This window comes from Neobacillus drentensis (assembly GCF_036962765.1).
Classification (GTDB): Bacteria; Bacillota; Bacilli; order Bacillales; family Cytobacillaceae; genus Neobacillus; species Neobacillus drentensis_C.
Genome location: NZ_JBALOS010000032.1, coordinates 1 through 57671 on the forward strand (window position 1 = coordinate 1; position 57671 = coordinate 57671).

Below are 57671 nucleotides of genomic sequence, written 5' to 3' on the forward strand. Positions count from 1 at the left end.
TCATGAGTTTTGTCTATCGGAGCGCTTAAGATAGACATTGGACCGTAAACAAGCATGTAAAACCCATAATTATTTAACATTAACCAATTTCCACTTCATAACACAAAAACAACCTTTTTTAGGTTGTCTTTGATGTGCCTGGCAACGTTCTACTCTCACAAGGACGCGTGTCCCAACTACCTTAACGGAATTGAAATCGCCCAGGTCTAATAGAGTGTTGTTTCATTAATTCGCCCATTGAAACATAAGATTCGCCCATAAAAGCCCAAAATTCGCTCATTATGACCCCAGATTCGCCCATTGAATAAGATAAACCGTTAAATAAATCTTAGTTCCCCGGATTTAGATTTTGGAGCTTTGAATTGAAATGCTGCTGTCATATCAGAATAATCTGTTTGAAATAATTACATCTTCTTTTTGTTCTATAATTATGTTTGATTGCAAGTATAGAATTTTAGATGTCCTTTACTAAGGAATATTCGATAGAAAGGGAATGTTTAAATGGATTTATGCAAAAATTGTGGTGAAAAATTATATGAATCTAGTAGATTCTGTACAAACTGCGGTTCGAGGGTTGCAGAAGATAATAAAAACATGTCCTCAACCCAAAAAACGCGCATGGAAATAAAGAAAAATCGTTCGAAAACGAGAATATTAACAGGGATCGGATCGATTACAGGTTTGCTGCTCGTCATAAGCGTTACCTTAATGGTTAAAGATTTTGATAAACCGAAACCGAAACCTAAATCGAATGTAGCAGCTACAAAAACAATGGATCAATCAAAAGATAAAGATGTAGAAAATAACGATCAAGCTAGTCAAGAAAAAAGTCATGAAAGTTCAAATCTTTCCTCTTCAGAACATATTTTGCCTGCTAGTGATAAGAGGGTGATGAGTGTAGAAGACATTGCTAATCTTACAAAAGGGCAGCTGCGTTTAGCCAGAAATGAGATCTACGCGCGTCATGGCTATATCTTTAAATCGCAGGATTTGCAAACCTATTTTTCAAGTAAATCATGGTATCATCCAGACCATTCCTTTGATGGCTCTTTAAATGAAGTAGAAAAAGAAAATGTAGACTTCATAAAGGAGAGAGAGGACAGTCTTTAGTGAAGATTATCGTTAAATGTGGTGAAAATGTTTTAATGTGCTTCAGAGTGCTTCGTTAGAAAAAGCAACTGAAATCATTAATCTTCTGAAGTAAATACGGGTACTACTGTACCTTGTTCCAATTGAATAGATGTCAAAAGAAAGATACACTTACTGTATCGTTATTTGGAGCAGGTGCAGGAATGAATAATAGACAAAAGGAATTACTTAGAATATTGCTGACGAATGAAGAAGGGGCCTTGCATATAAGGGATTTGTCGGAGGGGCTTGATTGTGCGGAGAAAACAGTAAGGAATGATTTAGACCGGATAGAGGAGTTTCTTCTTGATTATTCCAGCGCTAGACTGACCCGTAAGCCTGGTTTTGGAATAATGATTGAAATTGGCGAAGGAGAACGGTCTGCCATTTTGCGAAGTCTATTTTCTAGTGAACCCAAATCAAAGGAAGAGCGGTTGATTGAAATCACCTATCAGCTCTTAACTAGTAATAAGGCTATAACCTTACAGTATTTTTCCGATTCTTACTACATGCCCAAAGCGGCTATTAAAAAAGACATGGAAGACATTGCGAACTGGCTTCAGGTATTTAATCTTGAACTGATCACTAAACCACGGCTTGGAAATGTGATTGAGGGAACAGAGCTGCAAAAACGGAGCGCGTTGGCTCACTTATCAGAGCTCATTCCCTCTCTTTCAAACGGGAAAAATTTTGTGTTGGATCTATTTTTGCCTTATGAAATGACAACCGTGAGGAAAGCGCTGGAGGATTTGCGGGATAAGTTTTCGATAACTTTTACAGATGATGCGTTAGAGAGCCTGCTGGTTCATGCTCTGATCATGATCAAACGGACCCGGCAAAGGTCCTCTGTATTTGTCCAAGAGTCTGAAAAGGAAGCGGCACTTGGTCGAAAGGAATACCAGTCTGCCATTTGGTTTTTTAATCAGCTGGAATCCATATTTCGGCTCACGTTTCCTGAGGCAGAGCGGATCTATTTTACCTGGCACCTCATAAGCAGCAAGCGAGTAGATGAGGGATCGGAACAGGTTATGGAATATGATGAAGAGGTTGCAGAGGTCCTACGTGTGTTCATTGCGAAAATGGGAAAACTGACCTTATTTGATTTTGAAGCCGATTCGGTTTTACTAAACGGCCTTGCTGTCCATATGCTCTCCGTCATCGATCGAATTAAGTACGGTTTTCCGATCTTTAATCCGCTGCTATCTAATATTAAGAAAATGTATCCCTATATGTTTAATATGGTTATTGAGACACTCGAAGAAATTAAAAGTACTTTCCATTTAGAAATCCCTGAAGATGAGGCAGCCTATATCGTTCTTCATTTTCAAGCCTCGATTGAACGGATGGAGGGGAAAAGATACCTAAAGAAGAAGGCACTTATCGTTTGTCATATGGGAATTGGCATGTCTCATTTGCTAGAGGCAAAAATTGAACAGCAATATCAGGACATTGATATAGTAGCCTGTATCGGCAAAGCAGAAGTAGCAGATTATACAAGGCAACATCCCGTTGATTTTATTATTTCTACTGTTCCTCTTGAAATCAATTTGGAGTACATCGTCATATCACCGCTATTTGGGCAGGAGGATAAGAAAAAGTTAAGTCAATTTGTTAAGAAGGTAAAACAGAATAAGCCTGACCTTCTAGAACAAAATGCTTTTTCTCAATTATTGACGGAAGACCTTGTGTTTTTTCATTTGGATAAGGGACACCGTTATGAAGTTGTCGAAATGCTTGCCACTACTCTCTTAAACAAAGGCTATGTTAGGAAAGAGTTTATCCATAGCGCTGTGAATCGGGAAAGGAAATCTTCTACAGCGATCGGCGGAGGAGTGGCCATTCCGCATGGAAATCCGTCTGCGGTTCAAAGATCTGCGATAGCAGCAGCAATCATGAAAGAGCCAATTGAGTGGGGCGATGAACGGGTTTCATTAGTATTCCTGCTAGCGATTTCAAAAGAAAATCAAGGAGACATTCGCGCGGTGATCGGAAAAATAGCTTCCCTTAGTGAGTCACCATTGGTTGTTCATGAGTTAACAGAGGCAGAGAATTATCAGGATTTTCTACGGATCATAAATAAGTAGTGCAGAAAAGAGTAGATCGAGTGATCCACTCTTTTTTTCGTTGCTTATTATTGTAATAAAATGATTTTTACCGCAACTTCCGGTAAAAATAAAAAAAATTTACTGGACAAAGAGGATTTATTATATAAGTAAGCGATTACTAATATTTTTTCATTAGGAGGAAACCATTATGGGAAAAATTCTAGCTGTAACAGCTTGTCCAGTTGGTATTGCTCATACGTATATGGCTGCTGAAAACTTACAAAAAGCAGGCAAAGCGTTAGGCATAGAGGTTAAAGTTGAAACACAAGGGTCCATTGGGGTAGAAAATGCGTTAACGGAACAGGAAATTGCGGAAGCAGATGGAATTATTATTGCTGCCGACAAAGAGGTCCCAAAGGACCGCTTTGCTGGTAAAAAAGTCATTGTTACCGGTGTTAAAGATGGAATTCAGAACCCGGAAAAACTAATTAAGCAGATTCAGAGCGGAGATGTTCCTGTTTATAAACCAGAATTAGCATCTGCTAGTGGATCAACGAATAGTAAAAGTAAAAAGAATCCCATTTATAAGCATTTGATGAATGGTGTATCTTACATGGTTCCATTTATTGTCGTTGGGGGATTATTAATTGCGATTGCCTTGACTCTTGGCGGACAGCAAACACCTGGAGGAATTGTGATTCCAGACGATTCTATTTGGAAACAAGTTGAAAAGCTAGGCGGTACAGCATTCATGTTCATGGTGCCAATCTTGGCTGGTTTTATTGCGGTAAGTATTGCTGACCGCCCAGGACTAGTGCCGGGGATGATCGGCGGTTATATTGCAGCTAATGGTAGTTTTTATGGAAGTGAAGCTGGTGCCGGATTTATCGGTGGGATTATTGCTGGTTTCTTGGCAGGTTATATAGCCCTTGGAATTAAGAAATTGAAGGTGCCAAAAGCAGTTCAACCTGTTATGCCGATTATTTTTATCCCAATTCTTTCATCTGTTATTGTAGGTTTATTATTCATTTTCGTTATCGGTGCTCCGGTTGCACAAATATTTGAATCTTTAACAGACTGGCTTGCTAGTATGCAAGGCGGAAGTTCGATTGTATTAGCGATGATTCTTGGAGCGATGATTGCAGTTGACATGGGTGGACCATTCAACAAGGTAGCGTTCTTATTCGGTTCAGCGATGATTGCAGAAGGAAACTATGAAATTATGGGACCGATTGCAGTAGCGATCTGTATTCCTCCAATTGGACTTGGACTAGCTACATTCTTGAACAAACGCAAATTTGGTCCAACTGAAAGAGATGCAGGGAAAGCGTCCTTCACAATGGGTTTATTCGGTATTACGGAAGGTGCGATTCCATTCGCAGCACAAGATCCGCTGCGTGTTATTCCAAGTATCGTTGTAGGTTCTATGGTTGGTTCGGTCATTGCCATGCTTTCAGGTGTTGGTAACAAAGTGGCCCACGGCGGTCCGATTGTTGCCGTGTTAGGTGCTGTAGACAATGTCGTTATGTTCTTTGTTGCAGTTATTGTTGGGGTAGTTGTAACAGCGTTAATGGTTACGGCATTGAAGAAGGATGTTGAGGCAGCGCCTGCTGCTGATGTTGGTGATGGTGGAGCTCGAGCTGCTGCTCCTGTAGTAGGAAATGGTGTAATGGCAGAAGCTACAAAGGCTGAAATCGAGAAATTGACCGATATTACGAATTTGGACTTAATTGAAGTTGATTTAGACGGAACAACTCGTGACGGTGTTATCGATGAATTGATTACAAAGTTTGATGCTACTGGTGTTTTAAGCTCGAGGGAAGAATTTAAACAAGCGATCCTGAACCGTGAAGGTGAATCTTCTACTGGTCTGGGTATGAATATTGCCATTCCACATGGAAAATCAAGTGCGGTTAAACGGCCAGCTGTTGCCTTTGGAATTAAACGTAACGGTGTAGACTGGAAAAGCTTAGACGGTACAGATGCAAAACTAATCTTTATGATTGCCGTACCGGAAAAAGCAGCAGGAGATGCCCACCTGAAGATCTTACAAATGCTATCACGTAAACTAATGGATGACAGCTTTAGAGAGCGATTGTTAAAGATCACTTCTAAAGAAGAAGCATTCAAATTGCTTGAGACAATCCATTAACATAGAAAGAAACCAAAAAGAACAATTGTGAGTAGTGCATTTTATTAATAAAAATACCATTTGGAAGGAGAGCAGCCATTGCTCTCTTTTCCTTATAAAAGTCCATTCATATACCATGGGCATAGATGACACTATGTCCAAAAAAGGCAAAGCAGTAAGCACGTCCTTGAATCGAGATTGTAGAAAATAAAAATGATGGAGGTATTAGACATGCAACCGATGTTTTTAAAACCAGTTTTTAAAGAAAGAATTTGGGGCGGTACAGCTTTACAAGAAGAATTCGGCTATGAAATACCAAATGATAAAACAGGAGAATGCTGGGCTATTTCTGCTCATCCAAATGGACCCTCTATTATTGAAAATGGACCCTATGCAGGTATGTCATTGGATGCAATATGGCGAGAACAACCTGAACTTTTTGGTAACCCAAAGGAAGAAGTTTTTCCTCTTTTAACAAAAATATTAGATGCAAATATGGATTTATCTGTTCAGGTCCATCCTGAGGATACATATGCGAAGGTTCATGAGAATGGCGAACTTGGCAAAACAGAATGCTGGTATATTCTCGATTGTATAGAAGGCGCCGAAATGATTTTCGGTCACAATGCCAAAACAAAAGAAGAATTAGTCGAGAAAATGAAAGAAGGAAAATGGACCGAACTGCTTCGCAGAGTCGAAATCAAACCAGGTGACTTTTACTACGTGCCAAGCGGAACTATTCATGCTTTATGTGAAGGGACTCTTGTATTAGAAACACAGCAAAGTTCCGATACAACCTATCGTGTCTATGATTATGATCGTAGGGACGCTGAAGGGAATTTAAGGGAACTTCACTTAGAAAAAGCGATAGATGTAACGACTGTGCCGCATCAAAATGCGGGGGTTGCTCCTAAAGTTGAGGAGCGGGAAAATGTAACCATTACAACGTTTGTGGAGTCTGAGTTTTTCACCGTTTACAAGTGGGAAGTAGAGGGTAAGACTGCTTTTGAATATAATAATCACTATTTACTTCTAAGTGTGATCAAGGGTGATGGAACGCTAGTTCACAATAGTGAGAAATATCCGTTGACAAAAGGAACACATTTCATTATTCCAGTCGGCTTGGGGGAATTTGAATTAAATGGTGAACTTGAACTAATCGTATCACATGCTTAGAACAGGGTAGACATATTTTAAATCAGAATTACAGGAGTGGTGTGGGCTGAGGTAACATTTAATCAAACGTTTGATTAGTATAGCCTATTTGGTTTTTAGCCGAAATGATGTCGGATAGTAACGGACAGTTGCCTTTAGCCTTTTTTTCTAAAAGTAACAATGGCTGTTTTCAATGCTGTATAATTCCCTAACGCAGTAATGAGGATAGCAGCGATACTATCCTCTTAAACAACTAGATTTTTTAGTGCCCGAACACACCGATTTTCTCTGTATCGATATGTTGATAAATGGAATTATTGTCACTTTTGGCTTTTTTAAGTATCGTAGCAATGACAAAATTCATATCGTTTGTCCGCAGTTTCATCCATTTTTGAATGAGTCCTAGGGGATTATGAAATTTACACATAATCCCGATATTGTTTCATTGTTACACCCATTTTTCCTCAATCCCCCAAGCCGATTGACCATACTAGCTAGATTTGTTATCAAACACCCGATATATTGGATTTCGACTATGCAAAATGGTAGGGATCATCAAAGGGAATGAGGTAAGATTAACACCTTGTTCTCTTTTTTTTCTATCTGAGCCTAGCAAAAACTTATTAATCTATCTGTTTTCATGGTTTCGCAAATAAATTTAGTAGTTTCGCAAATAAATGTGGCAGTTTTACAAACAAACTCTCTCGTATTTAAAATATAGTTTGAATTTTACGCTTATTTGTTGCACTAGACCCCCTGGCCCGATTAGCTTCTATCAGTTAGTCGGGCCTTTTAACGCGCAAAACTTCCGATTTTCTCCTTAAAAAAGCCAGAAGGAACGGTCCCCATGGACATCCCGTGGACTGGAAAAACCTTAGAGATTATGGAAAAACTAAATCACATTTTGTGCATTCGTTGACGGAGCAATCTGCTCGGAATAAGATGTGAAAAAAAGAGTCAAATGGGAATGACTGACGGAAAAACATCATCGAAGGCAATTTTGACAGCGCTATCATTCTATATTCCCATTCAGGGAAAGGGGAAGCATGCTTACTTAAGCTTCAATATAAAAAATAGATAGAGAGCGAGGAGAAACAGTGAAAAACGTGAAAAAGGGCTTTTTGTGGCTGGTTTTCTTTTTGGGCATCTTTGTGGTGGGGTTATCACCTAACACAAGCTATGCCAAACAGCCAGAATCATCTTATTGGTATCCCGAACAATTATTGAATTGGACGCCGGAGAACGATCCGGATGCTGTGTTTAACCGCAGCCAAGTTCCATTGGGCAAACGGGAAGTGTTATACAAAGTCAATGACAATGCCCAGTCAGATGCAAAGGTAGTGGCTTTGTCTGCACTCAACCCCACAACGAGTGGTGTACCTTCTCAAGGCGGGAAGGAATTTTTGGCGAATACCTTTAGTTATTGGCAATACGTCGACATCATGGTGTATTGGGCAGGTTCTTCCGGTGAAGGGATTATCGTGCCGCCAAGTGCAGACGTTATTGACGCTGCCCATAAAAATGGCGTACCGATTTTAGGAAACGTTTTCTTTCCACCGACCGTCTATGGCGGAAAGGTTGAGTGGCTGAACCAAATGTTGACCCAACGGGAGGACGGCTCCTTCCCTGCGGCGGACAAGCTGCTTGAAGCGGCACGCTATTACGGATTTGACGGCTGGTTTATTAACCAAGAAACCGAAGGCGGAGATGTCAAGACAGCTCAAAAAATGAAGGATTTCCTTGTCTATCTACAGCAGCATAAGAGTGATGGGATGCAAATCATGTGGTACGATTCGATGACGAAGGACGGCAAGGTTAGCTGGCAAAATGCGTTGACCGATCGAAACAGCAGCTTCTTGCAGGACGGAGGGTCACGTGTTTCTGACAGTATGTTTTTAAACTTCTGGTGGCGCAACCAGCAGTCTTCTGTTAATAAAGCTCAGGAAATTGGCAGAAGCCCGTATGATTTGTTTACCGGGATTGATGTGGAAGCAAATGGGACAAGCACCAACGTTCCTTGGGAGGGGATATTCCCTGAGGGCAAAGCACCATTAACTTCTTTAGGCATTTATCGTCCGGACTGGGCCTTTAAAACGGCTAGCACTATGGAGGAGTTTTATCAGAAGGAAAATGAATTCTGGGTTGGAAAGTCCAAAAATCCTGCTGCAACCAGCAATAACGGGGCATGGAAAGGGATGGCCCACTACTTTACCGCTAAAACTGCGATCGAGGAACTTCCCTTTGTCACTCATTTTAATACAGGAAGCGGCAAGTTTTTCGCTACAGATGGAACGACGGTAAGCAATCAGTCCTGGAATAACCGCAGTCTCCAGGATATTCTTCCGACCTGGCGCTGGCTGAAAGAGGGCGGGCAGGCTGTTGATGTCGATTTCGATTGGGATACAGCCTATTACGGCGGCAGCTCGTTAAAGCTTTCAGGAACAATCGAGGCAGACAACCCAACACATATCAAGCTTTATAAAACCAATCTGCCAATCCAAAAGGATACGGAAATCTCGCTGACATACAAAACAGATTTGAAAAAGCCAAACATGAAACTTGGAGTCAGCTTTACTGACAAACCCGACCAATTTGTGTTCTTTGATGTGAAAAAACTAACGGATCAACCGTGGACTACTGATTCATTCAAACTAAAAAAATACAGCGGTAAAAACATCGCGGCCATCTCGCTTTTGGTTGAAAGCGACCAGGAAGTGAAAGAGTTTACGAGCAATATCGGAGAAATCAAGGTTTATAACAAACAGGAAAAGCACAATTCCATCCATGCTCCGAACGATGGAAAGGTAAATAAAATTGAGTTTAATAAAGGAATCTATGGAGACGTTGCACTTGCTTGGAAGCCGTCTGATTCCGATGTGAGCCACTATGAAATATACCGCAAACTGCCAAACAATCAAAAAGAGTTTGTTGGTGCTACCCCTAATAAGGTGTATTACTTATCCAATCTGAAGAGAAGCGGCAAAGAAAGCAGCACCACGTTGGAAATTGTTGCGGTGAACAAAGAATTTAAACGAAGCGAGCCAACAACGGTTACCTTCAATTGGCCGCCATATCCAAAGCCGGAAGCCGATTTCGGTGCCGATCAAACGGTAGCGGCTCCGGGGCAGGAAATTCATTTTCTTAATCGTTCATCAGAAGTAACAGAAGAGGTGGAATGGCACTTTGAAGGTGGAACTCCAGCAGTGAGTAATGAGGAAAATCCGGTCGTCACCTATGAAAAAGAAGGCGTCTACACGGTTACCTTGATTGCGAAAAACAGCGAGGGTGAAAGTGTCCTGACAAAAGAAGCGATGATTACCATTTCTGAAGCAGCCAAGGACATTAAAAATGTGGCATTGAATAAGACCGCGATCGCCAGTGAACAATGTGCTCCGACTGAAGCAGCGAAGTATGCCTTCGATGGCAAAGACAACAGTAAATGGTGCGCATTGGGAAATGCTCCTCATTGGCTGCAGGTGGATCTGGGCGACCAGTTTGCCCTTTCCAAGTTTGTCATTCGCCATGCACAAGCGGGCGGGGAACCGCAAGCTTTTAACACCCAGGCATTTAGGATTGAAGTAAGCACGGATGGAGTCAATTGGACAGAAGCTGTCAAGGTGACCGATAATACAGCAGCGGTTTCAGAACACAGCATCGCGTTAACAAACGCACGCTATGTTCGTTTGTGGATTGACAAACCAACCCAAGGCGGCGATACGGCTGCGAGGATATTTGAATTTGAAGTCCATGGATTTCTGAATCCATAACCATGACCATGTGGCCATGGAGACGGTTCCGCTGGCTTTTTCCAGGTGAACCTTGGGAGAAAGCCATGAGAACCGTCCCCGCGGCTTAATTAAGAGGAGGAGCAAGATGAGGAGAAATAGAAGCAAATTGTTCGGCCGAATTTTATCTGTATCGGCTGCTTTCATGTTACTTGGTTCACTGGGTGTCCCCGGGGCAAAGGCCGCCGTTAATGGGGACGGGACGGACGTCGTCAATGAGAATTATGCTGACAGGCTCAGTCTAAAGCCGCTGGCTCCGGCCTTCAGGGTGGAAACCCTTCTGAACTGGTCGCCTGAAAACGACCCGGATGCCGAAATAAACCGAGCCAGTGTGCCGTTAAACAAAAATCGCTTTAAAGGGTCCCAGGTGAATCCACTGGCCAATCCTAAGGCTGGCATCACCTCTGCGGCGATTACGAACTGGAATCATGATGAGGCCAGCTCTGTCGGAAGCAATGATTTTAATGTATATGCTTTCGACAACTGGCAATTACTAGATTCCTATATTTACTGGTCAGGAACCAATGAAGGGATTTTTGCCATCCCTACACCGGATATCGTCGATGCCGCCCACCGGAATGGGGTGCCTGTTTATGCCACGCTTGGTTTCCCATGGGGCAAATCCGCTGAGGGAGTCGCCGAAATCGAAAAGTTCACACAGCAGAAACAGGATGGCAGTTTCCCCGTTGCCGACAAGATGATGGAAGTAGCGGAGTACTATGGTTTTGATGGCTATTTTTTCAATCAGGAAACGTCTGGTGTCAGTAAGGCTACAGCTGAACGCATGAATGAAATGATGCGCTATATTAAACGGAATTCCAACCTGAATGTCAGCTGGTATGACGCGCAGGACAATACGGGAGCCATCAACTATCAGGATTCCATCAACAGCAAAAATGACATGTATGTGAAACCGGCAGAAGATGGGGAATATGCCGTTGATGAGTTCTTTTTAAACTATAACTGGACAACCAGTAAGATTAACACCACGGTAGAAACGATGCGAAGCCATAACCGCAGTCCGTTGGATGCCTATGCCGGTTTTGAAATTCAACAGAATTCCTATAATACCAAAATTAATACTGATGCACTGCTCGATGAAAAGAAACAGCCGAAAGTTTCCATTGCCCTTTATGCGCCAAACTCGACCATGGGGTTAGCGGCTGATCCGGCTGACTTCCATGAAAAAGAAAAGAATTTATGGACAGGACCACAGGGCGATCCTACCCTTGCCGATGATTCGGCTGCTTGGAAAGGGATGGCGCGTTTTGTCACGGATGCATCTGTAATCCAAACAAAGCCATTTACAACAAACTTTAACAGCGGCCACGGAAAACAATACTTTGTGAACGGAAAAATCGCCAGCGGCATTGAGTGGAATAACCGCTCCATCCAGGATATCATGCCGACGTGGCGCTGGTGGATCCGAGGTGAAGGCAGCAAAATCAAGGTTTCCTATGATTTTGATAAAGCCTATAACGGAGGCAATTCGCTGAAATTTAGCGGTGCACTTGAAGCAGGTTCTGTCAATGACATGATGCTGTACAGCTCAAAGCTTCCGGTTACGGACACAACCAAGGTCCGTGTCGTTTATCAAAACCAATCGGGAGCGGATGTGTCGCTCGGTGTGGCCTATAGTGAAGACTATGCACAAAGCAACATGAAATATTATCCGCTGCCTAAGTCGGGTGATGGCTGGCAGACAGCGGTTGTTGATCTTGGAAAGGATGCTGGGAAAACAGCCTATGCGCTAAGTCTGAAAGTCAACAACGCTGAAAAAATGGAAAACAACTCGATTCATTTAGGCGAGCTGTCCGTCTATGATGCCGCAGCAGCCGTGCTGACGAAACCTGCTGATGTGAAAATTATGGAAAAGATTCCGAAAACAGCCTTTGAGGCGGAAGCTCGCCTAAGCTGGTCCGAGCAGAAGAATGTCTTGCATTATGAGGTTTACCAGGAGAATGCCGATGGCGTGGAAACCCTTTTGGGCGTAACGCCGAATAACTATTTCTATACGCCAAATATTACGAGAACAATAGAAAATGCTTCGGCCGATAACATCACGAAACTGAAAGTGGTGCCGGTCAATCAGGAATATGTACGCGGTCAAGCCGCCACAATTTCTTTTGATTGGGGCATGGGGACGGATGCAACAGAGATCGAGAAAAACCCTACATCGCAGAATGTGGCGTTAAAGGCCAAGGTAACCTCTGTCTCAGCGGAAAATGCGGCAGAACCGGCCTCTAAAGCACTGGACGGAACAGCCCTCGCCAATAGTAAGTGGTGCGCAACCAATATGAAAACCGGATATATGACCATTGATATTGGTGAAGAGAAAACGATCCGCCGCTGGCGTGTGGAGCATGCGGAATATGGCGGGGAAGCCAATAACATGAACACCGTGGATTTTGAGCTGCTTTATAAAAATCAAAACGGCGAATGGATCAGCGCCAAACGGATTACTGATAATACGAAAGCTGTGACAGATGTGGTGTTAGATCAGCCTGTTACGGCAAGGGAATTCAAACTGCAGATTTATAACAGCGGTACTTCCCCTTGGGGAGCGATCCGTATCTATGATTGGCAAATGTTTGAAAGTGCTGCTTTGCCGAGAACAGAAAACGTGATGATGCATTTTGTAAAGGCGGAAAACAACGCTGGTGCCCAGGATAAGGTAACGATTGAAAGAGTGAAAAAAGGTCAAACCGTTCGATTATATAAGTCCTTGGATGCAAAGGATATTCTGGCAGAAAAGACGGCCGACCAAGACGGAACCATCGCCTTTGAACAGCTGGATTTCGGTTCTGAGGCTGGAAGAATCTATTATACCGTCCAGCAGGAGGATGAAAGAGAAAGCCTAAGGTATAGTGCCGCTTACTTGAATGAAAAGGTAACGGAAGTCATTCGTCAAATCAATGCTCTTCCTGATGTGGATCAATTGACGTTAGCTTATAAGCATCGTGTCAACGACTGCAAAGTGGCCTACAACAAGCTTCATCCATCCTTAAGAAGCCAGGTCACAAACTATGACCGATTGGTTCAGTTACTGGATCGGATGGAGGAATTAAAAAAGGACTTTAATAATGGAAATTAGATAAGAGAAGGGGGCAGCCATCATTTCAGGAAAGCAATGAGCGGCTGCCTCCATTTTTCATGAACTATTTTTAGAAACACTGTAAAATCCATAGGACTTACTTGCAATCTATTGCTCGAAAATCCTGGCTTGTTAAAATGAAATCAAAGAAAATGATAGCGTTTTCGCAAAACTGAAATAAAGGAAAGCGGGTAGGATTCAATGAATAAAACTGCACATATTATCTCCCATTCCCATTGGGACAGGGAATGGTACTTGCCTTTTGAACAGCACCGTTACTATTTTATAAAGCTGATGAATGATTTGATCGACCAGTTCAAAAAAGAAGGAAATAGGTTTCAAGCATTCCATCTTGATGGTCAGACCGTTCTTTTGGAAGATTATTTTGCCGTTCATCCGGAAAACCGGGAGACTGTCAAACAATTAATCGAACAGAAAAAGCTGCATATCGGACCGTGGTATGTGCTGCAGGATGCTTTTTTAACAAGCTCTGAAGCCAATGTCCGGAACCTGCAAATCGGTTTACAGGATGCCAAAGCCTATGGGCATGTCTCAAAAATTGGCTACTTTCCTGACACTTTTGGCATTTATGGGCAGGCGCCTCAGCTTTTAAAGCAAGCGGGGATTGATACGGCGGCCTTCGGAAGGGGCGTCAAACCGACCGGCTTTAATAACACCGTGTCGGATTCTCCTGATTATGAATCTCCCTATTCCGAGATGATCTGGAAATCACCGGATGGCTCGAACGTATTGGGTATTCTTTTTGCCAATTGGTACTCGAACGGAAATGAAATCCCGGTGGACGAAGCGGAAGCGAAGAAATTCTGGGATGTAAAACTCCGCGATGCCGAAAAGTATGCGTCCACCAATCAGTTATTGTTTATGAATGGATGTGACCACCAGCCGCTGCAAAAAACGATTCCGCAGGCGATTGAAACGGCAGCTAGTTTATATCCTGATTACACCTTTAAGCATTCCAGTTTTGATGAATATACAGAGGCGTTAAAAGAAGCACTTCCAGAGAAGCTGCAGGTCATTGAAGGCGAATTGCGCAATCAGCGGACCGATGGCTGGTCGACGCTTGTCAATACCGCTTCCAGCCGGATTTATTTGAAGCAATGGAACAACCACTGTCAAACCCTTTTGGAAAAAATCGCCGAGCCTCTCGCGAGCATGGCCTTTTTAGCAGGCGGGACCTACCCAAGGGAATATCTCCGCTTCATGTGGAAATCCTTGATGAAAAATCACCCGCATGACAGCATTTGCGGCTGCAGCGTGGATGAGGTGCACCGCGAAATGGTGACCCGCTTTGAAACGGTTTCGCAAATGGGAGAGGTGTTTGTATCGGAGCAGGCGGCAGAGCTTGCTGGTAAAATTGATACCTCGGGCGCACCAGAGGGCGGAATTCCCCTTGTTATCTTGAATACAACGGGCTGGGATAAAGACGAAGTCGTCACGAAAACAGTTGATCTGGAAAAGGTGTATTTTTCGCAAATGCATTTTGAAGAAATTCCAATCTATTTACAGGATAAAGAATTGCCTGCCTACAAGCTGGTCGATCAAGCCGGCAAGACCATCGAAAGTCAGCTGGAAAGCCCGGTGGTTGAGTTTGGCTATGATTTACCGGATGACAAGTTCCGCCAGCCGTTTTTTGCCAAACGAGCCAAGCTTTCCTTCTTTGCAGAAAATCTTCCGGCATTCGGCTACAAGACCTTCTATATTATTCCGCAGGAACAGCCGGACGGGAAGTGTCCAGAACAAGCGGTGGATGGCAGCATGGAAATGGAAAATGAATATGTTCACCTCCTGTTTCATGAAGATGGCACCTATGATCTAACGAATAAAGCAACCGGCAGAACCTTTCATCGCCTCGGTATTTACGAGGATACAGGGGATGTCGGGAATGAATATATGTTCAAGGAAGCAAAAGGACAGGATCCGATTACGACAAAGGATGTGCCGGCCGTATTTCGTTTCATTGAAAAATCACCGCTTCGAACCGAGCTTGAATTTACTCATACCTTAACCATCCCGGTTTCAGCCGACGACCGATTAGAGATTGAACGGAACCGCTTGATTTGGCATAAGGAAAGAGAAGCAGGCAGATCGGACGAAACGACGACCATCACGCTGCGCACGGTTGCGACTCTCGAAAAAGGAATGAAGGGTCCGGCTTTCAAGCTGACCATTGACAATCAAGCAGCGGACCACCGCCTGCGTGTCCTTTTCCAAACAGGATTGCAGACGGAAACACACCATGCCGACAGTATTTTTGAGGTTGTGACACGCCCGAATACACCGGAAAAGGAATGGGAAAATCCAAGCTTCTGTCATCACCAGCAGCGCTTCGCCAGCATTAACGGTGACGAAATGGGCTTAACCGTGGCTACGGACGGCCTTCAGGAATATGAAATCCTGCCAGCGGATGGAACGATTGCCCTCACCGTACTTCGTTCGGTTGCCGAGCTTGGCGACTGGGGCTACTTCCCGACACCGGAGGCCCAGTGCATCGGGATTCAAACAGCCGAGTGGCAAGTGCTCATGCATGAAAAAGATGTGATTGCGTCAAAAGTATTTGTGGAGGCTTATCAATATAAAGTTCCCCTTCAGGTTATTCAGACAAGCGCCCATGAAGGTACATTGCCAGCTGACCATCAGTTTGTGAACTGGGAGTCCGAGGGCCTTGCGTGGTCATCGATGAAAGTGGCGGAGGAATGTGATGACGTGATGATTCGCTGGTTCAATCCGGCGCCAACTAGTAAAAGTCTTACGGCATCCATCCCCACCCAGACGGATTTTACATCTTACAAGAGTACGATACTTGAAGAACAAACCAATGATTCTAGCGATCAGTATGAAGTCACTGGCTATGAAATTATCACACTAGGTTTTCAACATAAGCGATAGGAGAGGGAAAAATGACAGCAGTAATTCCAGAATCGATGCAAAAACTGATCCAACATGTGAAGGAATGCTTTCCTGGGGACGAAAAATTACACCATATGTTCGAGCAATGCTTTGTTAATACGTATACCACGACACTGAAAAAACTGGAAGACGGAAAAACCTTTGTCGTCACAGGCGACATTCCGGCGATGTGGTTAAGAGACTCTGCAGCACAAGTGCGCCCCTATTTGCTTGCTGCAGAGGAGGATGAGGAGCTGGCCGAATTACTCGAAGGGGTGATTCGCCAGCAATTCGCCTTTATCCTGCATGACCCTTATGCCAATGCGTTTAACGAAACGGAAAATGGCAGGGGCCATCAAACCGATCTTACCGACATGACCCCCCATATTTGGGAACGGAAATACGAAATAGACTCGTTATGCTATCCAATCCAGCTTGCTTATCTGTTTTGGAAGTCAACCGGCCGTACGGCTTATATAAAAGAAACGCTCCAAAAAGTGCTGGAGACGATTATCCATGTTTGGAGGACGGAGCAGGATCATGAAAATAATTCTCCTTACCGGTTTGAACGGGGCGATGTGCGCCAGTCCGATACCTTGACCCGTGAAGGAAAAGGAGGGCGTGTGGTTCCGACCGGAATGACATGGAGCGCCTTCCGCCCAAGTGATGATGCCTGCACATACGGATACCTGGTCCCGGCGAATATGTTTGCCGTTGTCGTGTTAGGGTATGCGGCGGAAATGTGTGATGAAGTGCTAAAGGATTCTTCCTTAAGAGAAGAGTGCTTAAAGCTTCGTGAGGAAATCAGGCAGGGGATTGAACAATATGCAAAATTGGACCACCCGATCTACGGAGAGATGTATGTCTATGAAACCGATGGGGAAGGCCGAGTTAATCTAATGGACGACGCCAATGTGCCAAGCTTGCTTGCGGCCCCATATTTAGGGTATCAGCCATTTGAGGATGCGACGTATCTCAATACAAGAAAGTTCCTTTTGAGCAGGGATAATCCTTATTTTTACGAGGGTAAATATGCTAATGGCATTGGCAGCCCGCATACACCGGATCACTATATTTGGCATATTGCTCTTGCTATCCAGGGGATGACCGCGGTAAGTGATGCGGAAAAAAAGCAAATTTTGGCTTATTTTAAAAACACCGATGGCGGTACAGATTTTATGCACGAAGGCTTTAACGCCGACTGTCCGGAGGAATTTACTAGAGACTGGTTCGCGTGGGCCAATACAATGTTTAGTGAATTCGTGCTGAGTTTAACCGGTAAAGCTGTAAAAGGAAGTCCGCTTTATCATCATTTAATGAAAAATAACAGCAAGTTGGTTTAAGTTCATTGGAAAGGGTGGTGCCGAATGAACAAAGGTTCATGGATGATCGTTGTTTGTGAATGGATATGGAGGGCAATCTCAGCAAATATATGCTGGATTGCCTTTACCGCCTTGGGACTGGGGGTATTTGGCTTTTTCCCTGCAACGGTTGCCCTGTTTACGATTGTCCGTAAATGGCTGAGAAAAGATACCGATGTACATGTTTGGAAAACGTTTAAACAAGTTTATTTCAAAGAATGGAAGAGAAGCAATGGAATAGGCCTTGTTTTTTACAGCATCGGCCTTTTTCTTTTTATCGATATCAGGATTACAGAGACCTTTATGTCAGGTGTTTTTGCCAGCTTCCTATCAATCATCCTTTACATCCTGTTGATCATCCTAATATTGGCAGTCGGCCATTTCTTTGCCGTCTATGTCCATTATGTGCTTTCAAGTAGGGAATACATCAAACAGTCCTTTCTCATCACCTTAACGGGGCTGCCTTCAACTATCTGGATTGGCGCCGGTTTTTTGGTAATTGGCTACCTGATCAATCAGGTTCCCGGCCTCATCCCGTTTATTTCTGCGGTTGCTCCTGCCTATTGGATGATGAAGGTTTGTCTTAACCGGTTTTCTCGTTTAGAAAGGCTCTGTTAAAGGTAAAATTGTAGCGATTTCCGATTCGCTGATAAAATCAAAAATTCGCCGATAACTCTATCAAACTAGTTTTTCTGGTGTAAAAATACACCTTTATTTCGCGTTTTTGTAGTTAAAAACAACAAAGCTGACGAAGAAAGCATGAACCAGATTGGAATTCGGAGAAAAAAGGGGGAATACAAGTGGAACTGTACTTAAAGGGGGACATATCTGCTGTCGCGGATGGTCTTGAGCTTGTTTCTAAACGATTAAAGATTCAACTTTCTACTGATGGATACCCAATTCAAGTGAAACATCAGCAAGGGCCGTTAAGGGTTGTGAATAGAAGCGGCCAGGGAGAAATTTCATTTGAAAAGCCGGTTCATTTTTTCCGGGCGATTGGATTGTGGCTGGAGAATTATCAGAAAAGCAGCGAATTCGATATAACCGAGAATCCACAGTTTAACATGAGTGGCGTGATGCTGGATGCGTCGAGAAATGCGGTTCCCACCGTTGCTGACGTAGAAAAGCTTCTGCAGCACATGGCCGTCATGGGATTAGACACCCTGATGCTTTATACGGAGGATACGTACGAGGTTAAGGAATATCCTTATTTTGGATATATGCGCGGAAGATATACATTTGAGGAGCTCAAAGCATGTGATGAATATGCCGAAAAGCTCGGGATCGAAATGATCCCTTGCATTCAAACCTTGGGCCACTTGCGGGAAGCCCTGAAATGGAATTATGCCTCAAAGATCAAAGACACCGATGATATCCTGCTCGTGGATGAGCCCCAAACGTATGCGTTTTTAGAGAGCTGTCTAAAAGCGGCCTCCGAGCCATTTCGAACCAAACGGATTCATATTGGCATGGACGAGACGTTTCAGCTTGGCCTAGGAAAATATTTGGAGAAGCATGGCTATGAGAACCATATTGATCTCATGAACCGGCATCTCCAAAAGGTGGTCTCCATTACCGATAAGCTGGGGCTTAAACCGATGATTTGGAGCGATATGTACTTCCCGCTGTTTGCCGAAAACAGCCCTTATAAGGATGAAAGCGGCAGCATTCGGGAGGAGATTCTTGAAGGGATTCCGGATGTCGAGCTTGTTTATTGGAACTATTACCGGAAAGAACAAGAAGTGTATGAACGAGATTTTCAAAAACATAAGCTGCTCGGCTCCACGCCGATTTTTGCCGGCGGGGCTTGGACATGGAATGGACTGGCGCCGAACTATGGCAAGGCGATTGAGACAACAGAAGCGGCACTGGCTGCCTGTAAACAGGAAGGTATCGGCGAAATCTTTGTAACATTGTGGGGGGATAACGGAGCAGAAACACCGTTTGCAACAGCTTACCCGATTATGCAATTATTTGCCGAGCACACTTACCAAAAGGAAGTGTCTATTGAAAAGGAAAGGTGGCAGAGCGTTTTGAATTTTGCGGTGACGGGCATTTTGCCGATTTTATGAATTTGAAATTATTGGATGAAACACCGGGTGTCATGAAGGATAACATGAATACCTCGATGACGTCGAAAGTGCTCTTATACCAAGATAGTTTAATAGGTTTATATGACGAGAATGTCCGCGGCCTACCTTTAGGGGAGCACTATCAGCAGCTGGTGCTTGTGCTTGAAAAAGCTAAACGAGAAAATCCAGTTTGGGATACTCTGTTTGATTTTTATGAACAGCTGGCAAGGGTGCTGGCTGACAAAGCGGAAATAGGCCTCAAGATCCTAGCGGCGTATCAGAACAACGATTATGAACAAATGAAATCAATTTTACTTACTTTGGATCGAATCAAGAAGAATGTGGACCTTTTAAGGCAAAAGCACCGAGACATTTGGTTTGCAGCGTACAAACCATTTGGCTGGGAAGTGATCGATATTCGTTATGGCGGCGTCATGACTCGGATGGATTCCGCCAAATACCGGATTCAGGAGTGGCTTGAGGGAAGGGTTCCCCGGATCGAGGAATTGGAAGAAAAACGGCTGCACCATGATGGGCCATGGGAAATCGTGGAGGGGCTAGTAGGCGGTAATGTCTATCATCGGATCGTCACTGCAGGCAACTTTTCATTATAAAAACTAGTTATAACGAGGTGAAAGCATGTTCTTAACAGAAAGAAAATTTGAAGAGCGCATCAGGGAATTAGAGGGTTACCGGTACCGAGACCTTAAGGGAATTCATCAATTTTTCGCCCAGGAGGATGATGGTTCAATTGGTGCCTATCCACCGGCTGCGTATGATGAACAAAAGGTGATGAATATCGGCGACTACTGGAAAGGCCGCGATCGCTATATTTGGCTTCATGCAGAGATCGATACTCATTTACCATATGCCGATCAGCAGATTGTCGGTCTATTCTCGTTTGGAAAAACGGGCGGGGGCAATAATTCAGGCTTTGAGTCGCTTCTATTTGTCAATGGCAAACCCTATCAGGGTGTCGATTCCAATCATGAAGAAGTCCTCTTCGATAACCAAACGGCCAAGGGGATGATGCGTTTGGATTTCAGGCTCTGGTCAGGACTTGAGGGTGGAGGAGTTCCGACAGAAAATGAATTTAAACTACAGATAGCCGCGATTGGCTGGCTGGATCGCCGGGTAGATAATCTCTATTACACCCTATTAGCTGCTTGTGAAGTGATAAAAGAAACAAGTGAGTCGGATTCCGCCTATACCATTTTGAAAAAGTTGATTTCGGATGCCCTTCAGTTAATTAATTGGACCGAGCCCGGCAGCCCTGAATTTTATCAGTCCTGTTATGCGGCGGAGGAAAGCCTGACGGAGGCGATTCAGTCCTTCACCAAAACTTCAGACATCACGATCCACACTGTCGGCCATACCCATATTGATGTGGCCTGGCTTTGGCGGTTAAAAAATACACGGGAGAAGTCTGCTCGTTCTTTTTCAACGGTCTTGCATTTAATGAAGCAATTCCCTGAATATTTATTTCTGCAAACACAGCCTCAGCTCTATGACTATATCAAAACGGATTATCCTGAGATTTACGCTCAAATAAAGGAAAGAGTGGCAGAAGGCAAATGGGAAGCCGGCGGCGCGATGTGGCTTGAGTCGGACTGTAATATTCCGAGCGGCGAATCGCTTGTCCGCCAAATCCTGCACGGGAAGAACTTTTTTAAAGAAGAGTTTGGCGTCGATTGCGAGTATTTATGGCTACCGGATGTGTTCGGCTACAGCTGGGCGCTGCCGCAGATTTTAACAAAATCAGGCATTAAAACAATGATGACGACCAAAATTAGCTGGAATCAGTATAACCGGATGCCGCATGATACCTTTTACTGGAAAGGAATCGATGGTAGCGAGATTTTAACGCATTTTATTACGACGCCGGAGCCATGGAATTCTCCGGACTCTTGGTTCTATACGTATAATGGCTATATTACCGCGAAAACGGTGAATGGCACTTGGAAGGGCTACCGTGATAAGGAGTTATCGAAGGATTTGCTTCTTTCTTATGGATATGGTGATGGCGGCGGCGGTGTTAATCGGCATATGCTTGAAATGCGCCGCAGATTTGATGCGCTCCCAGGGATGCCGAAGGTAAAAACGTCGACAGCCGGGGAATTTTTTAACAAGCTTCACGAGAATGTTGCCGAATCGGATGGCTATATTCATAAATGGGATGGCGAGCTGTACCTTGAGTACCACCGGGGCACTTATACCAGCCAGGCGTTTATGAAGCAGATGAATCGGAAATTGGAGCTCTTATACCGACGGGCTGAATTCCTTACTTCATGGCTTTCTGAAAATGGCCAATGGATGGGAACGGATGAACTGAAAAATGGCTGGAAGATTATTTTGCGCAATCAATTCCATGATATTATTCCAGGCTCCTCCATCCATGAAGTGTATGAGGATGCCAAGGAAGAATATAAGGAGGCGCATGAGCTAGTCCGAAGCCTGGAATCCCGCATTATCAAGCGCGGAATCGAACAGGATGACCGCTCTGTCGTGCTCTTTAATGCCACTCACCACCAGGGGAAGAAAAATGTGGCGGTCCAGCAATTTGCCGATTTTGCCGGAGGCGTTTGGAAAAACAGCAAGGGAGAAATCTTAACCCATCAAAAACGGGATAACGGCTGGCTGATTGAGGTCGACACCCTTCCTTCCTTTGGGGCCAAGACGTTATATTTTGAGCCGGCGGCAGCCGTTCAGGAAACGAATTCGAATTTCAGCTACCAGGACCGGAAATTGGAAACGCCGTATTACCTGGTTGAATGGAATGAATTTGGCCAAATGACGTCCCTCTTTGATAAGGAAGCAGGCCGTGGGGTCCTCGCTGAGAATCAAAAGGGAAATATCTTGCAAATTTTTGAAGATAAGCCGCTTGCCCATGATGCTTGGGATATCGATCTCTTTTATCAAGAAAAAATGGAAGAAATCCGTGATTTAATCAGTTTTGAAGTCGTGGAAAATGGGGAATTGACGTTTACAATTCTTGCTAAGTGGACCTATCACCATTCTGAAATCTCCCAGCGGATTGTCTTTTATCAAAATGACCGCCGCATTGATTTTGAAACAACGGTGGACTGGCATGAAAAGAGAAAACTGCTGAAGGCTGCTTTCCCAGTGGATATCCGCGCCACCGAGGCCACCTATGATATTCAATATGGAAATGTGAAGCGCCCGACCCATTGGAATACAAGCTGGGATATGGCCAAATTTGAAACGGTCGGCCATCAGTGGGCCGATCTGTCAGAACCGGACTATGGTGTAAGCCTACTGAACGATTCCAAATATGGCTACGACATTAAAGAACATATAATGCGTATCACCCTATTAAAATCAGCGATTCATCCTGATCCACAAGCAGATCAGGGAACCCATTCGTTCGTTTATTCGCTTTACCCGCATATCGGGGAATGGCGCAAAGCGAAAACGGTGGAGACAGCGTGGGATTTGAACGATCCTGTTGTGGCTTCTGAAGGGAAATGGGCAAAGGATGAGTCTTTCCTCGAAATGGATTCGGACCATGTTTGGATTGATGCTATTAAGCCAGCTTATGATGGTAACGGTATCATTATCCGCTTGCACGAATATGAAGGACGAAGAGGCAAGGTTTCTCTGGATGTTGCCAGAGGCATCACCTCATGGGTGGAGACCAATTTGATGGAAGAACCTATTGGAGAGGAATCGGCATCACCTATTGAGGTTGAAATCAAACCGTATGAGATTAAGACTTTTCGAGTTTTATAGGTTTGGAAATCCGAGAGCAAGTGACGGTAACACAATGTTTTAACTGTTTTTTCTATGTAACGAGCTCTAATGGTCAATGACTGTTAAAGGAGGTGGCTAATGAGGTTAAAGAAAGTTCTGAATAACAATGCTGTCTTAGTAACCGATGGCGATGGGGAGAAGGTCGCGTTTGGAGCTGGAATTGCGTATGGAAAGAGGAAAAATGATTTGATTCATTTTCAGAAGGTTGAAAAGCTGTTTGTCATGAAGGAAAATGAAAAGCTGCAACAACTCTTGAGTCGTATTCCAGAAGAACACTTTATTATTTCAGAAGAGATTATCTCCTATGCAGAACAATACCTTGGCAGCAAACTGAGTGAGCACATTCATCTCGCTTTAACGGATCATGTGTCATATACAATCGATCGCATAAAGCAGGGCATTCATTTAAAAAACGAATTATTAAATGAAATAAAAATCTTATATAGCAAAGAATATGAAATTGGTCTTTGGGCAATAAACCGAATTAAGGAAAAGTGTAATATTGAAGTGACCGTTGATGAAGCCGCTTATATAGCTCTCCATATCCATACAATGAGACTTCAAGAAGACGAGTGATATTAATTTCACTCAATAATTTATATATATTTCCTTATTTTTGAAAAATAGGATTTTTGACCCTATGAACCTTATACACTATTGTCTATAATGCCCCATATAGGACGAATAACGATTTCGCATGTTACTGACACGATCAGGCAGGGCGACGCTTTGTAAGGAGGACTTCCTCCTTGCTTGGTGTTGTCCTGCTTTTTTTTGTCGAAGCAATGGAAACGGTTACTAATAAACCGGAACATCTTAAAATACGAGATTCGTCCCTAAGAATTCAAAATGATAGAAGAAGAGGTGGAAAAGGTGGCAAAAAGTAAAGCGTTAAAGGCGGTTGTTTCAGCCTGTTTGGTATCAGGGTTATTGGTTCCGCTGAATATTCCAGCAGCAGGAAAAGCAAAGGCAAGTGAAACCTACGAAATGACTGTATCCCCCATCCCGAAATCGTTAGAACAAACAGACAAAGGCTTCCCGCTGAATCCAAAAGTAGGATTGGTTACGGAAAAAGGAACCGATCCAGCGGCGATTGCTGAATTAAAGCAAGCCCTGAAGGAGGCAGGTGTAACCACCATTGTGGAGAGTGATATCAAGAATCCTAAGCTCCAGGCACCTGTCATCATTTGGCTGGGGGAATTCTCCGACCCGGACGAGCTGAAAACCATTCAGCAGCACACTGGCCTGGAGGATTTGGAAATGACAAAAAAAGAGGGGTATATTGTCTCCTCCAAACACGGCACCAAGGATAAAAAACATATTGTTATTTCCGGACATGATGAGGCAGGGACGTATTACGGGACCCAAACCTTCGAACAAATCATTGTCGAACGGAAAGGAACGGATTGGATTCCTGAGGTGGAAATTAAGGACTGGCCTACGATGCCGATCAGGGGCTCAATTGAAGGCTTTTATGGTGCGCCATGGTCACACGAGGATCGCTTGCGTCAGATCGCATTTTACGGTGAGCATAAGATGAACAGCTATATTTATGCTCCGAAGGATGACCCTTACCACCGGGAAAAATGGAAAGAGCCGTATCCTGCGGATAAGATAGCGGAGCTTACCGAACTAGTCCAGGCCGCACAAGAAAACCATGTCACCTTTACATTCGCAATTTCGCCGGGGAATACAATCACCTATTCCAGTGAGTCGGACCTGAAGGCATTGATTCAAAAGGCCCAAGCCATGTGGGATATCGGCGTGAGATCGTTTGCCTTATACCTTGATGATATTGACCCGAGCCTCCATTCCCCTGAAGACAGGGCGATGTTTGGCGGAGATCCGAACCCGCCGGCAGCGGCACAGGCGTATCTATTAAATCGATTTAACGAAGAATTTATTAAAAAACACAACCGTGCGGAGCGCTTAATCACGGTGCCGACAGACTATTATCAGGCGGGAACCACTCCTTACCGGAAACGTTTTGCTGAGCTGGTTCAGTCTGACATTATTGTTCAATGGACAGGAATTGGTGTCGTTGCTCCTACGATTACGTCACAGGATGCCGATAAAATTCATGGGATTTTTAAACACGATTTGCTGATTTGGGATAACTATCCGGTGAATGATTTTGATCGCAACCGCTTGTTCCTAGCGCCGCTGACGGGCCGGGATTCGGATTTAACGCCTGAACATGGTGTGATTGGCTTAACAGCCAATCCAATGAATGAGGCAGAAGCTTCAAAAGTTCCACTGTTTACCGTTGCCGATTATACGTGGAACCCTGAAGCCTATGATCCGGCTGATTCGCTGAAGCGGAGTCTGAAGGAATTTGCCGGAGCAGCCTATGAACCTTTAAATCTCTTTGTGGAAGCCTCGTATGCTACGAGTCTCAATAACAACCGGGAGCCAGTTTCGGAAAGAGTAAAGCCGCTAATCGAGCAATTTTGGCTGGCAGAGGAAGCAAAGGACAGTCAGGCAGTTTCCGTGGCTGGCAAGGCCTTGTTACAGGAATTCGGAAAGATGGAGCAGGCCGCTAAGCAGCTGCGGGAGCAGGTGGATAATCCGAACTTCTTGAAGGAGGTCGCCGGGTATTTAAATAAGCTGGAGCTATATGGACAAGCAGGTGAGTCGGCCGTTAACATGGTGCTGGCAGGGCAGAGTGGGGATACGGCTATGGCTGCTGCGAAGCGAATGGTGCTCCAGCAATCGATGACAGCGATAAACGAAATCCCGCAGAAGTTGAGTATAGGCGTGGTTCCGACCTTCCTGGAGCGGGCGCTTAACGGGAAAAATATAGCGGAAGGGAAAAAAGCTGACGCTTCTTCGAGTGAAGTCAGCTGGCTGACGCCAAACCTGGCCGTAGACGGGAACAACAATACTAGATGGGCCTCCTTGTACACAGATAATCAATGGCTCAGCGTCGACCTTGGGCAAGTGTATTCCATTGATAAAGTGAAATTATACTGGGAATCTGCCTATGGAAAACAATATAAAATTCAAGTGTCAAACGACGGAAGTCAGTGGACAGATGTTTACACAGAGCTAAACAGCAACGGGGGAACCGATGAAATTCAGTTCCCTGCCGTCGAAGCTCGATACGTTAAAATGCAAGGCATCAAACGTTCAAGCAGCTGGGGCTACTCTCTGTACGAATTCAGCGTCTTTGCATCACAAAACTAAGATATGGTAACGTGGGGGACGGCTCAAGAACCGTCCTTACTGGAAGCGATTTGAGGAGGATAAACAGAATGTCTTTTTTTAAACATGGAAAACAGGTGTTAGCGGTCTGTGTTACGTTCGGGCTGTGTACTCTGTCAGCGTTTCCAAATGGAACCGGACAGGCTTCGGCGGCAAGCAGAGGAGAACTTGCCCTGAATCCAATACCGCAGGAGCTAAAAATATCAGATAAAGGGTTTCCGCTGACACCAAATGTCGGAATTGTGGTAGACAAGAAAACGGATGAACAAGCTATCAACGAAGTTGTTGAGGCATTGGAGGCTGCGGACGTAAAACAGATTGTCCGTATTCATGCCGGGGAGAAGGTAACAACCCCTGTAACCATCTGGGTCGGCGGGCCTTCGGAAAATAAGGATTCAGACGCTGTCTTAGATCAGATGGGAGTAGTAGGACCTGAATCTTTAAAGGATGAGGGATATGTACTGGTATCCAAGCAAAAAGGAAAGAATCAGATTGTTCTTGCCGGGAAGGACAAGGCGGGAACGTATTATGCGGCCAAAACGTTCAAACACTTGATTCAAGAGCGGGAAGGAAGAGATTGGATTCCGGAGGCAGAAATTCATGACTGGCCGGAAATGCCGATTCGTGGCTCCATCGAAGGGTTCTATGGCCCGCCATGGACACATGAGGACAGAATCTCCCAGCTGGAATTCTACGGAGAAAATAAACTGAATACGTATATTTACGCTCCGAAGGATGATCCTTATCATCGCGAGAACTGGCGTGATCCTTACCCAGAGGCAGAATTAGCGGAAATTACCGAGCTGATTGAAAAGGCCAAAGAGAATCATGTGAAATTCACCTTCTCGCTGTCTCCTGGTCAATCCATCTGCTATTCCGGGGATCAAGATTTCGCCTTGCTAGAAAAGAAGATGGACACGATGTGGGACTTGGGTGTCCGCTCCTATGCGATTTTTCTAGATGATATTGATATGAACTTAAGCTGCCAGCAAGATCGGGAAAAATTTGCAGGAGATACAAATCCGGTTGCTTCTGCACATGCTTATCTGTTAAATCGGTTTACAGAAGAATTTATCAATACCCATGAGGGGGCCGAGCGGTTGATAACCGTTCCGACGGATTATTCCGGAAACGGGCCATCTCCTTACCGTGATCGATTTGCTGAATTACTTGACAAGGACACGGTTGTTATGTGGACAGGTCAAAAGGTTGTGTCAGAGCAGGTCGCTGCCGAAGAAGCGGATGAGGTTCACGGAGTATTTAAACACGATATGTTATTATGGGACAATTACCCAGTAAACGACTATGACCGGAATAGCTTGTTCCTTGGTCCCATTGTAGGACGTGATACTGATTTATCCAAGCATGGAGTTGCAGGGTTAACGGCAAATCCAATGAACGAAGCCGAAGCTTCCAAAATTCCTTTGTACACGATTGCGGATTATACTTGGAATCCGGCGGCCTATGACCCAATCGATTCATGGAAGCGCAGTATTCAATCCTTTGGTGGAGAGGCCGGAGAAACGCTAAAAACCGTAGCGGAGAATATGTATTCCTCACCGATTAATACCACAGAGTCCCTTACCTTAACGCCATTGATCGATGCGTTCTGGAAGGCCTATGTGGCAGGTGATGCCGATCAAGCCGCAGAACAGTTAATCACTGAATTTAAAAAGATTCAACATGCGCCAGCTAAACTTCAGCAGGAAATGGACAATAAAAAGTTCCTTCAGGAAATAGAACCTTATTTAGAAAAAGTAAATATCTATGGTAAGGCGGGGGAAACGGCTGTTCAATATGTGATGGCTCAGAAAAATGGCCATACCGACCAGGCTGCTGCATATAGGAAACAGCTGATTACCTTGTTCAATCAATCCGAGCAGATCCCTCAAAAGGTGGGGCAGGGTGTCATCAAACCATTCTTAGTGAAAAGTGCTTTAGTGGTACCGCCATTAGAACTTACACTGCAGCCGGTCATTGATCAGTTCTGGAAAGCGTATGATGGCGAGGGTGGCAGCCAAGAAGCCGAGCAGTTAATTACTGAATTTAAAGAACTGCAGCAAATTCCAGAAACTATTCGCAAAGACATTGATAATGAAGCATTTTTAACTGCCATTGATCCTTACCTTCAGAATCTTACCGTCTATGGTGAAGCTGGAGAAGTTGCTGTTCACTATTTAATGGCGGACAAAAACGGACAGACCGATGAAGCTAATTCGTATAAAGATACCTTAAAAACCTTAATGATGCAGGCGTATCAACAACCGCAGGAAATTGGAAAAAAGGTTATTAAGCCGTTCTTAATCGATAGCATGTGGAGAGACCTTGATGTGGTCGATTATCGAATGTTAGATGGGGTAAATAAATCCCGTGGAGCTGGCCAGCTGATTCAGTATACGCCTGTCTATGGAGAGACGACCCGAACAAACCCATGGGGATATGAAATCACTGTAGAAGATGGGAAAGTGGTTAAAAGAGGTGGGAATAATTCTGCCATTCCGAAAAACGGATATGTCCTAAGCATTCACGCAAATGACTGGCTGCGAGACAATACCACGATCGGAACATCCATTCAAATCGAAAACGGTGTCGTTTTGGTTATATCCCCAGAAAAGACAAACTAGTAGCAGAAGCTGTTTAGTGGCAAGGTTTCTCTGAAGATGAAGACTTTTCGAGTTTTATAGGACAAAAATGAACCGACTGGAGCTGCCCCAGTCGGTTATTGACTTTTTTTGCTTAAATGTTGTATGATTCTAAGATTTTTGCACTTAATCCCAAATTAGTCAACTATAATTAGGTCTCTTTTCCCTATAAAATAAAGGTATGGAAGTGCTTACATAACATTCGGAGGGAGGAGAAACATGAAAAGGATATTAAGCGATCTTTATAAAAATCGAGTTTGGCTGCTTATGGTGTTACCAGGAACAATTTGGCTGCTCCTATTTTCGTATTTGCCGATGTTTGGACAGGTATTGGCCTTTAAAAAATTCCGAATTGATCCCGATGGATTTTTTGCCAGCGTCATGAATAGTGAATGGGTTGGCTTTGACAACTTCAAATATTTATTCAGTACAAATGATGCCTGGATCATTACCAGAAATACCATCCTCTACAATCTTGTCTTTATCGTATTAGGGCTGGTAACGGCGGTTGCAACAGCTGTCTTGCTCAGTGAGTTAATCAATAAGAGGCTGTCGAAGGTTTACCAAACTTCTATCTTGTTCCCGCATTTTATTTCATGGGTTATCGGCAGTTATTTTGTCTTCACTTTCTTAAGTACGGAACACGGCTTGTTAAATCATATTCTTGGCTGGTTCCATGTCGACCCTATATCGTGGTATAGCGAATCGAAATATTGGCCATTTATTCTCGTATTCATGAGCATGTGGAAGGGCGTTGGTTACGGCAGTATCGTTTACTTAGCCTCCATCGTCGGGATTGATCGGACGTATTATGAGGCAGCGATGATTGATGGCGCTTCAAAATGGAAGCAGATTAAACATGTTACCCTGCCAATGCTTAAGCCATTAATGATTATCCTGACCATCATGAATATTGGGCGGATCTTCAACTCGGATTTCGGATTGTTTTATCAAGTGCCGAGAGATTCGGGAGCTCTATATGGGGTGACAAATGTAATTGATACCTTCGTATACCGAGGTCTTATGAATCTGGGGGATATCGGCATGAGTACGGCTGCAGGTCTATACCAGTCGGCTGTTGGATTTACCCTCGTGATCATTACCAACTACATTGTCCGTAAAGTGGATGAGGAAAGTGCCTTGTTTTAATGTTCATTTCTTTAGAAGGGAGGAAAAGTCGCCCGGCGGCTAATGATATGCCAAAACTAGAACAAACCCAATCAACGCTTCTTATTTCAAAACCAGTAGAGGAAATAAAAGAGGGGAAGCCTAAGGTCATCAGGAAGAAGTATCGGAACCCTCAACATATGCATCCGGCCGCAAATGCTATTATTAGTGTGCTGCTTGGGATTCTCGCGTTTACGTGTATCTTTCCTTTTATCTATGTCATTATCATTTCGTTTACAAGTGAGGAAAGTATTGTCAGGAACGGTTTTCAATTGATCCCGAAGGAATGGAGCTTGGATGCCTATCATTATCTCTGGGGTATGAAGGAGTCCTTTTTCCGCTCCTATGGTGTCACGATTTTTATTACAATTATCGGTACCATCATCAGTGTGTTCATGATTACCTTTTATGCCTACGCAATTTCAAGACCGCAATTTAAGTATCGAAGATTTTTCACGTTTCTAGCATTCTTTACGATGCTTTTCAGCGGCGGACTGGTGCCGACTTACATCGTTGTCACCCAGTTCCTGCATTTGAAAAATTCCGTTTGGGCACTGATCCTGCCCCTTGCGATGAATGCGTTTTACATTATCATCATGAGAACCTTCTTCTTAAAGTCCGTTTCTGAATCGATTTTGGAATCGGCAAGAATCGATGGGGCAAGTGAATGGAGAATCTTCTTCCAAATCATCTTCCCGCTTTCCTTACCGGGAATTGCCACAATTGCCTTGTTCAGTACACTGGGTTATTGGAATGACTGGTTTACAGCCTTGCTTTATATTGATAACCCTAATCTGGTGCCGCTTCAAGCTTTACTCATGAAAATTGAGGCAAATCTTGAATTTATGAGAAAAAATATGGATGTCGCTATCATGCAGACAAGTTTATTTGATACGATTCCGCAAGAATCAGCCAAAATGGCTATGGTTGTAATCGCCACCTTACCGATAGCAGTCTCGTACCCGTTCTTCCAAAAGTACTTTATTAGCGGACTGACGATTGGCGGCGTTAAAGAATAATCAACAGAAAGAGGAGAAGAGGAATGAAGAAAAAGAAGTTAGGCATTATGCTCGCATCCCTACTGGCAGCTGGAACCCTTCTATCTGCCTGCACCAGCAAAGACAGTGCCACATCCGAAAAAAGCGGTAAAAATGGCCAGCCTTATGAAATTAATTGGTACACCATTGGAACCCCGCAAAAAGATACTGAAAAAGTCTTTGCAGAAGTCAACAAGTACACAAAGAAAAAAATCAATGCCACAGTGAAAATGACGCAAATTGACTGGGGGGATTGGGATCAAAAATCACAGGTGATGATCAATTCAGGGGAACCGTTTGACATTATTTTTACCAATGGTACCTCTTACGTTCAAAATGCCCAAAAAGGTGCCTTTAAGGACATTGACGATATGTTAGGGAAAGAGGGCAAAGAGCTTAAAGAGGCTCTCAACCCGGCCCTGTTAGAAGGAATTAAGGTCAATGGAAAAATTTATGGCGTTCCTACTAATAAAGAGGCAGCAAGACAATCGGTTTATACCTTTAATAAACGCCTTGTAGACAAATACCACTTTGATCTTTCAAAAGTAAAAACCTTGGAAGACCTTGAACCGATGCTAAAAACGATTAAAGAGAATGAACCTGGCGTCACTCCAATGGCTACATTCAAAGCCTATCTGCCATACGATTATATCTTTAATAATGAAATGCCATTTGCCTTTGCTATGGAAGGCGATCGAGACCATGTGGTCAATCAATTCAAGTCTGATTTAACAATGAAAACATATAAAACAATGCATAAATATTATAAATCTGGATTTCTTAAAGAAGATGCAGCGACAAGTAAAGACAGCTGGCCGATGGATGTAGAAAACTGGTTTGTCCGTATGGGTGATTCTCAGCCATATGCTGATTTATTGTGGTCCCGCGCGTCTAAGTATGATGTTGTTTCTGTTCCGGCTGAAGATCCGATTACCATTAATGATTCTGTATCCGGTTCCATTCAGGCAATCTCAGCAACATCAAAAAATCCTGAGAAAGCAATGGAATTCCTGACACTGCTTAACACAGACCCATACCTTCGCAACCTTGTTGACAAAGGTATTGAAGGCGTTCATTACGAGAAAAATGAGGATGGAACGATTAAAGACCTTCCAGCACGTATAGATCGTTATAATGTTCCTTCTTATTCACTTGGAAACTTTTTTGTTTTGGATTTGTATGAAAATGATCCTAAAGATAAATGGGATAAATTCGAAGAGTTTAACAAATCTGCCAAAACAGCGCCAACCCTTGGTTTCCATTTTAACAACGACCCAGTTAGATCGGAGCTTGCATCGATTACAAATATTTCAAAAGAATTCTATCCGGCATTGGCAACAGGTTCTGTTGACCCAGATGAGTACTTGCCAAAATATAATAAGAAGTTAAAAGAAGCTGGAATTGACAAAGTATTAAAAGAAATTCAAAAGCAATTTGACGATTGGAAGAGCAAGCAAAAATAAGAACAAAAAAGTCAAGCTGGGTGGGAAATCTCAGCTTGCTTTTATTTGAAACCGTAGGTTCCAGTGGTAGACTAGAAAAAACAATAAGTATAATTTGAGGACATCAAAATGGGATTAAGAAGAAAAGGACGTTTTACTCAAAAAATATTTAATAAACTATTCTTGGCATCATCTATCACTATTATTTTAACCATCATTGTTTTAATCGTTACGATTACGAACTATTACTCCGAAGTGATTATTCAAAAAGAAGTGAACGTCAATACCAGAACGATGGAGCGGGTGGAGGATTATTTTTCCGCTAAAGATGCAGATATTAATCGATCCAAAAGGGATTTTTATGTTAAAGGGGAAGTCATTGATGATATGTCCTTTGCCCTTCAAAACGGGTATGCGAAATATTTGGAATACCGTCTTAATAAATTTTCGGAGGCCAAGTCCTTTGTACCGATTAATATTGATACGTATTTTAATGCCTATTTCGGTCAAGACAGCGATATTAATGCGATCAGTTTACGTTCGTTGGAAACCCCTTCGGTAGAATACCTGCTCATTTATCAATATTTACGATGGAATAAAAGCATCATCGATCATTCCATGAATTTGGACAGCCCACTTCTTTCAGAAGGGATTCCCAAGTTTAGAGGGGATGGTATTCCAAGAGGCCGGAAACTAAGAGATACCTTTACCAAAAAGATTGTTGTTAACAATCCAGTGACCTTGAAAAAAATAGGTGAGATTACTATTTTTTATTCTACTAATCGTCTAGACAAAATGGTCAAAAAGCGCGATGGAGTGCCTGCTTCCTTTTTTATCATGGATGCTGAAGGGAAAATCATCTATTCCGACAATAAGGGTGATGTTCCCTTAGTTATGATCAAACAGATAAAGCCTGAAACAAATGAGAAAAAAATAAAGTGGCAGAATGATCATTTTTATATCAGTACCATTGCAAACCAGGGGGATTATACGTATGTCAGTGTTATTCCCGATAGAGGGTGGCAAAAGCTGACGATCGTAAGGGGAACCATGTGGGGCGTCATTATATTCTTCATCATCATTTCCATTTTAATGTCCTATTCGTTTACTCGAAATTATTCAAGGCGTATTAATAAGATTGTTTCGATTATTCGGCAGGTTGAGAACGGAAATCTGGATGCCAGGATACCGGAATCTAAGCATGAAGATGAATTATCAAGGATTGCTGTCAATATCAATTCTATGTTAGATGAATTGAATAATTATATTGAACAATTTTACCTGTTAAATTTAAAGCAGCAGCAAGCGGAATTAAAAGCGCTTCAGGCTCAAATCGATCCTCATTTTTTATTTAATACGTTAGAGGCGATACGGATGGTGGCTGTCGTAGAGGGTTCAAAAACTTCTAGTAAAATGATTTTCCATTTATCAAAGCTATTCCGCTACTCGTTAGAATCAAAAGATACGGTGCCTTTATATACAGAAATTGAATATGTCAATCAGTATTTAAAATTAATGCAATTTAAATTCCCAAACAAACTACAGGTTGATATTCATATACCTAGTGACGTGGAGCAAACACCTGTGCAAAAGCTCATTTTGCAGCCGATCATCGAAAATTATTTTGTTCATGGTTTTAGAAAGAATTGCTCTGAAAATGAGCTGCACATACGTGCCACTCAGCTTGGGGAAACATTGGAAATCACAGTGGAGGATAATGGTAAGGGGATAACGGAGGAGGATCTTGCGATGATTGTCCAGCATCTTAATTGTGAAGACGGAGATGAAATGGATTCAATTGGATTAAGAAATATCCATCAACGTTTAAAACTGAAATTTGGAAACGCATTCGGCATTTCTGTGAAAAGTATCAAAGATAAGGGAACGATTGTGACACTTTCTATTCCAGTAAGAGGGACCAGCCATGTATAAGGTGCTTCTGGTTGATGACGAGCCGTTAATTACGATAGGCCTTCAAGCCCTCCTAGATTGGGAGGACTATGGCTTTGAAATTGTGTCGCGTGCCGAGAGTGGGGAAGAGGCTCTTGCCTATCTTAAAGAACATCCAGTCGATCTCCTAATTACCGATATATTAATGGGAGAAATGTCCGGGTTGGATTTAATTGAAGAAGCGAAAAAAATCCAGCCGAAGGTGAAATGTATAATTTTAACTGGTTATCAAGAGTTTGAGTATATTAAGCAAGGTCTGTTATTAGGGATTGAAAACTATTTAGTCAAACCTGTGGATGAGGAAGAATTATTATCGACCATTCAAAATGTAGGCCGGAAAATGAATGCATTGTCGGGAGGTAATCAGGCACAGGAACCGTCTACCCTAATGGACAATACCTTATGGCGGTATTTAAATGGCGAGATTGAGAAGAACGACTGTCTGGAAAGATTGTCATTATATGATATCCAGTTTACTCAGCCGTATTATGCTGTTTCTATTTTAAGCTTTGAAAATTATTACAGAGTTGAGATTTTAAAGGAAATCAGAACCTTTATTGAGGAACATTGCTCAGCCGTTTGTTTATTCAGTCCAAATCAAGACCTGGTCATTATTTTAGGGAGCGAAAAGGAAGAGGAACTGTATCGATATAACCAAGGCCTGGTCGAGCAGCTAAAGGATGAAAAAAGAGGGGCCGGTTTATTCTATATAGCGATGGGAAAGCCGGTAAAAACGGTAGACGAATTAGAAGAAAGTTTTATGAGAGCAAGGGAATATAGCTTATTGCAGCTATATTCATGCCCAAATGTACTTCTTTCCGAACATTTGACGATTGATAAGCATGAAGAATTAAAAAAACAGCAAGAATTTAAAGAAACGATTGTCAAGCAGCTATTGAAAGCAGATGGAGAAGTTTTTCAACGGATTGATTCTTTTTTTCAGGATCTCACCAAGAATTCCAGTTTTATCTCCCCGCCAGCTGCCAGAAAATATATCTTTGATTTACTTTCTTATATCCATTATTCGTTGCAGCCGAACGATCTCTCCTATCATACAGCTGCCATCGAAAAAATCGTGTATAGCTCTGATATTGACGAGATGAAAGCCATTTTGAAGGAATATTGCCAGGAATTAATTTTTTCAATCCATAAGCAAGTCAATAATCGCAGTCCGATTGTCCAAAATGTCCTTGATTATATCCATGCCCACTATGATGAAGGGATTTCGTTAAAAACATTGGGCCAGCAGTTTCATGTCAATGCCATCTATTTGGGGCAATTATTTCAAAAAGAAGTAGGGGCGGTTTTTTCAGAATACCTAAACCGATACCGATTGGAAAAGGCAAAGGAGCTCCTCAAAACCACCCATTACCGTGCAGGTGAAATTGGCAAAAAGGTCGGGTATTCGGATACGGCTTATTTCTATAAACAGTTCAAAAAAAGTGTGGGAACGACACCAAGTGAATGGAGAAAAATTAAATAAAAGAATGGTGATAATCAATGGTTAATAGTTTGCAAGAATATAACCTTACCTATCGTTTTCCAAAAAACTTTTGGTGGGGAAGTGCCGCATCAGGCCCGCAAACGGAAGGCGCAGCGCTGTTGGATGGAAGAAAGCAAAGTATCTGGGATTATTGGTACAGCATGGAACCTGCTTGTTTTCATCATGGGGTTGGTCCGGAACATACATCGGATTTCTATCATCGGTTTAAAGAAGATATACAGCTGATGAAAGAAACGGGCCATAACTCCTTTCGGACCTCGATTCAATGGTCACGTTTGATACCGGATGGAACTGGTGAAGTAAACGGGAAAGCCGTTGCCTTTTACAACCAGGTCATCGATGAATTGATTGCTCATGACATCGAACCATTTGTGAATTTATACCATTTCGATATGCCGATGTGCATGCAGGAAAAAGGCGGTTGGGAAAGCCGGGAGGTCATCGATGCCTATGTGAATTATGCGGAGACCTGTTTTCGCTTATTTGGCGACCGTGTGAAATATTGGTTTACCTTTAACGAACCGATCGTCCCGGTTGAGGCCGGGTATTTATATAATTGGCATTATCCAAATATAGTGGATTTCAAACGGGGGGCAACGGTTGCCCACTATACCATTGTGGCCCATGCGAAGGCAGTAGAAGCCTTTAGAAAAATTAATGTGGACGGGAAAATTGGCATTATCCTTAATCTCACCCCATCTTATCCACGGAGCCAGGATGCCGAAGATGTAAAGGCTGCCCATATTTCGGATTTATTCTTTAACCGCAGCTTCCTTGATCCGGTCACAAAAGGGGAGTATCCCCGTGATTTGATTGATATTTTAAATGAAAGAGACCTGCTTCCAGCCGTGGAGGCTGGTGATTTAGAAGTGATTAGAAATAATCCGATTGATCTATTAGGCGTGAACTACTACCAGCCGCGCCGTGTGAAAGCGAAAGTGAAGCCTGAGCCGGAGAATGCTCCGTTTATGCCGGAACATCTTTTTGATCCTTATATCATGCCAGGCAGGAAAATCAATCCGCACCGTGGTTGGGAAATCTGCGAGGAAGTTATCTATGATATTATGATTGACCTCCGTGACAACTATGGTAATCTGCCATTCTTTATTTCGGAAAATGGAATGGGTGTTGAAGGGGAAGAAAAGTTCCGTCATGTGGAAGGGTTTATTGAGGATGATTATCGGATTGAATTTATTCAGGAACACTTGAAATGGGTGCATAAAGCGCTTGAAGAGGGAGCGAATTGCTTGGGATATCACCTATGGACCTTCATGGATAACTGGTCATGGACGAACGCTTATAAGAACCGATATGGATTAGTGGAAGTAGATTTAAAGAACCATTTAACACGAACGGTTAAAAAATCAGGGAAATGGTATAAACAGTTGTCTGAAAACAATGGGTTTTAACCATGAAATCGGCAGTGGATGAAAATGAGGTGAGTCGGATGAAAGCGTACATGGTATTCGATATTGGCGGCACCTATATAAAATATGCTGTTATGGATCAAGAAGGAAAGAAATTTGAAAGTGGGAAGTTTCCAACTCCTTGTGAAGGATTAGAAAGTTTCTTGCAGAAACTTAGCCAAGTAACAAAAGAATATTCGAATTCATTTGAATTGCAAGGCATTGCTTTAAGTTCACCCGGTGCTGTAAATGTTAAATCGGGATTTATTGGCGGTGCCAGTGCGATTCCGTATATACATGGAGTTTGTATGACTGACCTCATAAGGGAGCGAACGGGTTTCCCGGTATCGATCGAAAATGATGCCAATTGCGCCGCTTTGGCGGAAGGATGGTTAGGTGCAGCAAAAGGCACGGAATACTATATTTGTATTGTCATAGGTACAGGAATTGGCGGCAGTATCGTTATTAACCAATCGATCTTACGCGGCGCATCTCTCCACGGCGGGGAGTTCGGTTACATGATTATGGGAGCACAGTCTAAAAACCCGCTTGATCAAACCTGGAGCAAGACTGCTTCAACCCATGCTTTAGTGGAGGAGGTTGCCAGGAGAAAGTCACTGGCAAAAGGAACGTTGAACGGTGAAGAAGTATTTCTTCTTGCCGATAAAGGTGACACGATTGCCAAGGAGAGTATTGTAGAATTTTATAAACGGCTCGCCATCGGAATTTATAATTTAACATATGCCTTGGACCCGCAAAAAATCTTCATTGGCGGTGGCATTAGCAAGCGGCAGGAAGTGATTGACGGGATCAATCGTGAATTGAATAGGTTAAGGGACGACATTTCAACGTTGCGAATAGAAGTGCAAGCCTGTCAATTTGATAATGATGCAAACCTAATCGGGGCATTGTTTCATTTCCTGAAGGGCGCAGGCCGGTTTAATGAATAATAGATTAGGAGGAGCTGCGAATGCTTGGTGGAATTGAAGCTGGCGGGACAAAATTTGTTTGTGCCGTTGGAGACGAAAAGGGAACGATCGTGGACCGAATTCATATCCCTACCACTACCCCGGATGAAACGATTCCGAAGGTCATTGAATTTTTTAAAAAATACCCGATCGAAGCGATTGGAATTGGGTCGTTTGGCCCGATTAATGTTAACCGGGAAAGTCCCACATACGGGCACATCACGTCTACCCCAAAACCAGGATGGAAGGATTATCCGTTTGTGCAAGGGTTTGAGGATGAATTTGGGGTTCCCATCGGATTTAATACGGATGTGAATGCCGCCGCGTTAGGCGAGGCGACTTTTGGTGCAGCCAAAGGGATGGATAGCTGCTTGTATATAACGGTTGGAACAGGAATTGGAGCAGGAGCGCTCGTCCAGGGACAAATGCTTCAAGGGCATTCTCATCCGGAAATGGGGCATATTTTGGTTAGGCGTCATCCGGAGGATCCATATCAGGGGCGGTGCCCGTACCACGGTGATTGTCTGGAAGGATTGGCGGCCGGCCCTGCCATTGAAGGGCGCTGGGGGCAAAAAGGAATTGAGTTAGTGGACAGAAATGAAGTATGGGAATTAGAAGGATACTATATCGCCCAGGCACTGATGCAATATATTTTGATTCTTTCGCCGAAAAAGATTATCCTGGGCGGCGGCGTCATGAACCAGAAACAGGTATTCCCATCTATCTACCAGCATTTGAAGGAGTTTCTCCGTGATTATGTTTCATTGCCGGAGCTGTCAGAATATATTGTAAGCCCTGGTTTAGGCAATGATGCCGGGATTACAGGGGCGCTTTTGCTGGGACATCAGGCATTGACTGAGAGCAATAAATAATACTAATAGAAGAAACGTGCCACGTCGAAGGTGGTACGTTTTTTCTTTGTGGGCAAAAGACTTTATTTTAACCAATGAATCTATGGTTTTGCCAATAGGATGGAGGGAATCGTACTGCTAAAATAATGGAAGGGCTTACATAGGTGCCGGTTTATGGCACTAAAGGAGGTGGAGTTTATCAAAAATTTAGACAACCTAATTTAACGATTTTCGAAATATTTCTAACTTAAATCTATATAAATGTAAGGTATGTAAATTTTCAGGGTACATAAGGAGGAAAAAAATGTTCGTTTTTAAAAAGTTAAAGTCGTTTTATCTTCCTTTTAAAAAGGATTTTATCTGGTCGTTGCTCTTTATGCTGCTTGTCGCTGCGATTACCGTCATCTATCCGGTCATTTTGCAGGTAACCATTGATGATGTCGTGCTTGGGCGGAAATATGACTGGGTGCCGTGGATTGCCTTGGGATTTATCGTGATCATGGGGGTAAAAGCCTTCTCAACTTTCATTCAGCATTATTTGGCAGATATGTTCGGTATTAAATCCGTGTACTTGCTCCGAAATGCTCTATATGAAAAGCTGCAGCGGCTATCCTTCAGCTATTACGATAACGCAAAGACAGGGGATCTAATGTCCCGTTTGACCGCGGATGTGGAAGGTTTCCGTTTTTTTGTATCCTTCGGCTTTAGCGAGGTCCTTCGCTTTGTCATTGTAGTGGGGACCAGTCTTTGTGTGATGTTCTATTATTCCGTTTCCCTGACTTTGGTCACGATGATGTCGCTGCCTTTTTTAAGTGTGGTGGTTTATAAGTTCGATAGAGCCGTCCATCCGGCGTTCCGCGGGATTCGCGAATCGTTCGGCCGCTTAAATACCATGGTGCAGGAAAATATTAACGGGATCCATACGGTTAAAGCCCTGTCAAAAGAAAAGGAGGAAACGAAGCGCTTTAACTCCTCCAATCAGGAGTACAGGACCAAGCAGCTGGCTACGTCGGTGGTATGGTCGAAGTATTTTCCGCTGATGGAGTTGATCGGCAATATTTCCGTTGTCGCCTTGCTGGCCTATGGCGGATTTCAAGTGATCAGTGGAGCCTTAAAACCCGGGGAGCTTGTCGCCTTCTACAGTCTTGTTTGGTATATTATTTGGCCGATTATGAACCTGGGATTTACCATCAATATGTTCTCACAGGCAAAAGCTTCCGGCGAAAGGCTTCTTGAAGTATTGGAAGCAGATGAAACGATTATGGATGGCGATGACATCAGAAATACCGGCAGAATGGCAGGAAAAGTGAACTTCGATCAGGTCACGTTCCACTATCAATCGGAAGAGGCGGCCGCACTTAAGGAAATCACTTTTTCCGCGCCTCCAGGAACAACCATTGGGCTTATTGGCGCAACAGGTTCTGGAAAAACCAGCATGATTCAGCTTCTATCCCGTTTTTATGAACCGACGGCAGGAAAGATTGTGATTGATGATCGACCTATTCAGGAATACGGGTTGAAAATGCTGCGTTCGCAAATTGGCGTTGTCTTACAGGAAACCTTTCTGTTTTCATCCACTATTAAGGCAAATATTGCTTACGGAAGACCAGATGCGGCGTTGGAGGAAATTATCGATGCGGCCAAACGGGCACAGGCTCATGATTTTATTATGGAGCTGCCTGATGGATATGACACGAAGCTGGGTGAACGGGGAATGGGGCTCTCCGGGGGGCAAAAACAGCGGATTGCGATTGCACGCGCCATTTGCATGAATCCGGCGATTCTCATTTTAGATGATTCCACTAGTGCGGTCGATATGGAAACTGAATTTCATATTCAAAAGGCCCTCCGAGAAGTCATGAAGGGGAGAACGACGTTTATTATTGCCCATCGTATTTCATCGCTTAAGCATGCCGATGAAATTTTGGTGCTGGATCAGGGAAGAATCATCGAACGCGGCACACATGAACAGCTGCTCGCCCATGGTGGAGCGTACCGGCGTATCTACAATATCCAATATCAGGATCAGGCAGCGATTATGCAAAAGGCGGGAGGATAAGTGAAACATGGAGGAACAACGAAAGAAACAACTCATCCTCGAGAGGTTTCATTACTCTCAGGATGAAGTGATTGATAAATCGTTTAACTGGCAACAGATGTGGCGCTTGCTGCAATACTTAAAGCCCTATACAAAAAATTTACTGCCTCTTTCGTTTATGACAGTGATCATTTCAACAGCCATCCGTTTAATCATTCCGATTTTAATTGGCGTCTATACCCTTGACAAGGCGATTGTTGAAAAAGATACAACCTTATTGCTCCAGCTGATTTTCATCATTTCAGGGTTGTATGTTTTATCCTATTTTGTCAATTTGCTAAGAATCCGCTGGATGAATAAGCTTGGGCAAAATGTCATTTATGATTTGCGGCAGCATTTGTTTACACATGTACAGTCCCTATCACACAGGTTCTTCGACCAGCGTTCGGGCGGGTCGATTCTTGTGAGGATTATGAATGATATTAATTCCCTGCAGGAGCTGTTTACAAGTGGTGTTATTAATCTATTAACCGATTTTCTCCTATTGCTGTCGGTTATTATTATCTTATTTTCTTTGAATGCAAAATTAACGATTGCGATTATGGTGATTTTGCCGATCATGTTTTTCATCTCCACCAGCCTGCGAAAAAATATCCGGCTGCAGTGGCAATCGGTTCGGCTCGTCCAGTCGAAGCTCAATTCCCATTTAAATGAAAGCATTCAAGGCATCCGCGTCACGCAGGCCTTTACCCAAGAAAAAGAAAACATTCAATTTTTTAAGGGAGTCAACCAGGAAAACTTTGAAACTTGGAAACAAGCAGTCCATAAAAATGCCATGTTTGGACCGTTTGTCGAGATCACCAATGCTTTGGGGACGGCCATTCTCATCTGGTACGGGGCTTTTCTTGTTTCGGGAGGTGAAAGTACAATCGGGGAATTTGTCTCCTTTGCCTTTTATTTAGGGATGTTCTGGGAGCCGATTTCGCGTCTTGGCCAGCTGTATAATCAGCTGTTGATTGGAATGGCTTCTTCGGAGCGGATTTTTGAGTTTTTAGATGAAAGACCGCTTGTGTCGGAGGCCTCCAAACCTATGATTCTCTCTTCTATTAAAGGGCAGATTGATTTTGAGGATGTGGAATTTTCCTATGATGGATCAAGAAAGGCGTTAAACGGTATTTCTTTTTCAATAAAAGCGGGAGAGACGGTTGCGCTTGTCGGCCATACGGGCTCCGGGAAGACGACCATTGCTAACTTGGTCAGCCGCTTCTATGATTCAACCTCAGGTGTTGTCAAAATCGATGGCCATCCCATTCATGAATTGTCGATTGCGGGTCTCCGCTCGCAAATAGGCGTGGTCCTGCAGGACACGTTTATCTTTTCAGGAACGATTATGGAAAATATTCGTTTTGGAAATCCGGGTGCCAGTGACGAGGAAGTGATCGCTGCCGCGAAGGTAGTAGGAGCCGATTCGTTTATTAACCAGCTTACGAATGGCTATCAAACGGAGGTGGAAGAGCGGGGCAATATCTTGTCGGTGGGTGAGCGCCAGCTCCTTTCTTTCGCCAGGGCCCTTCTCGCTGAGCCAAAAATTCTCATTTTGGATGAAGCCACCGCAAGTATTGACACGGAATCAGAGGTCAAGATTCAAAAGGCATTAAGAACGTTATTAAAAGGAAGAACAGCCATTATGATTGCCCACAGGTTATCAACAATCCGGGAAGCCGACAACATCTTGGTTCTTGATCACGGTAATATCCTGGAGCAGGGAAATCATGAAAATCTCATGGCTAAACAAGGAATCTATTATGAATTAGTGAAAGCCCAATACAAAATGCTTGACCATCGGTGACCATGAGTGGGCCATGGGGACGGTTCTTGTGGCTTTTTCGGGGCCGGGAGAACCGTCCCCGATGTGTCAAATTTACATCATTAGGAGGAGGCTATTTTGCAGCCATTAATATTAAAACCTGTTTTTAAAGAGAGAATTTGGGGCGGAACGGCATTACAAAAGGAATTTGGATATGAAATTTCATCAGAACTAACAGGAGAATGCTGGGCTATTTCTGCTCATCCAAACGGCCCTTCGGTCATTGAAAACGGTCCATATGCCGGCATGACCTTGGACAATCTCTGGAGTGAGCATCCTGAGTTATTTGGAAGTCAAAAGAAAGAGGTATTTCCGCTGCTTACCAAGATTTTGGATGCCAATATGGATTTATCCGTACAGGTTCATCCCGATGATGCCTATGCAAAAGTGAATGAAAACGGTGAGCTTGGAAAGACAGAATGTTGGTATATTATCGACTGCAAAGAAGAGGCGGATATAATTTTTGGACATAACGCCCAATCAAAGGAAGAACTAATCCAGCATATTAATGAGGGGGAATGGAACGACCTGCTGCGCCGTGTTAAAATCAAGCCGGGTGACTTTTTCAATGTCCCAAGTGGTACAATCCATGCTTTGTGTGAAGGAACGCTCGTATTGGAAACGCAACAGAGTTCTGACACTACCTATCGGGTTTATGATTTTGATCGCAGGGATGCGGAAGGGAACCTGCGTGATTTGCATATAGAAAAGGCGATTGAGGTAACGACAGTGCCTCATCAAAATGCAATGAATTCGCCGCGAGTAGAGGAATTCGAAAATGCCATGGTTACGACTTTTGTGGAGTCGGAATTTTTCTCTGTTTATAAATGGGATATCCATGGGAAGGTATCCTTTTCATTTGATGAGCAATACTTGCTTTTCAGTGTGATTAAGGGACAGGGATCACTCATCCATAATGGTGAAAAATATGAATTAGGGAAGGGAACCCATTTTATTATTCCTGTTGGGTTTGGAGAGTTTGAGTTGGATGGAGAATGCGAGATCATTGTTTCGCATACTTAATTTATAAAACCAAGGGGGCGGTTCTTGTAGCTAGAACCGTCCCTGCGGCATTTCTAAGCATTTTCTTCCTATATTTCTAATTTTTTGTAATAAACAAATGAAATAACCAAGAAGTTTGTGGAAGAGTTAATTTATGAAGAAATTGTCCCTGTAATAGATATGCCAGAACAAGAATTGAAGCTTTTTGCAGAAGCTGTGCTGGAAAGGTTTATGAATCCATTTGTCAATCACTATTTGAGCAGCATCGCCTTAAACTCGATGTCAAAGTTCAAAACAAGGGATTTACCATCGTTGCTGGAATATCTGGACAAAAAGAAGGAACTTCCAAAAAAATTAACTTTCTCCCTTAGCGCCTTAATCAGTTACTACAAAGGAAAAAGAGGGGAAGAAGAAATCCAACTGCAGGATGATCAAGATATTTTAGATCTATATAAATCCTTATGGCAAAACTATGACGGAACAGACAGCGGTATAAAACAAATTGTTACATCTGTACTTGCATATGAAAAAGTTTGGGGTATGGACCTAAATAATGTGCCATTGTTAACAGAGGCTGTGACGAATTATCTCATTAAAATTGAAAATGATGGGATGAAAGAAGCTATTAAAGAGGTTACTAAAATGAATGCCACAATGGAAGTTGGTTGATCCTTCTAAGGAGAATGTTATTGAGTGAGAAGGGAGACCATGGGGGACGGTTCTGGTGGCATTTTATTTCGTAACTAGGCACTTATGACATATTTTAAGAGATTTATTACATAATTAAAGAAACGTATGAAGTATTTCACGAAACTTACGACATTTGCTGGATAATTATTGGTAATAATCTAGAGCTAGAAATCCTTATGACATAAATGGGGATTAAAAAAAGAAAGATAAAGAAATCACTAGAAGGGTGCGCCAACATTGGTGCACCCTTTTAGGCTTTTTTGAAAATGTATTTAAGAATAGAAAGTAAAAAATATAATTTTCTAAATAGTATTTACAATTTATCTTTTCCACCTATATAATGTATTTGTATTTGTATACAATAGAAGAGAGGGGTAGAAATAACTTAATGAAGATTATTTCTGAAATTCAAAGACCAGATCCACAAGTGATTAAAGAGTTGGAAGCGATTTCGCCAAGTGATTATGGACACAGTCTCAATTTTCAATTAATCAGTACAAGAAAAATCAAACCCTTATTTCCAATTGACAACACCTTTGCAGGACCTGCAGTCACCGTAAGGATTCCTCCCAATGATGGTTTATTAGTCAATAAGGCATTGGATTTTGTGAAACCTGGTGATGTCGTTGTTATCGATATGAACGAAGAAGAACGTTTTGCTTGTTGGGGCGAAATCACCACGAAACTTGCGATGGAAAAGGGTGCTATTGCTTGTATCATTAACGGACCGGTTACAGATACCAGGATGATTATTGATCTTCAATTTAAGGTTTTTTCTTACGCTGTTTCCCCTTTAACAACCAAGGTTTACAGTCTTGATGGCGATGTAAATGTTCCAGTATCCATTTCCGGTTGTGTTATTAATCCGGGTGATATTATTGTCGGAAGCAACGATGGCTTGTTAGTGGTCCCAAAAGAGGATGCATTAACCTATCTCGAAATTGGTAAAAAGGAACAGGAAGCCGATGAAAAACGCCGCCAAGATTTAGAACAGTTAGGTGCAGAGAATTATCTACGTCGTTTTGACCCCTTATGGGATAAGCTGGCAGAAAAGAGCAAGAACGACTAATGAATTGAATGACTATTAAAATGATTACCTATTTTTTTGCTGCTTTTCTACATTTATTTTAAAAAGGGAGAGGGTACGATGGGAAGAATGGAAGCTGAAAAACAAGTAGAAATGGTACAGGTAAAAGAAAAGAAAATCGGGTTACGTTGGGGACTTGCCTTTCTATTTTTTATCATTGGTTTCATCGCTTACATGGACCGATCAAATATTTCTATTGTAGCTGTACCAATGATGGAAGATTTAGGATTGAATAAAGTTCAATTTGGACTACTTTCTTCACTTTTTTACTTAGGGTATTGTTTTGCGCAAATTCCTGGCGGTATGCTGGCTGAAAAGTTTGGCGCAAGGAAGATCGTGACCATCGCAGTTGCATGGTGGTCCCTCTTTACTGCTTTAACAGCTGCTAGTGCCAATTATGTTGTCATGTGTATCGTACGATTTTTATTTGGAGCTGGTGAGGGCCCGATGTATCCGGGGAACGCTGTATTCAACTCGCACTGGTTTCAAAAGCATGAAAAAGGACGTGCGTCTAGTGCTTTGTTAGCTGGTTCCTTCTTGGGTCCGGTTATTGCACCTGGGATCTCAGTAGCTATTTTGGCAGCGTTTGGTTGGCATGGGGTATTTTATGTTTTTGGTCTTTTGGGCATCGTAGTTGCAGTGGCTTGGTATTTCTTCGGACGGGATAAGCCAGAACAGCATCCTTGGATTTCTGAAACAGAAAAAAGGCTCATTATTGAAAACCGCAGTTTTTCCGGTCTTCAAAAAAAATCAGCCCCTTGGAAGCAGTATTTGAAAAACTACCGATTCTGGCTGGTAGGGATTCAATATCTAGTTGTGATCTACATGAACACATTCTTTTTAACATGGCTGCCTACTTATTTGATGGAGGCAAGGAACTTTTCTCTAAAAGAAATGGGATTTGCTGCAAGCTTTCCATGGTTGGCAATCTGTCTCTCTGTTCTAATCGGAGGTGCTGTTTCCGATAAAATCCTACAAAGAACAAACTCGAGGATGATCGCACGTGGGGGTATGGCTGTATTCGGTTTTGTCGTTTTCATGGTAGGCTTGTATCTCTCTGCTTACTCTGTTAGTCCTACATCAAACGTTGTTTGGTTGACCATCACTCTTGGTGCACTAGGGTTACCTATTGTTGCTTCTTGGGCGATTGCGAACGATTTAGGTCAAGAATTCTCAGGTTCCGTCAGTGGCTGGATGAATACGTGGGGAGCCATTGGAGGGATCACATCTCCCATTATCTGCGGATGGTTTGCACAAGAAATGGGTTGGAACACCACTCTATTAATCAACATTATCCCTGTCATTATCGCAGCTTTGATATGGTTCTTTATTAAGCCTGATCGTCCTTTAGTTCCAGTGGAAAATAAATAGGAAAAGATGAAATGAGTGTAAAACTAAAAAAGGTGAGATCACATGGAAAATTTGAACAATAAAAGAGTGACGACGATTCAGGTTCCTAGTATCAGAAAATTTTCCAATATGGTTGCTGATTTTCCTGATGCTATTAATCTTACCCTAGGTCAGCCTGATTTTCGTACTCCCGAGCATATAAAGGAAGCTGGTATTTCAGCAATAAGACAGAATCAAACGGCCTATACGCATAATGCAGGGTTACTTAGCCTCAGACAAGCAGCTAGTGACTTTGTGCAGCTTAAATACGGTTTATCCTATGATGCCGAAAAGGAGATCATTGTAACCAACGGAGCAACAGAAGCGATTGATACAGCATTTCGCACGATTTTGCGTGAGGGAGACGAAGTCCTTTTACCAGCCCCAATTTATCCAGGATACGAACCGCTGATCAGATTGTGTGGGGCAGTTCCCGTCTATATTGATGTGACTCAAAATCAATTCAAGGTCAATGCCGAACTGATTGAAAGCAAAATAACCAAACGAACTCGCTGCCTTGTTCTTTGCTCTCCATCCAATCCGTTAGGAAGCGTGTTAGATCAAGAAGAGATTATTGGAATAGCAAGACTTCTGAGGGAAAAGAATATTTTTGTCGTTTCGGATGAAATATACAGTGAACTGACGTTTGATAAAAAACATTATTCCATTGCCTCTGTTCCAGGAATGAAGGAAAAAACGATCGTTATTAATGGTCTAGCTAAGTCTCATTCTATGACAGGGTGGAGAATTGGTTTTACGTTTGCTCCGGCCTTTTTATCTAAAGAGATGTTAAAGGTGCATCTTTATAATTCAGTCTGTGCTAGCACGATAAGCCAGCATGCAGCCGTTGAAGCTCTTACACATGGAATCAATGACGCGCATCAAATGGTCGATGAATATCGGAAAAGAAGAGATTATGTTTGCGAACGATTAACGAACATGGGATTAGATGTTGTTAAACCGGAAGGTGCCTTTTATGTTTTCCCTTCTATAAAAAGTACAAACATGAATTCATTCGATTTTGCGATGAACCTATTACAAGAAGCGAAAGTTGCGGTTGTGCCTGGTAACGGGTTTTCTGATTATGGAGAAGGTTTCATCAGGATTTCATATGCTGCTTCAATGGAAATGCTCAAAACAGCTTTAGATAGAATGGAACTTTTTATGAATTCTATTATGATCAAAAAGGCAGTGGGAAAACGTCAATAAGATGGTGTCTTGAACAAGAAAAGGATCTTTTTACAGTTTCACTCTCTTTGTTCAATAAATTTAATAGGAATTTCTTTTGCAGATATTTACAATCTTAACATCATGTTATAATCAAACTATATTGTCCTTTTAGTACAAAATATAGTTTGATTATACTTTTAAGTAATTTCTAAATTGGACTAAAGGTAAAGGGAAGATTATTATGCGAAAATTGAAATCTGCTGGTTCGTTATCTGATCAAGCGTATGATGTGATAAAAAATGCCATTATCAATAATGAAATAAAACCTTTGGAATATTTAACAGAAGAGCAATTAGCCGAAAAGCTGGGGATAAGCCGAACTCCGATCCGAACCGCCCTAAAAAAGCTCGTCTATGAAGGCCTGGTTGAAATGGAATCATCCAAACAAACAAGAGTTCGAATGATCTCTGTGGAGGAAGCGAGGGAGTACCAGGTTTTAAGAGAAACGTTGGAACCTCTAGCCGCTAAACTTGCCTGCTTAAACATGGATGAAGAGCAATTAGCATTTTTAAAAGATATTTGTCATCAACAGCGTGAAAGTATCGTTGAAAAAGATTTTAGCCAATTTATTAATTTGGACACCCAATTTCATATCTATCTCGCGGAGTTCACAAATAACCATAAATTAATAGAATTTATTAATTCTCTTCGCACTCAGATGCAAAGGTATCTCATTCTAACGAATACGCTACAAGCCAGTGCGTCAGAAGCTCTTCTTGAACATCTTCAAATCATTGATGCTCTTGAAAGGAAAAACCCAGAAGAAGCAGCTGAATGCATGGCCAATCATGTGAAAAATGTATCCAATAGATTTGGTCTTACACTAACAAAATAAAAAAACGTATGGGGTTAAGCGCTCTAGTAGGATTAGATGTTACTGGAGCTTCCTTCACTCCTATTTACTAATAAATATTTTTTTAAAAATGATTGTATACAAATACAAATACAATTACGATTTTAAAAGGGGATGACATAAGCAAATGATGGTAAAGGAAAGTAAATGGCAAACAAAAGAGCAATTATTGGACTCACTCTGTGAACTTGTTGAAATTCCAAGTGTGACACATAGTATCGGCGAAATCAAAGTGGCAGAATATGTTGAAAAAAAGCTTCGTGAGCTTCCATACTTTCAAACGAATAAAGAGTATTTAACTCTTCATACAACAGAGGACGATCGTAAATTTGTTACGGCTCTCGTAAAAAAAGGGACGAATGAAAAAAGAACCGTGATTCTTGTCAGTCATTTTGATGTAGTGGGAGTAGAGGATTATGGTGATTGGCAGGAATATGCTTTTCATCCGAAAAAATTAACAGAGTTATTTTATGAAAATAAGAATCATATGTCTAAAGAGGTTCAAAAGGACTTAGAAAATGGAAATTGGTTGTTCGGCAGGGGAACGATGGATATGAAGTGTGGTTTAGCCTTGCATATGTCCCTCATCGAAGAGGCATGTTCCGGATCATTTGATGGTAATTTATTGCTTTTAACAGTTTGTGATGAAGAAGTGAATTCTGTAGGGATGCGTAATGCGGCACCAATCCTATTGGAAATGGCGAAGCAGCACAATCTTGAATACAAAGCGTGTTTAAATTCAGAGCCAATGTTTGCTAGGTATCCAGGAGATGAGAATCAATATATCTATTCCGGTTCAATTGGTAAGATTTTACCTGGGTTTCTCTGCTACGGGAAGGAAACACATGTGGGTGAGCCTTTCTCAGGATTAAATGGGAATTATATGGCCTCGTTACTAACGAATGAGTTAGAGTTGAATACCGAATTTTGCGAAATGGTTGAAGGTGAGGTCACCCCTCCTCCAACAAATCTTATCCAGAAAGACTTAAAAAAAGAATACAATGTGCAAATACCTCATAGAGCCATTACCATGTTTAATCTGTTTATTATGGAGCGATCAATGAATGAAGTAGTTGAACACCTAAGGAAAAGTGCCGAAAAAGTTGCGCGAAGAATCGAACAAGGCTATGAAAAAAGAGCAGCCCATTTTTCGACACTAGAAAATTCTACACCACATGAAGTTTCTGTAAAGGTTTATCATTTTGATGAATTATTACGTTATGCAATCGAAACCTATGGACAAGAAAAGGTCGACAATATTCAAACGAATGTAATGAGAAGTAGAGGATTGAAGGACGATCGAGACCTGACCATTCACCTGGTTGATGAACTTTCTATCCTTTGTAGAGAGTTATCACCAATGATTGTCCTTTTCTTTGCTCCGCCTTATTACCCGGCGGTAAACTCTCGAAACCACCCGCGTATTAGACGTGTAGTGGATCATATCATTGGGTATGCCAAAAACACGTATAATATCGAGCTTAAAAAACAAAATTATTTTGCTGGTTTATCGGACTTAAGTTATGTAAGTTTAAATAAAACTGCTTCAAGCCTTGGAGACCTCACCTCTAACATGCCTCTTTGGGGTAAGGGGTATTGTGTTCCTTTAGATGTATTAGAGAGTCTAAACATTCCTGTACTTAACCTAGGTCCAGTTGGAAAGGATGCTCATAAATGGACGGAACGTTTAGATGTTGACAATGCTTTCGGAGCTTTAAGAGATATGCTTTCTATTACAGTTAATCAATTATTAGCCGAGGATCATGACTAAATTTTTTGAAGGGACCATGTGGACGGTTCTTGTGGCAAGCACTAACCTAATTAAACTATTAGAACCGTCCCTGTAGAACTCTTTTAGAAGAGGCATTAATGGAGACAACCGTCGACATTATTTTCAGACATTTGAAGGGATCAATTCAGGATTGATGAATGGTGAGACTGCTTTTAATCAAACGTTTGGATAGTTTCGAAAAGGCGCGGTGTAAGTAGAATAATGGAAGTTTGCGAGAAACCCACCTGAGTTTGTAGAAAGGTGGGTTATTTCCTGCGGAATTATTAAATACCTTTCGACATTCTTCGTGCTAACTTTACAGGGGAAATCCATTTATATCAGTACTTGCGGCAGTTTTAACCAAACGTTTGAATAGTATAGCCTATATGGTATTTAGTCGAAAGAGTGTCAGTTAGTAGATTAAAGGAAGAAAACCTTGGGCAAGTGAATCGATTTATTTGAAAAAGTGGTCGATTTGGTTTTTCATTATCTGCCCCCCAATAAGAGAGGGGGTGCAATCAGGAGTAGAAAAAGATATAGCAATCTTAAATCCTATTGAAGTTGTCGTTTTACGTCGAAATGTAAACCTTTTACATTTATTTGAATAATGCTACTATTTAGTTGGGTTTTTATGCTATATCTGATAAAGGCAAACCTATTGAAAAGTAGGGACGCAAAGTCACAGATCTAAGGTAAAGCAATGATGGCTGGACTGCCGGATTTAATCGTTCAAAAGGGAGTTGTTCAATTTGAATTTTAAATCCATCCTGTGTTTCTTTCGCAAGCGACATAAGTACAGTTATTACACCAGTAAATGTATCAGATGTGGAAAGCTGAGCAGCAATAACTATCATTGAACCTTGAGCCCTAGGGTTCTTTTTTTGTTCTAGAAAACAGGAAAAACCGTAGCCAATGGGTGGTTTGCACGCACCAGTGGCACACAATAGGGACCGGTCTTTTAGTTGCAAAATCTTCAATTATAAACCATGCGCAGCTGTGGTGTGGGGTTTTTATCTGCCACAAACAGGACTACTCCATTATATCGCCTTCGGAAATTGGTTTTGCTGTTTTCATTTGAGCAAATGAGTAGCTTGCCATGGTTTGAATATCGCTGTATTTTGACTTTTTATTGGTCTTCATGACAACGGAGATGACTTCTTTGTTTCCTTTTTTTAAATATTCTACTAGCGTATTCTGAGCAGCATTTGTAAACCCAGGTTTACCAGCAATGACGTTCGGCTGGCTCTGAATATTAATCAAATTTCTGATGTTTTTTTCCTGTCTACTTGTTTTAATATTAGTCGTTTGGGTAGACATAACCTCTAAAATGGAGGGATGTTTAATAGCTTCTTTTGTAATAAGAGCCATATCGTAAGGAGTTGTGAAATGGTTTGGATCATGAAGACCATTGGGTGTAACGAAATGGGTGTTCTTCAAGCCCCATTGTTTGACCTTCTGATTCATCAGTTCGGCGAATCCTTTTTCGCTGCCAGCCACGTTTTCCGCAATCGTAACAGCCACATCATTCGCACTTAACATTATTAAAGCTTTCATCGCGTCTTGTTTAGAAATCATTTCTCCTGTTGTAAGACCCAAACAGATACATTCTTGATTGGCGGCATTGGAGCTAACCGTTAACATTACGCCATCTTCGATTCGTTCTTCTAAAATAGTAGCCGTTAACACTTTCGTCATACTCGCAGGATACGCTTTTGCATGGGCTTTTTTGTTGTAAAGAATCTCGCCTGTCACGGCATCAATCGTGACTCCAAACTCACCCACAATTTGTGGTGCTTGAATCTCCGCCGTACTGACCTCCTTTGATAGCATTCCACTCGATATCAAAAGCACTAACAAAGTTGTTGTAACGATTTTCCCGATGTTTGACATGATGATGTACCCCCAGTTTGACGATCCATGATGCTTCCCACATTTATATAACTGATATTATTTGTTTTATTTTGTTCCATTTTTACCAGAATTAATTCCATTTTTTTGTAGTAATAGCCACCGCCTGATGGTGAACGGCAAGGTTTCCTTTCGCAGGATCCTCTACCGAGCAGGCAATCCTTTTCAACTATTGATAAATTATGTACGTCAAAAATAAGATTTGTTAATGCCCAAAAAAGACATTCAAACTAGAATGTCTTTTTTGCTAAAAGATTATTGCTTTTTTTGATTCGCTGATAAAGTGGCTGGATTCGCTGATAAAATTGCAGATTCGCTGATAACCTCCCGATATTCGCTGATATACTTACTAAATCCGCTGATAGATCAGATTAATTCTCTAAAAAGGTGTGATTTTACACCTTATTATGACTTTTTAGGAGATAGAAAGTGGTTAGGAACTCAAGATTACTGAGCACATCTTCACAATACATATTAATAGACTCATTTTAATTAAAATTAACACTTACTGTTCTGTTTAGTCTGTGGCATTTCCAGTAAACAATTGTTTTAGCTCTTATCCGTTTATTAAAATATCTTCAAGTCAATTTAATACAGTAGGATGACATTGTCTCTAAACTACCCTCATACTCAAAAGTACCGTTTTCTATTAATTTTCTAAGCCGGTATTCCAAAAAGTCATCACCAACATATTGCTCTATACGTCCGTAAACTTCACCGATTATTCGCAAAGCTGGGATAAATACTTTTTTCTTTCGCTTGCCCAATATTTTTTTGGCCGTTTTAATGATAAATTCATCAAAATATTCTTCTGAAACACTCGTTATTTCTCCATTTTTCCATAATCTCAAAATTCCCTCGTTTTCAGAAAGGCCTAACCACTGATTTTCAAGTTGATTTCGTTCCACCTCTGTTAAATATATTTGATTTTCCTGCGCATATTTGTAAATGGCATGTAAATCTTCTAAAGTAATCTCTCCAGAATAAAAGGGGGTATATTTCTTCGCTTTGGCCTTAAACAACTCACTATAAAGCTTGGTTATATTGAAGATGGTAATCGGGTTCGTTTTTTCCCTTATCAAGAACCATACAAAAAGAAGACCTGTCTGTTCATGTGCATTTTCCGAAACCCAGATGTTAATGGGTACTTCTTTAGGAATAGAGTTAATTTGATTTAAGGCAATTTGAATTTCTTCTATATATTGATCTAACTCTTCTTCGAGACCACGTAAGCTGTTTTTTATCCATTCATATCTTGTTTTTTGACCACTCTCATCATGTAATTTTATTATCGGACCAACGGCAAAATTATCATGAACCGCAATGATTGGCTCTTCATCATATATTCCCATCTCTTTTAAAATTGGCTTTAAATATTCGTATCCAAATGTGATATGTACTTTTTGATAATTCCCTTCACTAGTAAACGTTTTAATCGGGTCTTTTGGATATAAAATATGGTTGTATATTTCTTTCAAATGATTTGAAAACTCAACAGCTGAGGATTCTTTACATTTCAAAACACTTACACTTAAGAGAATATGATACAAATATGATCTTACTTCACGTTCAGGTAAGTCTTTGACTATTTTTTTTAACTCTTCGATAGGCAATTCCACTTTACTCCCTCGTTTCCTTAGTGAGGCCAGAGATCATGGGGACGGTTCTGGTGATCACGGTAACTTTATTAAACGCCACGGGAACTGTCCTCGTGGCGTTCAAGTTAAACACTTTTTTTCTTGAATTCTCGATATTTCCCCGGGGGGGTTCCTACAATTTTCTTAAAAAGATTTTGGAAGTGTGTTTCACTTTGGTATCCTACCTGGTAGGTAATTTCATTTATTGTTGAGTTTGAATTTAATAGAAGGTGTTTTGCCACCTCAATTCTGTATTGCATCAGGTATTGAAAGGGTGTTTGGCCCGTTAACTCTTTAAATATATGGGATAAGTAATAAGGACTAATATACGAAATCTTTGCCAGTTCTTGCAATGTAATATTTTGGTGGTAATTTTCCTGAATATAGTGTTTAGCTTCCACAATTATTTTGTGAGAGTTATGCTTTTTATTATTTGTTTTTCTTTTATAAATATTTCGTAAGATTAATCCTAAAAGTGCACCTGCCAAATTTCTTGCCACCCAGTATGATTCAAAATCCTTTGACTCCATCTCTTTAACTAATTCCTTAAATAACTCTTCAACTATAATAAAGTTCTCAATTGGAATAATTGGTGGAACATTTTTATTGATTAGATGTCCTTCAGGAAGACCCTCAATACTTAAGTTTGAAAAAGCTACATACAGCATTTTATGTGGTTTATCCATTTCTCCTTTTTCTTCATGCCATACTCCTTGGTTGTATATGACGATCGATTGAGGTTCCACCTTATAATTAGTGCCATCTATATTGTAGGTTCCATCTCCCTCGAGTATAAGTAATATTTCAACACAGTCGGGATGATTGTGCATGGGTTTAAAAAAACGCTCCCCTTTTTTTACGTGCTTTATTCCCGCGTAGTGAATAATTGGAGCTGTATTACTTTTAATGATTTGTTGACTCATTTAAAGTCATCTCCTTTATATAAATAACAATATGCAATAGTTTCATGACACGATAACTCATATTTTAACTATGTTTATATTATATAATTATTTTGAAAATAACAAAAATATATAATCTAAGTCATTTCATTCTTTTTTAAGCAGTGATATACCTAGCTTAAAATAAACGACTGGAGGTATGGGCTTTGGTAGTTGTATGCCAGCAGCATGTTGTCGATGTGCTTCAAATATTCGGTACCCCTCATGTGGCGAAAGTGAAAGATTACAAATGTATGTGTGTGATTTGTAAAAAGCAAGGAGAAGTGAAAATTTTCGATCCCTTTCTTTTCATTACCAGAGGAAAGAAATTGAAATATCTGAAATAAAAAGAAAGTGGTGACAGTAAGTGAAGAAAATCATCTCATTTGGAGAAGCTTTGATTGACTTTATTCCTACCGAGAATGGTCTTGGATTAACGAAGGTTGAGACGTTCAAAAGGAATCCAGGGGGTGCACCAGCTAATGTAGCAGTGGCTGTTGCAAAGCTTGGAGGAAATAGTTATTTTGCAGGCAAACTTGGTGATGATAGCTTTGGACATTTTTTAAGTGGTTGTTTACAAGATTATAAAGTCGATACGGAATATCTACTATTTACTAAAGAAGCCAAAACCGCCTTGGCTTTCGTTTCACTAAATGAATCTGGGGAAAGAGACTTCGAATTTTACGGATCACCTTCAGCAGACATGATATTTTCATCAGAAGAAGTGGATGAATCATGGTTTACAGGGAATGAGATATTTCATTTCTGCTCCAACTCCTTATCGTACCATGTTAGTCGCAAAGCAACTGAAAAAGGTATTGAATTAGCTAAACAAAAAGGTGCCTTAATCAGTTTTGATCCAAATATTCGCTTTCCTTTCTGGACCAGTAATGAGGACATACGATCGACTATTTTACCTTTATTACCTTTTGTGGATATTTTAAAAATAAGTGAGGAAGAATTAAGCTTCTTATTTGAAGAGAACAATGAAACAAAATCAGTAGAAAAACTTCTAAACCTGGGAATCTCATTCATTGTTGTCACGAAAGGAAGTTTAGGCTGCAGTTACTATACGAGTTCTATATCTAATGATATTTCCGCCCCTGAAGTAAAAACGATTGATACGACTGGTGCTGGAGATGCCTTTGTTGGAGGATTATTATATCAATTGTCATTACTCGGTATTCAAAAAGACAATATTCATGAATTTATAAGCGATAGGAAAACGTTGGATTACATCTTGCAATTTTCTAACGTATGTGGGGCGATTACGACTACGGCAAGAGGTGCAATGACAGCTTTGCCGTCGGTAGAGAGTATTAATGAATTTCTTCAACCTCAATAAATCTTTTAAGAGACAAAAAATATATTATTTTTCAGAGTAAAAATGGCATTGGAGGAATAAGAGTGAAATTAGGTGTTCAAGCAAATGCATGGCGTAATCAATGGAGTAGTGATCCTATATCTATTATTCATCACGTAAAAAAATTAGAATTTGATTTTATTGAAATTCCCCTTATGAATTTGAATGATTTAGATCTGTCAGCTCTAAAAGACACGCTGGAAAACATAGGATTAGAGGTTTGTACTTCAACCATATTATTGGATGATTCTGTGGATATAACCAGTAGTGATAAG

Annotated in this window: 39 protein-coding genes and 1 riboswitch (1 of these 40 running past the window's edge); of the genes, 36 read left to right on the forward strand and 3 right to left on the reverse strand. The window is 41.9% G+C overall.

Annotated elements, in window-relative coordinates; genetic code table 11:
• Positions 1-501 precede the first annotated feature (501 nt).
• The 33 genes from V7137_RS05405 to V7137_RS05565 all read left to right on the forward strand — a co-directional run bounded on the left by V7137_RS05405 (position 502) and on the right by V7137_RS05565 (position 51547).
• Entirely contained in the window at positions 502-1110 is a 609-nt protein-coding gene (locus V7137_RS05405) for a YARHG domain-containing protein (RefSeq protein ID WP_335697109.1), read from the forward strand.
• A gap of 182 nt (positions 1111-1292) precedes the next feature.
• Complete coding sequence (locus V7137_RS05410; protein ID WP_335697110.1) at positions 1293-3212, forward strand: BglG family transcription antiterminator; 1920 nt, start codon at positions 1293-1295, stop codon at positions 3210-3212.
• A gap of 169 nt (positions 3213-3381) precedes the next feature.
• Positions 3382-5325 carry a PTS fructose transporter subunit IIABC gene (locus V7137_RS05415; RefSeq protein WP_335697111.1) on the forward strand — a complete coding sequence of 648 codons (1944 nt, stop codon included), beginning with the start codon at positions 3382-3384 and terminating at the stop codon, positions 5323-5325.
• Between the two features lie 210 nt (positions 5326-5535).
• Positions 5536-6480: a mannose-6-phosphate isomerase, class I gene (gene manA, locus V7137_RS05420; RefSeq protein ID WP_335697112.1), complete on the forward strand. Its 945-nt coding sequence runs from the start codon at positions 5536-5538 to the stop codon at positions 6478-6480.
• A gap of 1076 nt (positions 6481-7556) precedes the next feature.
• Complete coding sequence (locus V7137_RS05425; RefSeq protein WP_335697113.1) at positions 7557-10226, forward strand: endo-beta-N-acetylglucosaminidase; 2670 nt, start codon at positions 7557-7559, stop codon at positions 10224-10226.
• A 349-nt stretch (positions 10227-10575) separates the two neighbouring features.
• Positions 10576-13338, forward strand: a complete 2763-nt coding sequence (locus tag V7137_RS05430) for an endo-beta-N-acetylglucosaminidase (RefSeq protein WP_335697114.1) — start codon at positions 10576-10578, stop codon at positions 13336-13338.
• 201 nt (positions 13339-13539) lie between these two features.
• The gene (locus V7137_RS05435) at positions 13540-16245 is read left to right on the forward strand and encodes an alpha-mannosidase (RefSeq protein ID WP_335697115.1); all 2706 of its coding nucleotides are present in this window, start codon (positions 13540-13542) and stop codon (positions 16243-16245) included.
• An 11-nt stretch (positions 16246-16256) separates the two neighbouring features.
• Positions 16257-17588, forward strand: a complete 1332-nt coding sequence (locus V7137_RS05440) for a glycoside hydrolase family 125 protein (RefSeq protein WP_335697116.1) — start codon at positions 16257-16259, stop codon at positions 17586-17588.
• Positions 17589-17612: 24 nt separating this feature from the next.
• On the forward strand, positions 17613-18224 hold the full coding sequence (locus V7137_RS05445) for a YesL family protein (RefSeq protein WP_335697117.1): 612 nt from the start codon (positions 17613-17615) through the stop codon (positions 18222-18224).
• Positions 18225-18406: 182 nt separating this feature from the next.
• On the forward strand, positions 18407-19678 hold the full coding sequence (locus tag V7137_RS05450) for a beta-N-acetylhexosaminidase (RefSeq protein ID WP_335697118.1): 1272 nt from the start codon (positions 18407-18409) through the stop codon (positions 19676-19678).
• A complete protein-coding gene (locus tag V7137_RS05455) occupies positions 19627-20292 on the forward strand; it encodes a hypothetical protein (protein ID WP_335697119.1) in 666 nt (221 codons plus the stop codon). The genes V7137_RS05450 and V7137_RS05455 overlap by 52 nt, the downstream gene beginning before the upstream one ends.
• Before the next feature lie 25 nt (positions 20293-20317).
• Positions 20318-23428, forward strand: coding sequence for an alpha-mannosidase (locus tag V7137_RS05460; protein WP_335697120.1), 3111 nt, complete (start codon positions 20318-20320; stop codon positions 23426-23428).
• Positions 23429-23527: 99 nt separating this feature from the next.
• On the forward strand, positions 23528-24025 hold the full coding sequence (locus V7137_RS05465) for a PRD domain-containing protein (protein ID WP_335697121.1): 498 nt from the start codon (positions 23528-23530) through the stop codon (positions 24023-24025).
• 173 nt (positions 24026-24198) lie between these two features.
• Entirely contained in the window at positions 24199-24336 is a 138-nt protein-coding gene (locus V7137_RS05470; RefSeq protein WP_335697122.1) for a hypothetical protein, read from the forward strand.
• The gene (locus V7137_RS05475) at positions 24323-26635 is read left to right on the forward strand and encodes a beta-N-acetylglucosaminidase domain-containing protein (protein WP_335697123.1); all 2313 of its coding nucleotides are present in this window, start codon (positions 24323-24325) and stop codon (positions 26633-26635) included. The genes V7137_RS05470 and V7137_RS05475 overlap by 14 nt, the downstream gene beginning before the upstream one ends.
• 68 nt (positions 26636-26703) lie before the next feature.
• A complete protein-coding gene (locus V7137_RS05480; protein ID WP_335697124.1) occupies positions 26704-29277 on the forward strand; it encodes a beta-N-acetylhexosaminidase family protein in 2574 nt (857 codons plus the stop codon).
• Between the two features lie 237 nt (positions 29278-29514).
• Positions 29515-30444 (forward strand): ABC transporter permease, encoded by a 930-nt coding sequence (locus tag V7137_RS05485; protein ID WP_335697125.1) that lies wholly within the window; start codon positions 29515-29517, stop codon positions 30442-30444.
• Positions 30445-30602: 158 nt separating this feature from the next.
• A complete protein-coding gene (locus tag V7137_RS05490; protein WP_051633567.1) occupies positions 30603-31481 on the forward strand; it encodes a carbohydrate ABC transporter permease in 879 nt (292 codons plus the stop codon).
• A gap of 23 nt (positions 31482-31504) precedes the next feature.
• Positions 31505-32962 (forward strand): ABC transporter substrate-binding protein, encoded by a 1458-nt coding sequence (locus tag V7137_RS05495; protein WP_335697126.1) that lies wholly within the window; start codon positions 31505-31507, stop codon positions 32960-32962.
• A gap of 108 nt (positions 32963-33070) precedes the next feature.
• Positions 33071-34873, forward strand: a complete 1803-nt coding sequence (locus tag V7137_RS05500) for a sensor histidine kinase (protein WP_335697127.1) — start codon at positions 33071-33073, stop codon at positions 34871-34873.
• A complete protein-coding gene (locus tag V7137_RS05505; protein WP_335697128.1) occupies positions 34866-36374 on the forward strand; it encodes a response regulator transcription factor in 1509 nt (502 codons plus the stop codon). Before V7137_RS05500 ends, V7137_RS05505 begins: the two co-directional genes overlap by 8 nt.
• A 17-nt stretch (positions 36375-36391) precedes the next feature.
• Positions 36392-37804 (forward strand): glycoside hydrolase family 1 protein, encoded by a 1413-nt coding sequence (locus V7137_RS05510; protein WP_335697129.1) that lies wholly within the window; start codon positions 36392-36394, stop codon positions 37802-37804.
• Positions 37805-37806: 2 nt separating this feature from the next.
• On the forward strand, positions 37807-38751 hold the full coding sequence (locus V7137_RS05515; RefSeq protein WP_335697130.1) for an ROK family protein: 945 nt from the start codon (positions 37807-37809) through the stop codon (positions 38749-38751).
• Between the two features lie 20 nt (positions 38752-38771).
• The gene (locus V7137_RS05520) at positions 38772-39641 is read left to right on the forward strand and encodes an ROK family protein (RefSeq protein ID WP_335697131.1); all 870 of its coding nucleotides are present in this window, start codon (positions 38772-38774) and stop codon (positions 39639-39641) included.
• A gap of 283 nt (positions 39642-39924) precedes the next feature.
• The gene (locus tag V7137_RS05525; RefSeq protein ID WP_335697132.1) at positions 39925-41679 is read left to right on the forward strand and encodes an ABC transporter ATP-binding protein; all 1755 of its coding nucleotides are present in this window, start codon (positions 39925-39927) and stop codon (positions 41677-41679) included.
• A gap of 7 nt (positions 41680-41686) precedes the next feature.
• A complete protein-coding gene (locus V7137_RS05530; RefSeq protein ID WP_335697133.1) occupies positions 41687-43507 on the forward strand; it encodes an ABC transporter ATP-binding protein in 1821 nt (606 codons plus the stop codon).
• Positions 43508-43600: 93 nt separating this feature from the next.
• On the forward strand, positions 43601-44548 hold the full coding sequence (gene manA / locus V7137_RS05535; protein ID WP_335697161.1) for a mannose-6-phosphate isomerase, class I: 948 nt from the start codon (positions 43601-43603) through the stop codon (positions 44546-44548).
• Positions 44549-44650: 102 nt separating this feature from the next.
• Entirely contained in the window at positions 44651-45196 is a 546-nt protein-coding gene (locus V7137_RS05540) for a hypothetical protein (RefSeq protein ID WP_420490095.1), read from the forward strand.
• Positions 45197-45605: 409 nt separating this feature from the next.
• Entirely contained in the window at positions 45606-46286 is a 681-nt protein-coding gene (locus tag V7137_RS05545) for an RraA family protein (RefSeq protein WP_335697135.1), read from the forward strand.
• A gap of 78 nt (positions 46287-46364) precedes the next feature.
• Positions 46365-47675 (forward strand): MFS transporter, encoded by a 1311-nt coding sequence (locus V7137_RS05550; protein WP_335697136.1) that lies wholly within the window; start codon positions 46365-46367, stop codon positions 47673-47675.
• Between the two features lie 42 nt (positions 47676-47717).
• Positions 47718-48902, forward strand: coding sequence for an aminotransferase A (locus V7137_RS05555; RefSeq protein WP_335697137.1), 1185 nt, complete (start codon positions 47718-47720; stop codon positions 48900-48902).
• Positions 48903-49104: 202 nt separating this feature from the next.
• Positions 49105-49758 (forward strand): GntR family transcriptional regulator, encoded by a 654-nt coding sequence (locus tag V7137_RS05560; RefSeq protein ID WP_335697138.1) that lies wholly within the window; start codon positions 49105-49107, stop codon positions 49756-49758.
• 145 nt (positions 49759-49903) lie between these two features.
• Positions 49904-51547: a M20/M25/M40 family metallo-hydrolase gene (locus tag V7137_RS05565; protein WP_335697139.1), complete on the forward strand. Its 1644-nt coding sequence runs from the start codon at positions 49904-49906 to the stop codon at positions 51545-51547.
• 638 nt (positions 51548-52185) lie between these two features.
• Positions 52186-52267: riboswitch (cyclic di-GMP riboswitch) on the forward strand.
• Between the two features lie 309 nt (positions 52268-52576).
• Here V7137_RS05565 and V7137_RS05570 read toward each other — a convergent pair.
• The 3 genes from V7137_RS05570 to V7137_RS05580 all read right to left on the reverse strand — a co-directional run bounded on the left by V7137_RS05570 (position 52577) and on the right by V7137_RS05580 (position 56015).
• On the reverse strand, positions 52577-53437 hold the full coding sequence (locus V7137_RS05570) for a D-alanyl-D-alanine carboxypeptidase family protein (RefSeq protein WP_335697140.1): 861 nt from the start codon (positions 53435-53437) through the stop codon (positions 52577-52579).
• Between the two features lie 596 nt (positions 53438-54033).
• Positions 54034-55074 carry a DUF1835 domain-containing protein gene (locus V7137_RS05575; RefSeq protein WP_335697141.1) on the reverse strand — a complete coding sequence of 347 codons (1041 nt, stop codon included), beginning with the start codon at positions 55072-55074 and terminating at the stop codon, positions 54034-54036.
• A 104-nt stretch (positions 55075-55178) separates the two neighbouring features.
• Positions 55179-56015, reverse strand: a complete 837-nt coding sequence (locus tag V7137_RS05580) for an AraC family transcriptional regulator (RefSeq protein WP_335697142.1) — start codon at positions 56013-56015, stop codon at positions 55179-55181.
• A 185-nt stretch (positions 56016-56200) separates the two neighbouring features.
• On the opposite strand from V7137_RS05580, the gene V7137_RS05585 reads away from it, so the two are divergent.
• From V7137_RS05585 to V7137_RS05595, 3 genes are all read left to right on the forward strand, one after another.
• Entirely contained in the window at positions 56201-56380 is a 180-nt protein-coding gene (locus tag V7137_RS05585; RefSeq protein ID WP_335697143.1) for a hypothetical protein, read from the forward strand.
• A gap of 20 nt (positions 56381-56400) precedes the next feature.
• Complete coding sequence (locus V7137_RS05590) at positions 56401-57378, forward strand: carbohydrate kinase family protein (RefSeq protein ID WP_335697144.1); 978 nt, start codon at positions 56401-56403, stop codon at positions 57376-57378.
• A 62-nt stretch (positions 57379-57440) separates the two neighbouring features.
• Positions 57441-57671, forward strand: the 5' portion of a protein-coding gene (locus V7137_RS05595) for a sugar phosphate isomerase/epimerase family protein (protein WP_335697145.1). Its footprint extends 612 nt past the window's final position; 231 of the gene's 843 nt are visible here — the first part of the coding sequence; its start codon is at positions 57441-57443; the stop codon falls past the right edge of the window.

Bases quoted from the DNA above. Each gene is read 5' to 3' on its own strand.
- V7137_RS05460 (WP_335697120.1), top strand. From the start codon at position 20,318: ATGTTCTTAACAGAAAGAAAATTTGAAGAGCGCATCAGGGAATTAGAG.
- V7137_RS05440 (WP_335697116.1), top strand. From the start codon at position 16,257: ATGACAGCAGTAATTCCAGAATCGATGCAAAAACTGATCCAACATGTG.
- V7137_RS05515 (WP_335697130.1), top strand. From the start codon at position 37,807: ATGAAATCGGCAGTGGATGAAAATGAGGTGAGTCGGATGAAAGCGTAC.
- V7137_RS05510 (WP_335697129.1), top strand. From the start codon at position 36,392: ATGGTTAATAGTTTGCAAGAATATAACCTTACCTATCGTTTTCCAAAA.
- V7137_RS05555 (WP_335697137.1), top strand. From the start codon at position 47,718: ATGGAAAATTTGAACAATAAAAGAGTGACGACGATTCAGGTTCCTAGT.
- V7137_RS05560 (WP_335697138.1), top strand. From the start codon at position 49,105: ATGCGAAAATTGAAATCTGCTGGTTCGTTATCTGATCAAGCGTATGAT.
- V7137_RS05490 (WP_051633567.1), top strand. From the start codon at position 30,603: ATGCATCCGGCCGCAAATGCTATTATTAGTGTGCTGCTTGGGATTCTC.
- manA (WP_335697112.1), top strand. From the start codon at position 5,536: ATGCAACCGATGTTTTTAAAACCAGTTTTTAAAGAAAGAATTTGGGGC.
- V7137_RS05520 (WP_335697131.1), top strand. From the start codon at position 38,772: ATGCTTGGTGGAATTGAAGCTGGCGGGACAAAATTTGTTTGTGCCGTT.
- V7137_RS05530 (WP_335697133.1), top strand. From the start codon at position 41,687: ATGGAGGAACAACGAAAGAAACAACTCATCCTCGAGAGGTTTCATTAC.
- V7137_RS05495 (WP_335697126.1), top strand. From the start codon at position 31,505: ATGAAGAAAAAGAAGTTAGGCATTATGCTCGCATCCCTACTGGCAGCT.
- V7137_RS05550 (WP_335697136.1), top strand. From the start codon at position 46,365: ATGGGAAGAATGGAAGCTGAAAAACAAGTAGAAATGGTACAGGTAAAA.
- V7137_RS05465 (WP_335697121.1), top strand. From the start codon at position 23,528: ATGAGGTTAAAGAAAGTTCTGAATAACAATGCTGTCTTAGTAACCGAT.
- V7137_RS05410 (WP_335697110.1), top strand. From the start codon at position 1,293: ATGAATAATAGACAAAAGGAATTACTTAGAATATTGCTGACGAATGAA.
- V7137_RS05505 (WP_335697128.1), top strand. From the start codon at position 34,866: ATGTATAAGGTGCTTCTGGTTGATGACGAGCCGTTAATTACGATAGGC.
- V7137_RS05485 (WP_335697125.1), top strand. From the start codon at position 29,515: ATGAAAAGGATATTAAGCGATCTTTATAAAAATCGAGTTTGGCTGCTT.
- V7137_RS05415 (WP_335697111.1), top strand. From the start codon at position 3,382: ATGGGAAAAATTCTAGCTGTAACAGCTTGTCCAGTTGGTATTGCTCAT.
- V7137_RS05480 (WP_335697124.1), top strand. From the start codon at position 26,704: ATGTCTTTTTTTAAACATGGAAAACAGGTGTTAGCGGTCTGTGTTACG.
- V7137_RS05580 (WP_335697142.1), bottom strand. From the start codon at position 56,015: ATGAGTCAACAAATCATTAAAAGTAATACAGCTCCAATTATTCACTAC.
- V7137_RS05525 (WP_335697132.1), top strand. From the start codon at position 39,925: ATGTTCGTTTTTAAAAAGTTAAAGTCGTTTTATCTTCCTTTTAAAAAG.
- V7137_RS05570 (WP_335697140.1), bottom strand. From the start codon at position 53,437: ATGTCAAACATCGGGAAAATCGTTACAACAACTTTGTTAGTGCTTTTG.
- V7137_RS05565 (WP_335697139.1), top strand. From the start codon at position 49,904: ATGATGGTAAAGGAAAGTAAATGGCAAACAAAAGAGCAATTATTGGAC.
- V7137_RS05545 (WP_335697135.1), top strand. From the start codon at position 45,606: ATGAAGATTATTTCTGAAATTCAAAGACCAGATCCACAAGTGATTAAA.
- V7137_RS05435 (WP_335697115.1), top strand. From the start codon at position 13,540: ATGAATAAAACTGCACATATTATCTCCCATTCCCATTGGGACAGGGAA.
- V7137_RS05405 (WP_335697109.1), top strand. From the start codon at position 502: ATGGATTTATGCAAAAATTGTGGTGAAAAATTATATGAATCTAGTAGA.
- V7137_RS05500 (WP_335697127.1), top strand. From the start codon at position 33,071: ATGGGATTAAGAAGAAAAGGACGTTTTACTCAAAAAATATTTAATAAA.
- V7137_RS05445 (WP_335697117.1), top strand. From the start codon at position 17,613: ATGAACAAAGGTTCATGGATGATCGTTGTTTGTGAATGGATATGGAGG.